Source organism: Bacillus sp. AF62 (assembly GCF_050312695.1).
Classification (GTDB): domain Bacteria; phylum Bacillota; class Bacilli; order Bacillales; family Bacillaceae_G; genus Bacillus_A; species Bacillus_A cereus.
Genome location: NZ_JBNPJZ010000088.1, coordinates 1 through 57,671, shown reverse-complemented (window position 1 = coordinate 57,671; position 57,671 = coordinate 1). Strand labels below are relative to the sequence as shown.

The following is a 57,671-nucleotide window of genomic DNA, read 5'->3' as shown; positions in this document are numbered from 1 at the left end:
TTACTTAGGGGTACCAGTAATTCTAGGTGGTAACGGAATTGAAAAAATTATTGAATTAGAACTTCTTGCAGATGAAAAAGAAGCGTTAGATCGCTCTGTAGAATCTGTACGTAACGTAATGAAAGTTCTTGTTTAATAATTGAATAGTAGTGAAAAAGATTCGGGATTCCGAATCTTTTTCTACTATTTACCGAATTGTTTTTTTGAAATAATATGAAAACGCTATCATTTGTAGTATCCTATAATGAAACTATAGATTTATACTATACATTGCCCTCATCATAGTAAATTTCGGATAAGGTATCGCTTTTAGTAGGATAATAAGGTGAAAAAATCGGAGGGGGTTGTAACATGTTAAAGAAAAAAGTTCAAATTGGTCGTAAAATGGATGAAATTACAGTAGGAGAGAAATTATCTATCACTGAAAAAATTGAGGATAAAGATTTGTTATTGTACTTAGGGTTAACGAATGATGCCAATCCATTATATATTCAGCATGATTACGCATCCCAAACTCCGTATGAAAAGCCGATTGTACCAAGCATTATGCTAACGGGAATGATTACAACGGCAGTTACGAAATATTTACCGGGTCCAGGAAGTCATATTACTAGAAAGGACCTTACGTTCGTGAAGCATGTTCACCATTATGAAACGTTACAAATCCACTTTGAAGTTGTGGCTGTTTCTGAGGAGGAACATACAATTGATATGCTTGTATCTGCTCATGATGAAAAAGGAGAAACTGTTGTAAAAGGTTCATTAACAGTCACGCCGCCTTTTAAATCTGTTTCCATTATGGAAAAAGCATTAGATAATTTTTAAAAGATGAAAATATGAATAGCGCTAGCATACCTTGAATAAGGATGCTAGCGCTATTTTTAGTTGAAAAATCCTTCTTTGAACCCTTCAGCAAATTCTGAGCACCCCGTTTTAATCGTATCCCAGCTCGGTACGTTAAAAGTAAGGAAACATGTTACTACTAAAGTTAAAATAGGTAGTAATAGTCGCATAATAGACCCCTTTTTATATTCGGATTATTGGATTAACAATATTTACTATATTATAATTTGATAATTTAAGTCAATGGAAGGAGTGATTCTTTAAGATGAGGTGGAAAGGAGAAGCCGTTATCTTTGAAACGGTAAGAGAAGCTGAAGTGTGGGCAGACGGGGTTGCGAATGAAATGCACGGGAGAGTATTTGATGGATATGAAACACCGGATTATAAAATTGCGTATGCTCTTTCGTTTTTCCTAGCACAAAATCAAGATTTTATAGTTCATACGGAAGTGAGCTTTAAAGAAGAGAGAGTAATCTATAAAGTTTGGCAAAATCCTGTGTAGTTGCAGGTGAATCGTAATTACTTCTATTTTCTCAATTCTACACAAACGATCTCCATGAATAGACAATTATATTGAGAGGGACCTTGTTTTCTAGTATGATGAGAATAACGGGGAAAATACTAGTATGAAGAAGGTTTCAAGTCTATAACTTGGAGGAAAAGAATGAACAATCGTATTTTAGTAGTTGATGATGAGGAATTTATCTTAACTTTAATCGAATTTAATTTACAACAAGCTGGGTTTGAAGTTATAACAGCGATGGATGGAGAAATGGCGCTTCAAAAAGCGACAACAGAACGCCCAGATTTAATTATATTAGATTTAATGCTTCCGAAAATGGATGGTATGGAAGTGTGTAAAGAATTACGATTGCAGCGCGTTATGACGCCGATTTTAATGTTAACGGCAAAAGATGATGAGTTTGATAAGGTGCTAGGCCTTGAACTTGGGGCAGATGATTATATGACGAAGCCATTTAGTCCAAGGGAAGTTGTTGCTCGTGTGAAGGCGATTTTGCGCCGCACGAAATTACAACAAGAAGAACAAGTTGCAGAAGCGCCAGATGAAGATAGCATCACAATTGCAGAACTTAAAATTTTACCGGAGTTTTATGAGGCTTATTTCCAAGGAAGAAAGCTTGAATTAACACCAAAAGAATTTGAACTACTTGTGTATCTTGCGAAAAATAAAAGTCGCGTGTTGACTCGTGATCAATTATTAAGTGCTGTATGGAATTATGATTTTGCTGGTGATACGCGAATTGTTGATGTTCATATTAGCCATTTGCGCGATAAAATTGAACAAAATACGAAAAAACCGACGTACATTAAAACGATACGTGGTTTAGGATATAAATTAGAGGAGCCAAAAGGGAATGAATAAATTTCGTTCCAGGCTTCTTTTTACATTTGTTTCTCTTATTGTATTTATTTTAGTTGGACTAGGTTTATTGCTAGAAACTGTGTTTGAAAACTACTATATAGATCATGCTAAAGAGAGAATGGTAAAAGAGACAGAGTATGTTGCGGCGTTAGCAGAAGAGCAAGGTTTTGATAATGTCTTAAAAAATCCATACGTATTTGAAAAGTTAGAAGAAAAAATACCAGCTTCTATCGTATTTGTGGATGAAAAAAAGAAAGTTCAATATAGAAAAGGACAAGAATTGGCATTTAGTCCAGAAACGATTAAAGAACTTTCTTCGGAAGTGGCAAAACAACGAAGTAAAGTGATTACGAAAGAGACAGATCGAAAGAATGAATTTTATCATGCGGTGTTCGTTCAAGATGTAGAAGGAAAACAAGGATACGTTTTGGTGAAAAGTACAATCGATCCTTTAAGAGACGTACATCAAAAAACGTGGGGATTATTAATTATCGGATTTGTTATTGCTTGTCTCGTAGTTGTATTTTTAGGTATGAAAATTACAGGGCAATATATTAGGCCGATTGAATCGGTTACAAAAGTTGCAATTGAATTGGCAAAGGGTAATTATAAAGCACGTGCATACGAAAGTCATTCGGATGAAACAGGAATGCTGAGTAAAGCGATTAATATTTTAGCTCGTAACTTACAAGAGATGACACTTGAACAAGAAATGCAGCAAGATCGTCTGCATACGTTAATTGAAAATATGGGAAGCGGAATGATTTTAATTGATAGCCGCGGGTATATAAACCTTGTAAACCGCTCTTATAAGGAAACTTTCCACGTAACAGATGAAGAATATTTAGATCGCTTATATTATGAATCGTTTCATCATACAGAAATTATTGAGCTTGTAGAAGAAATCTTTATGACAGAAGTGAAAGTGCGTAAACAAATGTTATTGCCACTTGGAATTGAGCGGAAGCATTTCGAAGTATATGGAGCGCCGATTATCGGGACAAACCATGAATGGAAAGGGATTGTTCTCGTATTCCATGACATAACAGAGTTAAAGAAATTAGAACAAATGAGAAAAGACTTTTTAGCGAATGTTTCTCATGAATTAAAGACACCGATTACTTCTATTAAAGGTTTTTCAGAAACACTCTTAGACGGAGCGATGGATAATAAAAAATTCTGCGAACATTTCTTGCACATTATTTTAAAAGAAAGTGAGCGCATGCAAGGATTAATTGAAGATTTATTAGATTTGTCAAAGATCGAACAACAAGGATTTAAATTAAATATGGGAACCGTTGACATGAAGGGGCTGCTTGAAGATATTCATATGGTGCTTGATAATAAAGCAGGAGAAAAAGAAATCTCTTTACAAGTGAATGTATTAAAACGTGCTTCTGTTATTGGAGATCCAAGTCGTTTGAAACAAATCTTTATTAATTTAATAAATAACGCGATCGTATATACACCGGCTGGAGGCGTTGTTTCAGTAGAGTTAGCGGAAGATAAGTATAATGCTTATATAAAAGTATCGGATACTGGAATTGGTATTAGTAAAGAGGAAATTCCGCGTATTTTTGAACGCTTTTACCGAGTGGATAAAGCGAGAAGTAGAAATACTGGTGGTACAGGCCTCGGATTATCAATTGTAAAGCATTTAGTAGAGGCGCATCACGGTACAATTACAGTGGATAGTGAAGTTGGGGAAGGGACAACATTTACAGTTGTTTTACCAAAATCAGCAACTGAAAAATAGGATGAAGGATGTTTACAATATATTAACAATGGCTTAATTAAATATTAATAAAGCTCTGTTAATATAATACATGAAAACCCCTTCATCCAAGGAGTAATTTTGGACGAGAATAGTTAAGCTGTTCTCGTCACTTCCCTTTATGCCAATATAAGTCTGTTTTATATATGAAAGAAAATAACCGTTATTTTTCTTCTCTCTATTAGTCATGTTAATATAGAGAGAGGAAAGGAACGGTTTTTTTCTGGGAAAAAAATCATTTCAAATTTGTATGGGGAGGTTTCAATTTTGGAAAAAAAGGTCGTATTAGTAGATGGTAATAATATCGCGTATCGTGCTTTCTTTGCACTACCGCTTTTAAATAACGACAAAGGTATACATACGAACGCAATTTACGGTTTTACAATGATGTTAATGAGAATATTAGAGGAAGAAAAGCCAACTCATATGTTAGTGGCGTTTGATGCAGGCAAAACAACCTTCCGTCATAAAACGTATAGTGAGTATAAAGGAGGACGTCAAAAGACTCCACCTGAATTATCAGAGCAGTTCCCGTTTATTCGTGAGATGCTGGATGCATTCAACGTACCGCGTTATGAATTAGAAAATTATGAAGCGGATGATATTATGGGAACGCTAGCAAAAGAAGCGAGTGAACAAGGAGCAAGTGTAAAAGTTATTTCAGGAGATAAAGATTTACTTCAACTTGTTTCTGATAACACGCTTGTATGTATTCCGCGAAAAGGGATTACGGAAGTAGATGAATATACGAAAGAAGCTTTATTTGAAAAATATAGCTTATCACCAAAGCAAATTATCGATATGAAAGGTTTAATGGGAGACCAATCAGATAATATTCCGGGTGTACCAGGAGTTGGTGAAAAAACGGCGATTAAATTGTTAACACAGTTTGGAACGGTTGAAGAAGTGTATGAAAATCTAGATCAAGTAAGCGGGAAGAAATTAAAAGAAAAACTAGAAGAAAATAAAGAACAAGCTCTTATGAGTAAAGATCTTGCGACTATTATTACAGATGCACCGATTACAGTTCATGTGGATGATATGGCGTATAAAGGATATGAAGCAAGTGATGTGATTCCAATGTTCGAGAGTTTAGGATTTACATCTCTTTTAAATAAATTAGGTGTTACGCCAGAAGAAACAGCTCCAGCTGAATTAGATGATATTACATTTGATATTGTGGAAGAAGTTACAGAAGAAATGCTTCAGCAAGATAGTGCGCTTATCGTAGAAGTGCAAGAAGATAATTATCATAAGGCGGACATTCAAGGCTTTGGTATTCAAAATGAAAATGGTTGCTACTTTATTCAGAAGGATATTGCTCTTGCATCGGATGCATTTAAAGCATGGCTTGCAAATGGAGAAATGAGAAAGCATACATTTGATGCGAAGCGAGCAATCGTTGCACTGAAATGGAATGGGATAGATATGCAAGGGATTGACTTTGATCTATTAATCGCTGCTTATTTACTTGACCCGGCTGATACAGATAAAGATTTCCGTACTGTAGCGAAAATGAAAGAAACGCATGCTGTGAAATCAGATGAAGAAGTTTACGGAAAAGGTGCGAAGCGTGCTGTTCCAGAGTTAGAAGTAGTAGCGGAGCATGTGGCTCGTAAAGTGCATGTATTATATGATGTAAAGCAAACATTCGTTGAAGAGTTAAAGAAGAATGAGCAATATGAACTGTTTACAGAGTTAGAATTGCCACTTGCGCGTGTATTAGCTGATATGGAAGTAAAAGGTGTAAAAGTTGATACGGAGCGTCTTCGTAATATGGGAGAAGAACTCGCAGGTAGATTAAAGGAAATGGAACAGGAAATTTATAAGCTTGCGGGAACAGAATTTAATATTAATTCACCGAAGCAGCTTGGTGTAATTCTGTTTGAGAACTTAAACTTACCGGTTATTAAAAAGACGAAAACAGGTTATTCTACGTCAGCTGATGTATTAGACAAGCTTATGGATCGCCATGAAATTATTCCAAACATTTTACATTATCGTCAATTAGGGAAGCTAAATTCAACTTATATTGAAGGTTTACTGAAAGTTGTACATGAAGATTCATCTAAAATTCATACTCGCTTTAATCAAGTGTTAACGCAAACAGGTCGATTAAGTTCAACGGATCCGAACTTGCAAAATATCCCGATTCGATTAGAAGAAGGAAGAAAGATTCGTCAGGCATTTGTTCCATCAGAAGAAGGTTGGATTATGTATGCGGCTGATTATTCACAAATCGAACTTCGTGTATTAGCTCATATTGCAAATGATAAAGGGCTAGTTGAAGCATTCCAGCATGACATGGATATTCATACGAAAACAGCTATGGATGTATTTGGCGTTGAAAAAGATGAAGTAACTTCAAATATGAGACGGCAAGCGAAAGCTGTTAACTTCGGAATTGTGTATGGTATTAGTGATTATGGTCTTTCACAAAACTTAGGAATTACAAGAAAAGCAGCAGCGGAATTTATTGAAAAGTATTTAGAAAGTTTCCCTGGTGTACAAGAATACATGGAGGACATCGTAAAAGATGCGAAACAAAAAGGATATGTGGCTACATTATTAAATCGTCGTCGTTATATTCCAGAAATTACGAGTCGTAATTTCAATTTACGTAGCTTTGCTGAGCGTACAGCGATGAATACACCAATTCAAGGTACTGCAGCAGATATTATTAAAAAAGCGATGATTATTATGGCAGATCGTTTAGAAGAAGAAGGATTACAAGCGCGTCTTCTTCTGCAAGTACACGATGAATTAATATTTGAAGCACCAAAAGAAGAAATTGAAAAATTAGAGCAGCTTGTACCTGAAGTAATGGAGCATGCGATTGAACTCGCAGTTCCGCTGAAAGTTGATTATTCTTACGGTCCAACTTGGTACGACGCAAAATAAGGAAGTGATGAAATGCCTGAATTACCAGAGGTTGAAAACGTCAGACGGACACTTGAAAATCTTATAACAGGAAAAACGATTGAAGATGTTATTGTTACTTATCCAAAAATAGTGAAACGACCGGATGATGCGGAAATCTTTAAAGAAATGCTAAAAGGCGAGAAGATTGAAAATATAAAGCGAAGAGGAAAGTTTTTGCTTCTATATGTAACAAATTATGTTATTGTTTCACATTTGCGTATGGAAGGTAAGTTTTTACTACATCAAGAGGATGAGCCGATTGATAAACATACGCACGTCCGTTTCTTATTTACAGATGGAACTGAATTACATTATAAAGATGTGAGAAAGTTTGGTACGATGCATCTCTTTAAGAAAGGTGAAGAGATGAACCAAATGCCTCTTGCTGACTTAGGTCCGGAGCCGTTTGATGCTGAATTGACACCACAGTATTTACAAGAAAGATTGCAAAAGACAAATCGTAAAATAAAAGTTGTGCTATTGGACCAGCGTCTTTTAGTAGGGCTTGGAAATATATATGTAGATGAAGTTTTATTCCGTTCTCAAATTCATCCGGAACGAGAAGCTTCGTCTTTGACAATAGAAGAAATTGAGCGAATTTATGAGGCTACCGTTACAACGCTAGGCGAAGCAGTGAAGCGTGGTGGAAGTACAATTCGAACGTATATCAACTCACAAGGGCAAATTGGTTCGTTCCAAGAACTCCTAAATGTATACGGAAAAAAAGGAGAACCGTGTGTAACTTGCGGTACGATATTAGAAAAAACAGTTGTTGGCGGGCGAGGAACGCATTACTGCCCAATTTGTCAGCCAAGAATATAGAAAAGAGATAACATCGGATAGGCATTTGTCATATACATACAGCAGAGCTATGTATAAGGGAGGAGCTTACCGATGTACCTTTATTTATCTCTTATTTTATTAGCTTTTACATTAAGCTTAGATAGCTGTAGTGTAGGGCTAACATATGGTTTAAGAAGCGTAAGAATTCCACTAAGATCAATTATAATTATCGGAATGTGTTCAGCGGCTGTTATGCTTGTTTCAATGGGAATTGGACATATGATCGCGAAAGTATTTTCACCTGTTATCGCAACGCGTATCGGTGGGCTTGTTCTTATTGGAATAGGGATTTGGGTATTGTATCAATTTTTTCGAAGTGAGAAAAAAGAAGAACCAAAGCAAGAGGAGAAGGTCTGGAAATTAGAGATTGCCTCGCTAGGGCTAGTGATTCAAATTTTACGGAAACCGACTGTAGCAGATTTTGATAAATCAGGCACCATTTCTGCAGGAGAGGCATTGCTTCTTGGTATCGCTCTTTCTGTAGACTCATTTGGTGCCGGAATTGGTGCATCTTTATTAGGGTATGCACCCGCTATGATGGCGATATTAGTTGCAATTATGAGTTCTTTGTTTTTATTTATTGGAATGAAACTTGGAACGGTTTTATCGAATATGAAGTGGTTACAAAAATTTACATTCCTGCCTGGGGTATTACTCATTATAATTGGAATTTGGAAAATGTAAGTATGGGCGTGGAACATTGGTTTCGCGCCTTTTATTATGAGGAGGATTATTATGACAGTAGTAATTGGATTAACGGGAGGCATTGCAAGCGGAAAAAGTACGGTATCTCAAATGTTTCGTGAACTGAGCATACCAGTTATTGATGCAGATGTTATTGCAAGAGAAGTTGTAGAACAAGGAAAACCAGCATATAACAAAATAGTAGAAGTATTTGGAACGGAAGTGTTACAAGAAGATGGAGAACTAGATCGTCCAAAACTGGGAAGTGTCGTTTTCTATAATGAAGAAAAACGATTGCAGTTAAATAAAATTGTTCATCCTGCAGTGCGTGAGGAAATGAATAGGCAAAAGGAAATGTACATAAAAGAAGATATGCAAGCGGTTGTGTTAGATATTCCTCTCTTATTTGAAAGCAAATTAACAAGTCTCGTTGACCGCGTTTTAGTTGTAGCAGTTAAGCCGCATACGCAATTAGAGCGTTTAATGAAACGAAATAACTTTTCAGAAGAAGAAGCAACAGCTCGTATTCAATCTCAAATGCCGTTAGAAGAAAAAGTGAAAAATGCAGATGAAGTGATAAATAATGATGGCACAATTATGGGAACGAAAACACAATTGCAGGTAATTTTAAAGAAGTGGAACATTATTGACTAAAAAATTGTGAAATTAATGAAAATGCTTAGTGACATATCTCCTTTTTGTGTTATACTATTATTGGGATTGGAGATAAATAGTATAACGCATTCAAGGGGGATAACATATTATGACTCGTGTGGCAATTAATGGATTTGGACGTATTGGGAGAATGGTATTTCGTCAAGCAATAAAAGAAAGCGCATTCGAAATTGTAGCAATCAATGCAAGCTATCCATCTGAAACGTTAGCACACTTAATTAAATATGATACAGTTCATGGCAAGTTTGACGGAACAGTAGAAGCATTTGAAGATCACTTATTAGTTGATGGAAAAATGATTCGCCTTTTAAACAACCGCGATCCAAAGGAATTGCCTTGGACAGATTTAGGTGTTGAAGTTGTAATTGAAGCAACTGGTAAATTTAATTCAAAAGAAAAAGCAATTCTTCACGTTGAAGCTGGAGCGAAAAAAGTTATTTTAACAGCGCCTGGTAAAAATGAAGATGTAACAATTGTAGTTGGTGTGAACGAAGACCAATTAGATATTACAAAACATACTGTTATTTCAAATGCATCTTGTACAACAAACTGTTTAGCGCCTGTTGTGAAGGTGTTAGATGAGCAGTTTGGAATTGAAAACGGTTTAATGACGACAGTTCACGCTTATACAAATGACCAAAAAAATATTGATAACCCACATAAAGATTTAAGAAGAGCACGTGCTTGCGGACAATCAATCATTCCGACAACGACAGGTGCTGCGAAAGCGCTAGCAAAAGTTCTTCCGCACTTAAACGGAAAACTTCATGGTATGGCACTTCGTGTACCAACACCAAACGTGTCTCTTGTTGACTTAGTAGTAGATGTAAAACGCGATGTGACAGTTGAAGCTATTAATGATGCATTCAAAACTGTTGCAAACGGTGCGTTAAAAGGTATTGTAGAATTCAGCGAAGAGCCTTTAGTATCTATCGACTTTAATACAAATACACATTCAGCTATTATCGATGGTTTATCTACAATGGTAATGGGTGATCGTAAAGTGAAAGTACTTGCTTGGTATGATAACGAGTGGGGCTACTCTCGTCGTGTTGTAGATCTTGTAACGTTAGTTGTTGAAGAGTTAGCGAAACAAGAAAATGTGCAACACATTTAAGTGAATAAGGGAGGAGAGGGCAAGGCAATATTTGCCCTCTTTTTTTATTTTTTTCTGAAAAGGAAAAAAATTATATAAGTATATTTTAAAAAGTGGACATACCACGAAACGTTGTGATTACTGCATTTGTGAATCGTTTATTTTTTTTAGGGAAAAGTAAAGAGGAAAATATGACAGAAAATCGAAAAAACTGTTGTTGCAAAATGAAAATAAACAAAGTATACTAACACTCGTAAACTTAAGAGCTGAGGTACGTAGTCACTACTTAAAGGGTTAGGACCTCTCTGGACTAACTTTCCCCCGTGGTAGTGGAGCAAGCCAAATTGCAAATTAGTTTTCAATTCGAACAGTTAGAATAAATTTACAAGGGGGAACTGTAGAATGGATACTATGGATACGATGGGTCGTCACGTGATCGCTGAACTTTGGGATTGCGATTTCGACAAGCTTAATGACATGCCGTATATTGAACAATTATTTGTGGATGCAGCACTAAGAGCTGGTGCTGAAGTGCGTGAGGTTGCTTTCCATAAATTTGCACCACAAGGTGTAAGTGGAGTAGTAATTATCTCAGAATCACATTTAACAATTCATAGCTTTCCGGAGCACGGTTACGCAAGTATTGATGTTTATACTTGTGGGGATCGTATTGATCCAAATGTTGCTGCAGAATATATTGCAGAAGGTTTAAACGCGAAAACGCGTGAGAGCATCGAGCTTCCTCGAGGCACTGGTAGCTTCGAAATTAAGCAGAGAGAAACAAAAGCTCTTTAAAAAAGAACATAATTGATTTAAAATGTAAAGAGGTGTATAATGCACCTCTTTTTTAGTTTATAAAAAAGGAAAAATATAACGTACTCGTTAGTTGAATACATTGGACTCTTGCAAATGAGGTAGTGCCCTATATACCATCTTATTTTTAAGTATGAGATGATAAAGTGATGCGCTGAAACTTAAAGTGGTAAGAGAGTTAGAATGAGTTATATAATATCGTATATATATTTTAGGTGAATTGAGTAGAGAAAAATAAAGAGTATAGTGTAAAGGAGTGAATGAATTGCGTTGTCCATCCTGTTCTCATAATGGTACAAGAGTGTTAGATTCGCGTCCGGTAGACGAGGGGCGCTCTATTCGAAGAAGAAGAGAGTGTGAAAGTTGTTTAAGTCGCTTTACGACCTTTGAAAGGGTAGAAGAGTCACCTCTTATCGTTGTTAAAAAAGAAGGCACACGAGAAGAGTTTAATAAAGAAAAGATTTTACGCGGTTTAATTAAAGCGTGTGAAAAAAGACCAGTATCTTTAAGACAATTAGAAGAAGTAACACAAAGCGTGGAACGTGAACTGCGTAATTTAGGTATATCAGAAGTGAAAAGTGATATGATTGGTGAAATTGTTATGGAAGAACTTCGCGATATTGATGATGTTGCTTACGTACGTTTTGCTTCTGTATATCGTCAATTTAAAGATTTAAATGTATTTATTGAAGAATTAAAAGATATACTGCAAAAAGAAAGAGAGTAGAAGTTGTATTTTATTCTCTTTACATACCGTAAGTAATAGGATAAGAGAGCTAGAAGCGCAAGCTAATAGCTCTTTTTCACTAAGAATTTATATAATGAAGATAGAACGAATGAAGTAGAGGATAGATTGGATGAGAGAAAGGAAAAGCAAGAATGGAAAAACAGTCATGGATGGAGCTATTGCCGATTGATCGTTATAAAGTAAGTGCGAAAGGGCTACTGCATAATTACGACCGAAAAGTATTAACGATGTTGTATCAGCCGTTAATAGGTAGTAGAGCTTTTAGCTTATACATGACACTATGGGGGGAGCTAGAGCAAGATCGTGTATTTGGAAAAGAGAATACACATCATTCCCTTATGGTGACTATGCAAATGCAACTTCCTGAAATATATGAGGAACGAGTAAAGTTAGAGGCAATTGGGCTTTTGAAGGTATATATTAAGAAAGAAAAAGATATTCGAATGTTCATATATGAGTTGCAACCACCTTTATCTCCGAAGCAGTTTTTTGATGATATTGTTTTAAGTATCTTTTTATACAATCGATTGAGTCGGACAAAATATAATCAAGTAAAGCAATATTTCTTAGAAGAAGAATTTGATTTTGCTTCTTATGAAAATGTTACGCGCTCTTTCAATGATGTGTTTGGTTCGTTTAATCCAGGACAGCTTGAGCATGCGCAAGAAGACCTTCGTATTCCAAAAACGACAACTATGCCAAGTAACGAGAAGGGAGACGCTCCGAAAGTTTGGAATGATTTCTTTGATTTCTCTTTATTTGTAGATGGATTGTCCGCTCTTGTTCCTAAAAAGGCGATTACAGATCAAGTAAGAGACTGCGTTATAACACTTGCTTATGTGTATGGTGTAGATGTGTTATCGATGCAAAATATCGTTCTTGGTGCGGTGACGGAGATGCAAACAATTGATATGGAAAGGCTTAGAAAAGGAGCGCGCGATTGGTATCAATTTGAAAATGGTCAAGCATTACCGGTACTAAGTGAAAGAGTACAGCCTCATGCTGCACGTACGATGAAAGAGAAAGAGCCTTCATCACAAGAGGAGATGTTAATAAAGCAGCTAGAGGAAATCTCGCCAAAACAACTATTGAAAGAGATTTCTGGTGGTGCAGAGGCAACGAAAGCGGACTTGCAAATCGTTGAAGATGTCATGATTAATCAAAAATTGACACCAGGAGTTGTGAATGTACTTATTTATTACGTTATGCTACGCTCAGATATGAAACTTGCGAAAACGTATGTCGAGAAGATTGCTGGGCATTGGGCACGTAAAAAGGTCGGTACAGTAGCGGACGCGATGGCGTTAGCGAAAGAAGAGAACCGTCAATATCAAGAGTGGGCTGAGACGAAGAAAAAAGGCCGTACGGCGAAGAAGACGGTACGAAAAGAAATGGTGCCAGATTGGCTTAAGGAAGAAGAGCCGAAAGAACAAGAGAAAGAAACGGCGAAGAAAGATGTAAGTGTAGAAAAAGATGCAAGTACGCTAGAAGATGAACGAAAACGATTAGAAGAAGTGCTAAAAAAATATAAGCGTGATTAATAGAAGAGAATGAACGCTCTTTGAGGTGAGAAAATGGAGCATATTCAAAATTCATTTACAAAATTAATGGAAAATGAAAACTTTAAAAATAGATATGAAGTATTAAAGGCAGAAGTAATGGCGCATCCGCGTGTGAAAGAATTTATAGACGAACATAAAGGTGAAGTAACGACTTCTATGATTGAGCGCAGTCTTGTGAAGTTATATGAATATATTGGACAAAGTGTAGGTTGCGTAGATTGCCCGGATTTAGGTGCATGTAAAAATATGCTGCAAGGGTATGAGCCAAAGCTTGTTATTCAAGGGAAAATGATTGATATTCAATACGATCGCTGCGTTAGAAAAGTAGCATATGACGAGAGAAAGAAATATGAAAAACTCGTTCAAAGTGTATATATGCCAACGGATATTTTACAGGCAACTATGGAAAACTTAGACCCTTCTGATTTAAATGCACGTATCGATGCAATTGGCGCAGCGAATGAATTTTTAAGTACATATGAACCAGGTAAAAAAGCACAAGGTTTATATTTGTACGGTAAATTTGGTGTAGGAAAAACGTACCTTTTAGGAGCAATTGCGAACGAGCTTGCTCGAAAGAAAATAAGTTCGATGCTCGTATACTTCCCGGAATTTTTACGTGAAATTAAAAGTTCGATTCAAGATAATTCGATTGGCGAAAAGATTGATGCTGTTAAACGCGTACAAGTTTTAATGTTAGATGATATCGGGGCAGAAGCGATGTCGAGCTTTGTGCGTGACGATGTGCTTGGTGCAATCTTGCAATTCCGTATGCTAGAAAACTTACCGACGTTCTTTACGTCTAATTTTGATTTTAAACAATTGGAACATCATTTAACGTATACACAACGTGGTGAGGCTGAAGAAATGAAGGCAGCACGTATTATGGAACGAATTAAATATTTAGCGAAACCAATTCCAATTGGTGGGAAAAACCGTCGTCATAAGTAAAAGAGCAAGCTGAGAAGCTTGCTCTTTTGTATTATAGTGATATTTTCTTTTCAAATATGAGATCGAAATATTCAGGTTGTCCAGAACTGCCAATCGTAGGGGCAACAATCTGTACGAACCTCCAGTCATCTCTAGCATGTTCTTGAATAATTTCTTGGTAGTCTTCAGCTAGTTTTGAGCGAGTGAGCCCCCAATGAAATTCGACTTTTACGAATTTATATTCAAACATTCAGATACCTCCCTTTAGTAATAAGTAAAGTATACAATAAAAAAATTCATAGTAGCTTGTATCATTTTTTTCTCCCTCCCTTAATATATATATAAAATTAGCAAGCCATATTGAGTGGATTTTCTAACGATAGGAAATGTAATTCTACTAAGAGTGAACTTCCACGGGACGGACTCTTATAGGATTTGTAACGTATAGATACAGTCCTTTAGAGCAGGGATAAAAGGGGGGACAAAAGTGATTGAAATTTGCTTCGAAGAAAAAAATGATGCTATGCACGTATATAGACAATTGCTGAAAAGAGCGGAAGTATTATATAAGGAAACGAGTGTGTATTTACAGGAACAAAAAGTGGTGATTCACATACCAGTACGTGAATCAAATTATATTGAAAAGATCTTATTGCCGGTAATGGTGTATTTTATTGTGAATGTGAAACAAAATGAGTGGATTTATACGATCTTAAAAGAAAAGTTTTTTTATGAAGAACAAGAAGAGTGTCATCAAATATTGCACATGGCACATGAGATTTTAAAGGGAAGAAGAAAAGGGGGAGCTCAGGATTTAACGCGTAACGCATTTGAGTCATATATTAAGTCTTCTTTAAATAATTGGCTTTGTGATCCGCTCTCATTCTCGTTTTCATCATATATCCGTTTTCGTCTTCGTACATATAGGGAAATGGTGGCTAAAATTGCGGAAGTGGCAATTGATGAATATAAGATGGAGCAAGAATACCAAATGTTCATTGAGACGCTTCGGCAACAAGTAAGTAGCCGTAAATCACGCTTGTCCTGTGTGCATCTTATTTTTGATGAAAGCTTTATCTTTTATGATGAAAAAGGTAGACGTTTAAAACAGGAGAAGTTGGTCCAATATATAGATGAAGAATTATTAAAGCAAAATGATGTATATATTGATACGAAAGTAATTGCGCCGCTTCTTTCTATTTCGCCCAAAAAGATTTATTTATATACGAAAGAACAAGACCATAATATGATTATTACTTTGCGAAATGTGTTTCAAGAACGGGTCCAATTACATGGATTACATGATTTTGAGCGCAATGTGAAAAATTTTAAAAATAAAGGTAACGCCCTTGATTTTCTAAGTTTTTGAGCATATAATTACCTACATAAATGAAATATATCGAAATGTCATGATGAGGACATGAGTAGTTTTCTACGATTTTCAGAGAGGGAAGCCTTAGGGTGTGAGCTTCCTAGTACGGGATTATTACTTACCACCTCTAAACTTTAGCAGTGAACGGTTTTTCTAGTAATTGCTAACGGACAACACCGTTATGTTGAACTTGAGCAATTAACAATTATGTTAATTGGAACAAGGGTGGAACCACGAATTCAACACTCGTCCCTTTTTACGGGATGAGTGTTTTTTATTTTGAGAAAAAGAGGAGTGACCAGTGATGGCAGATGTAGTTAAAATTACTTTCCCTGATGGAGCTGTGAAGGAGTTTCCAAAAGGCGTAACAACTGAAGAAATCGCAGCTTCTATTAGCCCAGGCTTAAAGAAAAAAGCTGTAGCTGGAAAATTAAACGATGAGATGATCGATCTTGTTACACCAATCGAAGAAGATGGTGCAGTTTCTATTATTACATTAGATTCTGAAGATGGCTTATATATTTTACGCCATTCAACAGCCCACCTTTTAGCACAAGCGTTAAAACGTTTATATAAAGATGTTAAGCTTGAGCTTGGCATTGGTCCAGTAATTGAAAATGGCTTCTATTACGATATCGATATGGAAGAAGCAATTACAGTTGAAGACTTCAAGAAAATCGAAAAAGAAATGCAAAAAATCGTGAACGAAAACTTAGAAATCGTTCGTCATGAAGTACCACGTGCAGAAGCACTTCGTCGCTTTGAAGAAATTGGTGATGAGTTAAAATTAGATTTAATTAACGATCTTCCAGAGGATGCAGTTATTTCAATCTATGAGCAAGGCGAATTCTTCGACCTTTGCCGTGGTGTTCACCTTCCATCTACAGGGAAAATTAAAGTGTTTAAATTATTAAGCGTTGCAGGTGCTTACTGGCGCGGCGATAGCAATAATAAAATGTTACAACGTATTTACGGTACTGCATTCGTTAAGAAAGCAGAATTAGATGAGCACTTACGTATGCTTGAAGAAGCGAAAGAGCGCGATCACCGTAAATTAGGTAAAGAATTAAAACTATTTACTAATAGCCAAAAAGTAGGACAAGGTTTACCACTTTGGTTACCAAAGGGTGCAACAATTCGTCGTATTATCGAGCGTTACATCGTTGATAAAGAAGCAAGCTTAGGCTATGATCACGTATACACTCCAGTATTAGGAAGTAGAGAGTTATATGAAACTTCTGGTCACTGGAATCACTACCGTGATGGCATGTTCCCATCAATGGAAATGGATAATGAAGAATTAGTTCTTCGTCCAATGAACTGTCCTCACCATATGATGGTTTATAAAAATGATATTCACAGCTACCGTGAATTACCAATCCGTATTGCGGAACTTGGAACAATGCACCGTTATGAAATGTCAGGTGCGTTATCTGGGTTACAACGTGTACGCGGAATGACTTTAAACGATGCGCACATTTTCGTTCGTCCAGATCAAATTAAAGAAGAGTTAAAACGTGTTGTAAACTTAACTCTAGAAGTGTACAAAGATTTCGGTTTAGAGAACTACTCATTCCGTCTATCTTATCGTGATCCAGCAGATACTAAAAAGTATTATGCGGATGATGAGATGTGGGAAAAAGCACAAGGTATGTTAAAAGAAGCTATGGATGAAATGGGTCTTGATTACTATGAAGCTGAAGGTGAAGCAGCATTCTACGGTCCAAAACTTGATGTTCAAGTTCGTACTGCTCTTGGAAAAGACGAAACACTTTCAACTGTACAATTAGACTTCTTACTTCCAGAACGCTTTGAATTAACTTATGTTGGCGAAGACGGTAAGCAACATCGTCCAGTTGTAATTCACCGTGGTGTTGTATCAACTATGGAACGCTTCGTAGCCTTCTTAATTGAAGAATACAAAGGTGCATTCCCAACTTGGTTAGCTCCAGTTCAAGTACAAGTAATTCCAGTTTCTCCGCAAGTACATTTAGACTATGCGAAGAAAGTACAAGACGAATTGCGTCGTGCTGGTATCCGTGTTGAATTAGACACTCGTGAAGAGAAGATCGGTTACAAAATCCGTGAAGCACAAATGCAAAAAATTCCGTACATGCTTGTAGTAGGTGATAATGAAGTAACTGAAAACGGCGTAAACGTACGTAAATATGGTGAACAAAAATCAGAAACAATCGCATTAGATGCTTTTGTTGATATGATTAAAGTAGAAGGAAAACGATAAGAAAAAGCCGCGGTATACCGCGGCTTTTCTTTGTAATATAAAAGAGAAAAACTAGAAAAAATAACCATGTAACACTTATCATAAAAAAGTATTGCAAGTATGTTAGTTGTTTGTTACAATATTTCTTGTTGTTAGTAAAACACATCGCGTCTTCTTGACAGACGTCATGTCCTATGATAAACTCATCAAGGATAATAGAATATTGTTTTGTGGAACAAGTAGAAGCACCCGCTTCTCACCTGATGGACGCATTCGCAGTTAGCAGGTAAATGTATTTCTTACTTAAGATTTTACAAGTGTGGGTGTCGTATGCCCGCACTTTTTTTGTCGGGTTCTATGACTACAAAATATGTTCTGAGAAAACCTTGGAGGTGGCTTACTATTAGCAAGGATATGATGATTAACGAGCAAATTCGTGCACGTGAAGTACGTTTAGTTGGCGCAAATGGCGATCAACTTGGAATCAAGTCTCGTAATGACGCTTTAGACTTAGCTGCAAATCTTAATCTTGATTTAGTATTAGTTGCTCCAAATGCGAAACCGCCAGTATGCCGCATTATGGACTACGGTAAATTCCGCTTTGAGCAACAGAAGAAAGAAAAAGAGCAGCGCAAAAATCAAAAAGTAATTAGCATGAAAGAAGTTCGTTTAAGTCCAACAATTGATGAACACGACTTTAACACAAAACTTCGTAATGCTATCAAGTTTTTAGAGAAAGGCGACAAGGTTAAAGCGTCAATTCGCTTTAAAGGACGTGCCATTACTCATAAAGAAATCGGTCAACGTGTTTTAGATCGCTTCTCAGAAGCTTGTGCTGAAGTTAGTACAGTTGAATCTAAGCCTAAAATGGAAGGACGCAGTATGTTCTTAGTTTTAGCACCGAAAAACGATAAGTAATAGATAGAGGAGGAAATACCTATGCCTAAACAAAAAACTCATCGCGGCGCTGCAAAGCGTTTCAAAAAGACTGGATCAGGTAAACTGAAACGTTCTCACGCTTACACAAGCCATTTATTCGCTAACAAATCTACAAAAGCTAAACGTAAACTACGTAAAGCTGGTGTAGTAAGCGCTGGTGACTTCAAACGCATTCGTCAAATGCTTGACAACTTAAAATAAGTTCGGCTGATATATAGAACAATTAGGAGGTAATATTATGCCAAGAGTAAAAGGTGGTACAGTTACTCGTCAACGTCGTAAAAAAGTAATTAAATTAGCAAAAGGTTACTACGGTTCAAAAAATACATTATTCAAGGTTGCTAACCAACAGGTTATGAAATCTCTAATGTATGCATTCCGTGACCGCCGTCAAAAGAAACGTGACTTCCGTAAATTATGGATTACACGTATCAACGCAGCAGCTCGTATGAATGGTCTTTCTTACAGCCGCTTAATGCACGGTCTTAAAAATGCTGGCATCGAAGTTAACCGCAAGATGCTTGCTGACTTAGCTGTTCATGACGAAAAAGCTTTCGCTGAATTAGCAACAGTTGCAAAAAACAACATTAACTAATTAATTAGTTGAAACCTTAGAAGAATTTTCTTCTAAGGTTTTTTTGTTTGTGTTCAGAGAGAAGTTTGAAGTTCTAAAGATTAACGGATGTGTTGTTATCGATATGACAAAATCAACATAAAAACTATAGTGATATAGAAGAATATACATATGAAGTCAGGAGAATCCTCCTGGCTTTTTTTAATTATGCACGTTTGGAAAGAAGAGTATCTTTCCTAGCCGAAACGACACTGCTATAATGGAAAGATGATATGGAACTTTCATCAGATGAACAATTTAAGAGTGATGACTGAAACGTATTTGCAAATTAAGGACAAGCTATTTTATAAAGAGGTAGATAGCTGACTTATTCATAAGAACTGAAACATAATAATGAACTTTGAGATGAAACAACATTGTTGCGTAAAATGCGATGTTGGAGGAGGACAATAGAATGGACTTACTACAACTATTTAAATTACAAAAAGAATTAGATGACCGTATTGCAAAAGAACATGACTTACAACCGAAAAAATTGTTAAAAGAAAAAATGTTAGCTCTTCTTGTAGAAATTGGTGAACTTGCAAATGAAACACGTTGTTTTAAATATTGGAGCAACAAACCAGCTTCGGAACGTGAAGTAATATTAGAAGAATACGTAGATGGTTTGCATTTTATTTTATCAATCGGAATTGATTTAGGTATTGATAAAAACTTCTTATTCTATAAATGTGCACAAACGAATAAAACACAAGTGGAAATTTTCTTAGACACATATGCGAAAGTAATTCGTTTTACAGATCAACCATCTATTACAAACTATATTGAATTATTTACGAGCTATCTTCGACTTGGACAAGCACTTGAATTTGAGCAAGAAGAGATTGAAAAAGCATATTTAGATAAAAATGAGGTAAATCATCAGCGTCAAACACAAGGATACTAATTTAATTTTTGAATATTTCAATTTAATTATTGTATAATGAATTGACTGAAGAAAAAGGAGGGTGTTGGCAATGACAAAATTAGACGCGACATTGACAATGCTAAAAGAATTAACGGATGCACGTGGTATTGCTGGTAACGAACGTGAACCACGTGAAGTAATGAAGAAATATATCGAGCCGTTTGCGGACGAACTTTCTACTGATAATTTAGGGAGTTTAGTTGCGAAAAAAGTAGGGGAAGAAAACGGTCCGAAAATTATGGTTGCAGGTCATTTAGATGAAGTTGGATTTATGATTACACAAATCGATGACAAAGGTTTCCTTCGCTTCCAAACGGTTGGTGGCTGGTGGTCACAAGTTATGCTTGCACAGCGCGTGACGATTGTAACGCGTAAAGGAGATGTAACAGGTGTAATTGGTTCAAAACCACCGCACATTTTACCTCCAGAAGCTCGTAAAAAGCCAGTTGAAATTAAAGACATGTTCATCGATATCGGTGCTTCTAGCCAAGAAGAAGCGATGGAGTGGGGCGTACGACCAGGAGATCAAGTTGTACCGTACTTTGAATTCCAAGTGACGAAGAATGAAAAAATGTTACTTGCAAAAGCGTGGGATAACCGAATCGGTTGTGCAATTGCAATTGACGTATTAAAACAACTAAAAGATGAAAAGCATCCAAACGTTGTATACGGCGTTGGAACTGTACAAGAAGAAGTTGGTCTTCGTGGTGCAAAAACATCTGCGAATTATATTAAACCAGATATCGCGTTCGCAGTAGATGTTGGTATCGCTGGAGATACACCGGGTGTAACGTCAAAAGAAGCACAAAGTAAAATGGGCGATGGACCACAAATCATTTTATATGATGCTTCTGTTATTGGACATACAGGTTTACGTGATTTCGTAGTTGATGTTGCTGATGAATTACAAATCCCTTATCAATATGATTCAGTAGCGGGCGGAGGAACGGATGCGGGTGCGATTCACATTGCTGTAAATGGTATTCCTTCTATGGCAATTACAATTGCAACGCGCTATATCCATTCTCATGCGGCAATGTTACATCGTGATGATTATGAAAATGCAGTGAAGTTAATTGTAGAAGTTATTAAACGTCTTGATAAAGAGGCTGTACATAACATTACATTTAATTAATAGAAAAAGCGAAGGAGATTCTCCTTCGCTTTTTTATGTTTTAAAAAGGCCGTTCTAATCCCGCTGCAGTATGAGCGCCTAAAATAATTAAACGAGTTAATTGCATCGCCATAAAATGCGGGGTATATATCATTCCTCTTTTAAGCCATGACATAATCATCCCTAGATGGGCACCAGTAACATAACTAATGAGAATATCGCGTGGAACCATTAGTTTTTCATCGTTAGGTTGTGAAATAGAGAGGCTTAATGTTAAATGCGTTTGAATTGCTTTCATCATCTTATACGTATAGTTTCCGGCAGCTTTATCACCAAGCATGACGTTATAGAAGTTAGTGTTTTCTGCAATATGTTCGAACAAGGCCAAAAAACTTGGATGTGGCGAATCAAATGTTAGTTGGAAATCTTCTTTATTTCTATTTCTCGGTTTAATTACTTCAGTTAGCTTTTCTAACATTTCTTCAATGCTTTTGTCTAGTAAGTCATATTTATCGTGGTAATGGCTATAAAATGTAGCGCGGTTTACAGGAGCGCGTTCTGCAATATGTTGAACAGTAACATTTTCAAAACCTTTTTCGCCTACTAAAGCGACAAAAGCATCCTGTATGAGTTGTCTCGTCCGTTTTACACGTGGATCATTTGTATTTTTAATAGACATTTTTATTTCCCCTCGTTTAATTTTCTGTACTTAAACAACATATTGGTATTATATTGTTGTTTAAACGACATTTCATACGTAAATTGTCGGTTGTAGATTCAAAATAATTATTTATAATTATAAACGATAGTCCTTCAGAAATCAGCACCGCTCGCAGGTAGATAAATTTCGATTTACGCTGCAGATGGTGTGATTTTTTTGTTAAAAGGTTAATATAATTAACAATTAAACAATCTAAACAATAAGGGCATAAATAGTTTAGAAAAAAATTATATGCGATATAAGGAGAGGAATGCAATGAATCAGTTTCGAAGAATGGTAATTATCAACATTATCACATTAATTGTACTAGTTGGCGGCGGTATTGGCGGTTATTACTATTACAATCAAACGGAAAATTACTTAAAAACAGACAATGCAAAGATTGATGGAAAGGTAATTCCGGTTGCTTCACCAGTAGCAGGTAAACTAACTGACTGGAAAGCTGAAGTAGGAAAAAATTATAATGAGAACGATAAATTAGGTACTGTTACTGTAGCGGCAGCTAATGGAGAACAAACAGTAGATGTAACAATTCCACAAAATGCAACAGTTGTACAATCAAACGCAACAACAAATGCTTTCGTTGGAGCAGGTAGCCCGATTGCTTATGCATTTGATATGAACAATTTATGGGTAACAGCAAACATTGAAGAAACAGATGTTGATGATGTTCAAAAAGGTCAAGATGTAGATGTGTATGTAGATGCATACCCAGATACAACGTTAACAGGAAAAGTAGAACAAGTTGGCTTAACAACAGCTAATACATTCTCTATGTTGCCATCAAGCAACGCAACAGCGAACTATACGAAAGTAACACAAGTAGTACCAGTTAAAATTTCTTTAGATCATAGCAAATCAGTAAATATTGTTCCTGGCATGAATGTGACAGTTCGTATTCATAAGTAAGGGGGAGATGAGATGTCCTCAATTGTAATTGCAGGATATGCACTATTTTGTATAATCGTCTTCTTCCTTGTAAATCGTCTTTTACGAAAGAAAAAAACGAAAATGGGAGAAGAACAAGTCCCAGCCGTAAGTAAAATAGAAGTAAGTAAAGTTGAAACAGAAGAGAAAGAAATTGAACGAAAGCAAGAATTGGAAATTTCTAATGTAGTTGAGTTAGAAACAGGAAAGCAAGAAGAAGTAAAACAAGAAAAAGAAGTGCCGAAAAAACAAATGTCTATGCCTGTAGAGAATGTGAACGTAAAAGCAGTTGTAGCTGTATTAATTCTCGGCATGTTCGTTTCTATTTTAAACCAAACAATCATTAACGTTGCATTACCTCCGTTAATGAATGAATTTAATGTATCAACTTCAACAGCACAATGGTTAATTACAGGCTTCATGCTTGTAAATGGTATTTTAGTACCGATTAGTGCCTTTTTAGTTTCACGATTTACGTATCGTAAATTATTCGTAGCAGCAATGTTATTCTTCACGGTAGGATCTATCATTTGTGCTACTTCAGGAAACTTTACAATGATGATGACAGGTCGCGTAATTCAAGCAGTTGGTGCAGGTATTTTAATGCCGGTTGGTATGAATATCTTTATGACGTTATTCCCGCCTCATAAACGCGGAGCGGCGATGGGATTACTAGGTGTAGCGATGATTTTAGCGCCAGCTATCGGACCAACTGTAACAGGTTGGGTGATTGAAAACTATAGCTGGAACTTAATGTTCTATGCGATGTTTATTATTGGTTTAATTATTACGTTTCTATCTTTAAAATTCTTTACACTAGCTCAGCCAGTGTCTAAAACGAAATTAGATATATTCGGTGTGGTTAGTTCAAGTATTGGACTAGGAAGCTTATTGTACGGATTTAGTGAAGCTGGAAATAATAGTTGGACTAGTGCAGAAGTCATTATTTCACTTGTTATCGGTGTAATTGGTTTAGCGTTATTTATTTGGAGAGAGTTAACAACGGACAATAAAATGCTTGATTTACAAGTATTTAAATATCCAGTATTTACTTTTACTTTAGTAATTAACGCAATCGTTACGATGGCATTATTCGGAGGTATGTTATTGCTTCCAGTATATCTGCAAAACATTCGTGGCTTTACGCCAATTGAATCTGGTTTACTACTTCTTCCAGGATCATTAATTATGGGGATCATGGGACCAGTGGCGGGTAAATTATTCGATAAATATGGCATTCGTCCATTAGCGATAATTGGATTGGCAATTACGACGTATGCGACATATGAATTTACAAAATTATCGATGGATACACCGTATAGCGTTATTATGACGGATTATATTATACGTTCAATTGGTATGTCATTCATTATGATGCCAATTATGACAGCTGGTATGAACGCGCTGCCGATGAAATTAATTTCTCACGGTACAGCAACGCAAAATACGTCAAGACAAGTAGCGGGTTCAATCGGAACAGCGATTTTAATTACACTTATGACGCAACAAACGACTGCTCACGTAGCAGATTACGGCAACATGTTAACAACATCAAACCCAATTTTAGTTGATAAAGTACACGGCATGGGTCAAAGCTTAGCGGCCTTAGCTGGATCAGCTCAAGCAGGAGACGCGATGAGCACACAACTATTATATGGACAAATTTCAAAGCTATCTGCAATTAACGGTATTAACGATGCCTTCTTAATTGCAACGATACTTGCAGGGATTGCTTGGGTGTTATCGTTCTTCTTACCATCAGGCAATAAACAAAATAGAAAAGCAGGGAATTAATTTCCCTGCTTTTTTATGCAGTTACATATAAAAGATGATAACCAGTTACGGAGCACAGCCCTGTTATAAACAAAATTGTCCCCATAGAACAAATACTCGATATTTGCCTGCCGCTTATAATAGCTAATAGTCCAGCTAAAGAGAAGAAGCACCAATATAAAGTTCCCGAAATTGGAACCATCCCCTCTAAATCTATTCCAGAACCTATACAAACGATAGGAACAACGATAAGTAATATGCTAATTAAACCAGCTATAATAGTAAGTAATTTACGATGCTTCATGCCAGCAATAATTAAAAAAAAGCCGACGATGAATTCGCATAATAACAAAATAGGGGCTAAGATAAGCCAAATAAATAAACCGGTAGATTCCATATGTAATAACTCCTTAACGAATAAAAGTTGAATCAGGCATGGACATGAGTTGATAGCAAATAGCTGCAAACAGTCCTATTGAGAAAATAATGAATCCCATGTTGCGTATACTCTTAATTTTTGAACGTGCCCCATTCAATCCTGCTAATAAACCAGCTAGAGAGAAAAGCATCCAATATAGGACAGGTGGAATATGGAGAACGGTTTCTCCATTGATACCTGTGTTCAAAAAAATAAAAGGCATTATAACGAATGAAAAGCAAATAATCCCCATTAAGATAACAAGTAATTTCCGATGTTTAATTCCTGTTGCAATTAAAAAAATACCACTAGCAATTCCGCATAGTAAGAGAAGTGGCATAATAACCATCCAAATAATACTGAACATATGTAAACTCCTTTATAATAGTCAAGTTATATTTTACTACATAAGGTTTATTTTAGATATTATTAATGAGTATATATAAATTGAAGGAAATGGGTAATAAGGATACGGATTATCAAAAACGCTAACCGCAGAAGAGTTTGAAGTTATGATAAAAGAGTAAAGAGAGGTATCGCGATGATACCTCTTTTTAACTCAAGAATGCCAACATGTTATTCATAATATGAAATAACATAGCTGGAATAATGGACTTTGTTTTTTTACATAAAATGGCCATTAATAATCCCATAAAGAAAGTAATTACCATTACCCCAAGTGAGTATGTATGAGCGATACCGAAGAAGAAACTTGTTACGATGGCTGCAATCCAAAATGGAAAGCGTTCTAAGAAGAAGCGAAGTATAAAACCACGGAAAATAAGTTCTTCAAAAATGGGTGTGAGTATTGCAAAGCTGAGAAGTAATAATATTTGATATTGCTTAAAGACGTCTAAGCTTAGTGCGGAAGATTGCTGCTTTGTTGCGTCTTGGAACACATAATTTAACAAGATGTAATTGAGTATGATGTTGATAACGAAGAAAAGAAGTAAGTATACGTATGTGCGCCATTCTTTCAGTGTTTTAAAGTTAAAAGATTTTAGTAGTAATTTTTTTGCGGGTTCGAATTTAAAAATGAAGAATAACAATACAGCTAGTTGTAATACGGTACTTGCAGTATTTGCAATAGATTCATACAGGGCAACTTGTTTTTTATCTGTAAGACCTGCTGTATAAATTGTTAATGGCATTGCGAGGAACACAGTAATAAGTCCAGTTCCAAAAAAGGCGAATAAAACAGAGCTAATAAATTGTCCCCATGACATCGAGTGTTTTTGTTCATTAGAAAGCTGTGTAGCGGGTTGCATTTGTAAAATCACCTCTTTTATATTTGTATATTTAATTATAAAGTAAAATGTTTTTGAATGTAACATTTAAATATTACATATAAAGTGAAACTTTAATCATTGGGGAGGTTCATCCCCCACTGATTATCAGCCCTCACCAATCGGGCTTTTACGGGCAGTTGATTCTCCACCTAACTTCCTCGTCTTTGCTGAATTTCGAGGTGGGGGTCTTACTGCCCGTTAATGCGGGATAAAGGTTTATTTTCCATAAAATAATAAAAGAGGTATCACCCTGTAGTGATGCCTCTTTCTCATTGATAACTATGTTCTGCCTTGTTATTCAATTTTGCTTGCTCTATTTGCAATTCACGCTCTACCAATCGATCTAATTGCTGAATAGCTTTAAGTGCTTTTTCATAAGAAATAGTTCTATAATGATGAGCTCCGCCTGGTTCTTCATCTGCTTCGTCTGCCCATTTAATAATGTTTTGAAGAGATGTTCTTTCAATTTCTTGTTCTACTAAGAAAGAATCTGTATGAAGAAGAATTGCGATAGAAATTTCTTTTGCTAGTTTTGGATGTTCTCCTAATCTAATAAGCAATTTATGTGCTCTTTCAGCACCTTTAATTGCATGGATATCATTCTTTTTATATAAGTCATAGTCCCATTCGCCGCCTGTGTACCACGTATGATGTCCGATATCATGAAGGAAACCGGCTTTTGTCGCAGCATCGACTGAGGCGTGATGCTTTTTGGCTAGGTGAAACGCATGGTAAGCGACAGCGATCGCGTGGACCATTCCAGAACGGTTTACGTATTTTTGTGTAATGTGATGTTTAAAAACTTGTTCAAGCGTAATACGGTGCATAAAACATTCACTCCTTTTATCTAATGATGTATACGAAGAAAAATCGATCGGTTTAAATGTATTTTGAACATTGTACTCCATCATAGTTCGTTAGTAAAGTAGAAATGTTTAGGAGAAGAAAAATTTTTTTCGTAAAAAAATCACCTTAGCTTATGCGAAGGTGATTTTCAAATTGCTTATTTTTTTAATCCTTGCTCTAGTGTTTCTAACATTTCGTGCTTTTCATTTTCATCAGCGTTTTTCCAAATGACTTCAAATAAAACGCCAAGACCTGGAAGCATTTTTTCTTCACCGCTTTGAATTGCATCGACAATTGTTTCTTGTAATTGATCTTGTGAATTACCAGATACATTCGCTAATACGGCACCGCGTAAATTAAAACTCATTGCTTTCACCTCTTCTTCAGAATTGAAACTGACGTTAGTTTTTGTTCTTTTTTATGTAAATATGTATGAAAAATAGGCTATAATGATAAGACAAGAAGAGAGGGAAATACATATTATGAAAAACATTGATTCAGTACAAAATCCGCGTGTAAAGCAGTGGAAAAAGCTGCAAACGAAAAAAGAACGCGATAAAAAAGGTTTATTTTTTGTAGAAGGATTTCACTTAGTCGAGGAAGCTCTGAAGGCAGGAATTGTAACAGAACTTATCGTTTCAGATCAGACAGACCTTCCGAAAGATTGGACAGTTAATGATGTGGAAATGTATATCGTGCCTGAGGCGATTGTAAAAATACTTCGTGAAACAGAAACGACGCAAGGTGTATTTGCTGTTTGTGAGAAGCATGAGAAAGAAGTAGCTCTTACTGATGGGAAATTCCTTTTATTAGATGGCCTGCAAGACCCAGGTAATTTAGGAACAATTATTCGTACAGCTGATGCAGCTGGTATTCACGCCGTTGTGCTTGGAGAAGGTTGTGTTGATGTTTACAATAGTAAAGTACTCCGCTCTACACAAGGCTCTATTTTCCACTTACCAATTGTAAAAGGGAACTTAGAAGAATGGGTAGACAAGTTAAAAGAAAATAACGTTCCTGTATATGGAACAGCTCTTGAAAATGGAGTTCCGTATGGTGAAGTAACTCCGGCCGGAAGTTTTGCATTAATTGTTGGAAATGAAGGAAATGGCGTACGTCAAGAAATTCTTGCAAAAACGGATCAAAACTTGTATATTCCGATTTACGGCGGGGCAGAATCATTAAATGTTGCGGTTGCAGCAGGGATTTTAACGTATTATTTGCAAAGCCCGGTTGCGAACAAATAAAAAACTTCTTATAATAAGTTGAAGTACATTATATTAAAAGTTAAATAACGAAAAACGTTGATAGAGAAGAGTAGCTTACAAAATCGCCATATAGGGAGAGAATGCCGTAGACTGAAAGCATTCTTATGGTAGACGGAAGTGAATTCACCTCTGGAGTTGACGCCAGGACCATATATATGTAAAGGCGTTCCGGTCAGAATTGATCGTTATAACTAATGAGTGGGCAGACTTGTTCTGTCAATTTAGGGTGGTACCGCGAATTTACCTCGTCCCTTTTTGGGAGCGAGGTTTTTTTATTTTTAAAATTAGGAGGGTTCCAAAATGGAAGCACGTTTAAAAGAGCTAAAGCAAAAAGCGTTAGAGCTTATTGAAGAAGCGAAAGAGCTAAAGGGCTTAAACGACGTACGCGTAGCGTATTTAGGAAAAAAAGGTCCAATTACAGAAGTATTACGCGGCATGGGAAAATTATCAGCAGAAGAGCGTCCACGTATGGGAGCATTAGTAAATGAAGTACGTGAAGCGATCCAAACGCGTCTAGAAGACAAAATTGGTAACTTAGAAAAAGCAGTAATTGAAGCGAAATTAGCTACGGAAACAATTGATGTTACATTACCAGGTCGTCCTGTTGAAACAGGTTGTCACCATCCGTTAACAGCTGTTGTTGAACAAATTGAAGATGTATTCATCGGTATGGGTTATGAAGTAGCTGAAGGAACAGAAGTAGAAAAAGACTACTACAACTTCGAAGCACTAAACTTACCGAAAGATCACCCAGCACGTGACATGCAAGATACATTCTACATTACAGAAGAAACGTTACTACGTACACATACATCTTCTGTGCAAGCACGTACGATGGAAAATAATAAAGAAAAAGGCCCAATCAAAATTATCTGTCCTGGTAAAGTATATCGCCGCGATGATGATGATGCGACGCATTCACATCAGTTCATGCAAATTGAAGGTCTTGTAATTGATAAAAACATTCGTATGAGTGACTTAAAAGGTACACTGCAAGTATTCGTGAAAAAGATGTTCGGTGAAGATCGTGAAATCCGTCTTCGTCCAAGTTTCTTCCCATTCACAGAGCCATCTGTAGAGATGGATATTTCTTGTATGATGTGTCATGGCAAAGGTTGCGGCACTTGTAAAGGAACTGGCTGGATTGAAATTTTAGGCGCAGGTATGGTTCACCCGAACGTACTTGAAATGGCTGGTTATGATTCAAAAGAATATCAAGGTTTCGCATTCGGTATGGGCGCAGAGCGTATCGCAATGTTGAAATACGGCGTAGATGACATTCGTCATTTCTATACAAATGATGTACGTTTCTTACAACAATTCAAACGAGCGTAAGGGAAGGAGAGGATAAATATGTTCGTATCATATCGTTGGTTACAAGAGTATGTAGATATTAAAGATGTAACAGCACAAGAACTAGCAGACAAAATCACGAAAAGTGGTATTGAAGTAGAAGGTGTTGAAGTATTAAATAAAGGTGTAAAAGGTGTTGTAGTTGGTCACGTATTAGAATGTGAAAAACACCCAGAAGCTGATAAATTAAGCAAATGCTTAATCGATATCGGTGAAGAAGAGCCAGTTCAAATTATTTGTGGAGCTGCTAACATTGCAAAAGGTTTAAAAGTACCAGTTGCAAAAGTTGGTGCTGTACTTCCTGGTAACTTCAAAATTAAAAAAGCAAAACTACGTGGTGAAGCTTCTCACGGTATGGTTTGTGCTCTTCAAGAGCTTGGCATTGATGGAAAGTTAGTTTCAAAAGAATATGCAGATGGTATCTTCATCTTCCCAAGTGACGCTGAAGTTGGTGCAGATGCACTTGAAATTTTAAACTTACACGATGAAGTACTTGAGCTTGGCTTAACACCAAACCGTGCAGATTGCTTAAACATGTTAGGTGTTGCATATGAAGTGGCTGCTATTTACGGCCGCGAAGTAAAACTTCCAGCTATCGAATTACAAGAAACAGCAGAAAAAACTTCTGATTATATTTCTGTAAGTGTAGAAGCGAAAGAAGAAAACCCATTATACATTGCAAAAATGGTTAAAAACGTAAAGATTGGTCCATCACCAATGTGGATGCAAACTCGCCTTATGGCAGCTGGTATTCGTCCAATTAGCAACGTAGTTGATATTACAAACTACATTTTAATGGAATACGGTCAACCGTTACATGCATTCGATTACGATAAATTAGGTTCAAAAGAAATCGTTGTTCGTCTTGCAAAAGAAGGCGAAAAAATTGAAACGTTAGATGATCAAGAGCGTACATTACAAAGCCACCACCTTGTAATTACAAACGGTACAAAAGCTTTAGCTGTTGCTGGTGTGATGGGCGGAGCGGATTCTGAAGTTACAAATGAGACAGTAAACGTTCTAATTGAGTCTGCATACTTTGCAGGTCAAACAGTGCGTCGTACATCAAAAGACTTAGGTCTTCGTAGTGAATCAAGTGCACGTTTCGAAAAAGGAATCGACCCAACACGTACATTTGAAGCAATTCAACACGCAGCTGCTTTAATGGCGAAATATGCTGGCGGTGAAGCACTTGAAGGTGTAGTAGAAGCTGACAACTTACAAGTACAAGAGCGTACAGTATCTGTTACTGCTGAAAAAGTAAACCGTGTATTAGGTACAAATATTTCTGCGAGTGAAATGGGTACAATGTTCACAAACTTGAAATTCCCATTCACAGAAGTAGAAGGAACATTCCATGTAAATGTACCAGCACGTCGTCCTGATATTACAATTTCAGAAGACTTAGTAGAAGAAGTGGGCCGTCTATACGGTTATGACCACATTCCAGTTACATTACCTTCTGGAACAATGACTCGTGGTAAATTAACATCAGCACAAACGAAACGTCGTAAAGTACGCCGCTTCTTAGAGGGTGCTGGTTTATATGAAGCAATCACGTATTCATTAACAAGCGCTGACAAAGCGAAACAATACATGGTTGAGCCAAACGAAAAAGCACCTGTAAACCTTGCGCTTCCAATGAGCGAAGAGCGCAGCCAACTTCGTTTAAGCTTAGTGCCACAATTGCTAGAAGCAGTTTCATACAATGTTGCTCGTAAAAACGACAGCGTTGCTTTGTACGAAGTAGGTTCTATCTTCTTACCAACAGAAGCAGGAGAACTTCCGAAAGAAGAACAACACCTTGCAGGTGTTATGACAGGTCTTGCTCTTCACCATGCATGGCAAGGTGAGAAGAAAGTAGTAGACTTCTTCGTTATGAAAGGTGTACTAGAAGGACTATTCGACGTACTTGGCGTTTCAAACCAAATCACATATGCACCAGCAAAACGTGAAGGTATGCATCCAGGCCGTACAGCTGATATCGTATTAGATGGCGAAGTAATTGGTTTCATCGGTCAATTGCACCCAGAAGCAGAAAAACAATTAGATGTGAAAAATACATTCGTATTCGAACTATCTCTTGTAAAAGTATTCGGTGCAGACGCAGAAGAAACTTACTACTCAGCAATTCCACGTTTCCCATCTATGACACGTGACATGGCTGTTGTAGTAACAAAAGAAACAAAAGCTGGTGAAATGAAGCAAGTCATTGCTAAAGCTGGCGGAGAACTTCTGAAAGACGTAACACTATTCGACTTATACGAAGGTGAAAAAATGGAAGAAGGCAAGAAATCACTTGCATTCTCTATGACTTACTTCGATGCAGAACGTACGTTAACAGATGAAGAAGTAACAGAAGCGCATAACCGTGTATTAACAACGGTAGAAGAGAAATTTGGTGCGGAGTTACGTAAGTAATTAGAAAATTGCCGGATTCATTCCGGCAATTTTTTTATTGCACAATCGTCGACAGATGTCGGTAAGTCGATATATTACAAAAATCGCTTATATATTTTCTGGCATCTTGCATCTTTCTCTCGAATGTAGTACATTAATTTTAGTTTAACAAAATGAAAGACGATGATAAGGAAAAGTAGTATATACTATAATCCAAAGCGAGTCAGGGGCGGTGAGAGCCTGATGAGGCGGTATATGTGAAGAACACCTTGGAGTTGCTAACCGAAATTGAATCTTGTATTCAAGAGTAGACTTAGACGGGAATCCGGCCTGTTACAAACCGGGAAGTATGTATTACATACGAGTTAAAGTTGGTCTTTATGACAAATTGGGTGGTACCGCGAAGTTTAACCTTTCGTCCCTTTATGGATGAAAGGTTTTTTTGTATTTAAATATATCAGCAAAGGAGAATTTCACTATGGAAAACACATTAGTAAAAAGTTTGTATAGAGATACAGAAAAGTATGCAGGTCAAACAGTACAAGTATCAGGGTGGATTCGTAACTTACGTGATTCAAAAGCATTTGGTTTCATCGAATTAAACGACGGTAGCTTCTTCAAAAGCGTTCAAATCGTTTTCGATACAGAATTAGAGAACTTTAAAGAAATTGCAAAGCTTCCACTTAGCTCTTCGGTGAAAGTAGAAGGTAAAGTAATTGCAACGCCTGGAGCGAAGCAACCATTTGAAATTAAAGCAGAAAAAATTGATATCGAGGGCTTATCAGATTCTGATTACCCACTTCAAAAGAAGCGTCATACGTTTGAATACTTACGTACAATCGCTCACTTACGTCCAAGAACAAATGCATTCTCTGCAACGTTCCGCGTACGTTCTATCGCAGCATTTGCGATTCACCAGTTCTTCCAAGAGCGTGGATTTGTACATGTCCACACACCAATCATCACTGGTAGTGATACAGAAGGTGCTGGCGAAATGTTCCGCGTAACAACGCAAGATTTAAATAACGTACCAAAAGGTGAAGACGGAAAAGTTGATGAATCAAAAGACTTCTTCGGTAAAGAAACAAACTTAACAGTAAGTGGACAGCTGAACGCTGAAGCGTATGCATTAGCATTCCGTGATGTATATACATTCGGACCTACATTCCGTGCGGAAAACTCAAACACAACTCGCCACGCTGCTGAGTTCTGGATGGTTGAGCCTGAGATTGCATTCGCTGAGTTAGGCGATGTAATGGATCTTACAGAAGATATGCTGAAATATGCAATGAAATATGTATTAGAGCATGCACCAGAAGAAATGGACTTCTTCAACAGCTTCGTTGATAAAACAGTTCTAGAGCGTATGAACAACGTGATTAACTCTGACTTCGGTCGCATCACATATACAGAAGCAATTAAAGTACTTCAAGAATCAGGTGCTGACTTCAAATACCCAGTAGAATGGGGTATTGACTTACAAACAGAGCATGAAAGATACTTATCAGAAGAGATCTTCAAACGCCCTGTATTCGTAACTGACTACCCGAAAGACATTAAAGCGTTCTACATGCGTATGAATGAAGATGGAAAAACAGTAGCTGCTACTGACCTTCTAGTTCCTGGCATCGGCGAATTAATCGGCGGAAGTCAACGTGAAGAAAGAATGGACGTTTTAGTAGACAGAATTAAAGAATTAGGTATGAACGAAGAGGACTACTGGTGGTACTTAGAACTTAGAAAATACGGCGGTACAAAACACGCTGGATTCGGTCTAGGTTTCGAGCGCTTCCTAATGTACATCACTGGTATGGCTAACATCCGTGACGTAATTCCATTCCCAAGAACTCCAGGTTCTTCTGAGTTCTAAAATGTGAAAAAAGCGAGAGGATTTCCTCTCGCTTTTTATTTTGCATAGTTTATTACCCTGTAGCAAAAAGTAACGCGAAGGGGTGAATATAAATGAGTAAAAAAGTGAAAAAAGATCATTCAAGATCGGGCCTAGGTTCTCCAGAAGTAGAAGGACAAGGAACGACGACACATGAAACAGGTTCTCATAAAGTACCTTCATCTAATAAGAAGCAGAAACGAAGCTAACATAACAAAGGAGAGTCTTAAGGGCTCTCCTTTGTTATGTGTTACATCATATTATCGTTAATTTCTTTTGTAATCTTATTTATGTCTTTGTCTAATCGATCGAAATAGAAAAACCACAGTAAACTTATGAACACGTAATAGATGGCCATAACGCTAAGGCTATCAGATATGTTTTCGAATGTGGATTTAGTAGTGAAGAAAGTGCCCCAAACAGTAGAAATAATGAAGTAAGAAAGTGGACCTACGAGGTGTATGAAAACATATAATAATTTTTTAACTTTCACAGCGTCCATATGAATTCCCTCCTTATGTAAACAATCCTTTTCTTCTAATCATGAATTCAAATTCCTCACAGAAATGTTGTAGCTTGTTGTGCATCGTGTTTCACGATAAATTTTCGAATCCGAAAATTTAATAGGAATGATCTACCATATCTTTCGATTAAATTTTGGAACTCCTGTTGCTCACTTAATAGTTGGATATTCTCCCTAATTTTGAATTGTCTTTCATGGGATTACCTAGTAAGATGTTTAGAATCATTTATAGAAATAGTAATAGGAATTATCTTCTTTAATTTTAATAATATGTATATTTATGTTGTGACATAATTACAAGGACAATAGTAGGGTGAAACAAAAAACAGGAGTTTGTAGGCTCCTGTTTTTGTCGATACTATTTTAATAAGCGAAACGCCTTCTCTGTATTAGCGAAATGCAGTTTCACAAACTCAGGTAATCGTTCTTTACCAAGCTTTTGAATTAATTTAGCAGCGGCGATATCAACTTGTTTACCAGCACCTTTTGGAAGTGGCATACCAGCTTTTTTACTTAGTTCGTCAAACTGTTTTACGAATGAGTAGCGAGCTAAAATAGAAGCAGCGGCTACTGCTAAATGGACGCTTTCACCTTTCGTAGCGAAATAAACATTTTCACGCTGTACCTGTTTTTGTTTTGCTAAATATTTATAGTATGTATCAGGTTGTGTGAATTGATCGATTAAGACGCCTTCAGGTTTTGTAGGTGCCATTTTAGCTAATAAGTTTGTAATAGCTTTATTGTGTAGTAAAGCTTTTAACTTACCTTGGTTGTTTCCTTTATCAAATAGCTCGTTATATTTTTCATTATGAAGGACAAGGGAGCTGTAAGGAACAACGTGTAGAAGTTGTTTCGCAATGGCAGTAATTTGATCGTCATTTAAGTTTTTAGAGTCTTTTACACCAAGTTCTTTTAGTAGTGGAATTTGCTTTGCATCCACATATACAGCAACGACTGTCATCGGTCCAAAGAAATCTCCCGTACCAACTTCATCAGACCCTACAATAGACATTGTACTGATGGAAGCAGGCGGAGCATAACGATGGGAATCAACAGATTTTGTCACAGCTGTTTTCGGTGTTTGAGAGACAGTTTGCCAACGAGAAGCTTCTGCTTCAGCGCGGCCTCCTTGGAACATTACTTTTCCAGATTTATACGCTGTAATCGTGCAAGATGGTACCTTTGCCATGAAGATCCCGCCTTGCGGAGTTTTCGGGCTAAGCGAATGTTTATATTGTTGTTTCATGTCTTCAATTACTGTAGAATTTGTTAGAATTACGATAGAATTTGACATAATGGTCACCCCTTTTTTTATATTGTTATTTTTATCATATCGGATTGTTCTTTCTGTTTCCATATTATGAAGGTTCATGGTATGATAAACTTTAGGATTCTGTACGTGATTGGAGGCCGGTGAGTTGTCACAACAAAAGGGAAAGAAAAGTCGAATTAATGTAGAAATCTATGGTCAACAATATTCAGTTGTTGGCGATGAAAGTACAAGTCATATCCGCATGGTAGCAGCGATTGTGGATGATAAAATGCGCGAACTCAATGCCAAGAATCCTTCGCTTGACACGAGTAGACTAGCGGTATTGACGGCGGTAAACGTCATACACGATTACATAAAATTAAAAGAAGAACATGAGAAATTGAAAGAAAGTATGACAAAAAAAGGAATGGAATAACATGATTGATATTATTATCATTTTACTGCTTGTTATGGGATTTTTCCTCGGCTTACGCAGAGGGTTTATTCTGCAACTTGTAAAGTTAACAAGCTTTATTATCGCATACCTTGTTGCATACTGGTACTGTAAAGATTTAGCGCCAGCACTTGCGAAATTTATTCCGTATCCATTTGATAAAAACGTATCTGTTCCAGAATGGATTGATGCAAATAATATTGAGACAGTATTTTATCAAGCGCTTGCGTTTATCATATTGTTTATTATCACTAAAATTGCACTTTCATTACTTGGTAATTTGTTAAATATGTTTGCAGAAATACCGGTTTTAAAGCAAGTAAATGCGTTTGCGGGGGCAATCCTCGGATTTTTAGAAGTATATATTATTTTGTTTGTCTTAATTATCATTGGAAATATTCTTCCGATTGAACAAGTACAAACACCATTACAAAAATCATCAATTAGCAAAATAATTGTAGACGATACACCGATTCTATCTGAAAAGGTGAAGGAACTATGGCAGACAGGTAGCAGAGTATAACTTCTCTTTTTTCGGAAAGAGAAGTTTTTTTCTATGAAAGAAAGGCGGGGCAATGATGAAAGTAAATAAAAAACAAGTTATCAAATTATTAGAGACAATCGGGCTTTTTATGGAACTAAAGGGTGCGAATCCATTTAAAATATCTGCATTTCGTAAAGCGGCAGCAGCATTAGAAAGTGACGATCGTAGTCTTTCTGAAATTGAAGATTTCACAAAGATTCCAGGAATCGGAAAAGGAACAGCAGCCGTTATTCAAGAATATATAGAATCGGGAACATCTGAAGTATTGCAAGAACTTGAGAAAGAAGTACCAAGTAGCTTATTGCCGTTATTAAAACTACCAGGACTTGGTGGTAAAAAGGTGGCTAAGTTATATAAAGAACTTGGTGTTGTTGATATGGAATCGCTAAAAGCTGTTTGTGAGGAAAATAAAGTACAGGCTTTAGCAGGTTTCGGTAAGAAGACAGAAGAGAAAATATTAGAAGCAATCGATCAAGTAGGCTCTCGTCCAGAGCGTTTACCAATTGCGATGGTATTGCCTATTGCCGGGGAAATAGAGGAGAAATTGTCGAATATTGCTGAAGTAATTCGTTTCTCTCGCGCTGGTAGCTTACGCCGTGTTCGTGAGACAGTGAAAGATTTAGATTTTATCATTGCAACGACAGAACCAGCAGCGGTACGTGAGCATTTACTACAATTCGATAATATGATTGAAGTAATCGCAAGTGGAGATACAAAAGTTTCTGTCCGCCTTCAATATGAATATGATATTTCAATCGATTTTCGTTTAGTAAAACCAGAAGAGTTTATTACAACTCTTCACCATTTCACAGGATCAAAGGACCATAACGTAAAAATGCGTCAAATCGCAAAAGATAAAGGCGAGAAAATTAGTGAATACGGTGTAGAGAACTTGGAAACAGGTGAAGTGAAAACATTTGAGACTGAAGAAGACTTCTTCGCTCATTTCGGTCTGCCATTTATTCCGCCAGAAGTGCGTGAAGATGGAAAAGAAATTGAATTAATTAAAGAGTATCCGAACTTAATTCAGTTTTCCGATATACAAGGTGATTTACATATGCATACAACTTGGAGTGACGGTGCTTTTTCTATTGAAGAAATGGTACAAGCGTGCCGTGCTCGTGGATACAAGTTTATGGCGATTACTGATCACTCGCAATATTTGAAAGTAGCGAATGGTTTAACGAAAGAGCGTCTTCGTGAGCAAGCGAAAGAAATTGAACGTATGAATGAAAAGTATCCAGACATTACAATTTTACGCGGAATTGAAATGGACATTTTACCAGATGCCTCTCTTGATTTTGATGATGAAGTATTAGAAGAATTAGACTATGTCATTGGAGCGATTCACTCTAGCTTCTCACAAGACCGTGAAACGATTATGAAGCGTCTGCGTACTGCACTTGAGAATAAACATGTCACAATGATTGCCCATCCGACAGGACGTCTTCTCGGGCGCCGTGAGGGTTATGATGTAGATACAGATTTATTAATTGAACTCGCAAAAGAGACAAATACAGTTTTAGAATTAAATGCGAATCCGAACCGTCTAGATTTAAGCGCGAAATTATTAAAACAAGCACAAGATGCTGGTGTAAAAGTAGCGATTAATACGGATGCTCATACACTTGAAATGTTAGAAGATATGGAAACAGGTGTCGCTGCAGCACGTAAAGGTTGGATTCAAAAAGATAACGTGATTAACACATGGGATATTGAACGTTTATTAGACTATATTAAACGTAATAAGTAACACAAGGGGGACCTGCAACATGTTAGAAAGAACGTTGCGTGTATTAGAATACAATAAAGTAAAAGAACAATTACTTGAACATACAGCCTCTTCACTTGGCCGTGATAAAGTGAAGAATTTAGTGCCGAGCACTGATTTTGAAGAAATTGTAGAAATGCAAGATACAACGGATGAAGCAGCGAAAGTCATTCGTTTAAAAGGTAGTGCACCATTAGGTGGCATTACGGATATTCGCTCGAATGTGAAGCGTGCAAAGATTGGAAGTATGTTAAGCCCGAATGAACTACTTGATATTGCGAATACGATGTATGGTAGTCGTAATATGAAACGTTTCATTGAAGATATGGCTGATAACGGTGTCGAGCTTCCGATTTTAGAAACTCATGTCGCTCAAATTGTATCTTTATATGAGTTAGAAAAGAAAATTACAAATTGCATCGGTGATGGCGGTGAAGTAGTCGATAGTGCGAGTGATAAACTGCGTGGTATTCGTACTCAAATTCGTACTGCGGAAAGCCGTATTCGTGAAAAGTTAGAAAATATGACGCGTTCTTCAAACGCGCAAAAGATGCTGTCTGACTCGATTGTAACAATTCGTAATGAACGTTACGTAATCCCAGTAAAACAAGAATACCGCGGCGTATATGGCGGTATTGTTCACGACCAATCTGCTTCTGGACAAACATTATTTATTGAACCACAAGTAATTGTAGAATTAAATAATGCACTACAAGAAGCACGAGTGAAAGAAAAACAAGAAATTGAACGCATCTTATTAATGTTAACAGAAGAAGTGGCAGTAGAAGCCGATATCGTTTTATCAAACGTAGAAGTAGTTGCAAATCTTGATTTCATCTTTGCGAAAGCTTTTTATGCGAAACGAATTAAAGCAACGAAACCAATTGTAAATAACGAGCGTTATATGGATTTAAGACAAGCTCGTCATCCGCTAATCGATCCAGAAATTATTGTGCCAAATAACATTATGCTAGGTAAAGATTTCACAACAATTGTTATTACAGGACCGAATACAGGTGGTAAAACAGTTACGCTGAAAACAGTTGGTATTTGTGTATTAATGGCGCAATCTGGTCTTCACATTCCAGTAATGGATGAGTCAGAGATTTGTGTATTTAAAAATATCTTTGCTGATATCGGTGATGAGCAGTCGATTGAACAAAGCTTAAGTACGTTCTCCTCACATATGGTGAACATTGTAGATATTTTAGAAAAAGCTGATTTTGAAAGCTTAGTTTTATTTGATGAATTAGGTGCTGGAACAGACCCGCAAGAAGGTGCTGCACTAGCAATTTCGATTTTAGATGAAGTATGTAACCGCGGTGCTCGCGTTGTTGCTACGACGCATTACCCAGAATTAAAAGCATACGGATACAACCGTGAGCAAGTTATTAATGCGAGTGTTGAGTTTGATGTAAATACATTAAGTCCAACTTATAAATTATTAATCGGTGTACCAGGTCGCAGTAACGCCTTTGAAATTTCGAAGCGCCTTGGATTATCTGATCGCGTTATTGACCAAGCACGTAACCATATTAGTACAGATACAAATAAAATTGAAAATATGATTGCGAAGTTAGAAGAAAGCCAGAAAAACGCAGAGCGTGACTGGAACGAAGCAGAGGCACTTCGCAAACAATCTGAGAAACTTCATCGTGAGTTGCAACGTCAAATTATTGAGTTTAACGATGAGCGTGATGAAAAACTATTAAAAGCGCAAAAAGAAGGGGAAGAAAAAGTCGAAGCTGCGAAGAAAGAAGCAGAAGGGATTATTCAAGAACTTCGTCAATTGCGTAAAGCACAGCTTGTAAATGTGAAAGACCATGAGCTTATTGAAGCGAAGAGCCGTCTAGAAGGAACAGCGCCAGAGCTTGTGAAGAAACAAAAAGTAAACGTGAAAAACACTGCGCCGAAACAACAGTTACGCGCAGGTGATGAAGTAAAAGTATTAACGTTCGGTCAAAAGGGTCAATTACTTGAAAAAGTAAGTGATACAGAGTGGAGCGTACAAATCGGTATTCTGAAGATGAAAGTAAAAGAATCTAACATGGAATACATTAACACACCGAAGCAAACAGAGAAAAAAGCAGTCGCAAGTGTGAAGGGTAGAGATTACCACGTTTCATTGGAACTTGATCTTCGCGGTGAACGTTATGAAGATGCAATGATGCGCGTTGAAAAATATTTAGACGATGCCCAGCTTGCAAGTTATCCTCGTGTATCAATCATTCACGGTAAAGGAACAGGAGCGCTTCGCCAAGGTGTACAAGATTACTTGAAGAAGCATCGCGGCGTGAAGAATTACCGTTACGGTGACATGGGCGAGGGAGGCCTAGGCGTAACAGTTGTCGAATTAAAATAGCAAACAACGAAACAAAGGGGAAACCATTATATGTTTATGGACAAACTTGCAAAAGTATTGTTAGCTTGTTGTGGAATATTTTTGGTGATTGGGGTTATTTATTTAGTTGTTTTTGTGAAGTGAAAAAGCGTCAATCGTGGCATAATGATATTGCCATAGATTGACGTTTTTATTATATATGAAAAGGAATAAAACATGAAAATCAACCAATACATAAGCGAAGCAAAATCATGCTCAAGACGTGAAACAGACCGCCTTATTAAAGCTGGACGCGTGGCTATTAATGGCGAAATATGTACGCACGGTGCACTTGTGAGCGATGGTGATGTTGTAACGATTGATGGACAGGTTATTGCGAAAGAAGAGAAAGAAAAGGTGTATATCGCATTCCATAAACCAGTCGGAATTACTTGTACAGCAGCTGATCATATTGAAGATAATATTATTGATTATATCAATTACCCAGAGCGAATCTTTCCAGTTGGGCGATTAGATAAAGCATCAGAAGGACTTATTTTATTAACGAATGATGGCGCGATTGCCAATCAAATTTTACACGGTGATCACGAACACGAGAAAGAATATGTTGTCACAGTCGATAAACCTTTTACGGACTGGTTTATTGATGAGATGTCCAGCGGTGTAAAGATTAAAGATGGTATGACGAAGCCGTGCAAAGTGACGAGAGTCGATCAATCAACATTTCGTATCGTTTTAACGCAAGGAATGAACAGGCAAATTCGTAGAATGAGTCGTGCTTTCGGATTTACTGTAATAAAGCTAAAGCGAGTGCGCATTATGAATATAGAGCTAAATGAGCTTGGAGTAGGAAAATGGCGGAACATTGCAACTGAGGAATTAGAGATATTAAAAGGGCAGTTATAGGGAGGAAAAATTTTCTCCCTATATTTTTTTGTCAGAAAAAATAAAACTATTGATTTTTTAAAAAATAGCCCATATAATAAAAAACAACAAGTTTCGACAAGATATTTTATAAAAGTAATGATGAGGACATGAGTTGTATTTTACGATTCTCAGAGAGGGGAGCCTTAGGCTGTGAGCTTCCTAATACGAAAAGACAAGCTTACCACCTCTAAACTTCAAGAGTGAACTGCATACATGATGCATTGTAATTCTTGACGGATAAAACCGTTATCAATTTACACGAGCTATAAAATGAGCTTATTTTGCTATAAATTCATTTTATTAGAATAAGGGTGGAACCACGATTTCAACACTCGTCCCTTTGTTAGGGACGGGTGTTTTTTGCGTTCTTTTACGGGGAAGTATGCTTGAAAGAGGATATGTGACGGATTTAAAATCAGAATATTTTGTCAATTAATTATTTTAGGAGGTTAGTAGAAATGAAATCATCTTTAAAGTTTTCAGAGATGTTTGCAATAAGTTTAATGTTATTTGCACTGTTTTTTGGTGCAGGCAATATGATTTTTCCACCAGCGTTAGGGCAAGGTGCTGGAACGGACGTATGGATCGCGCTGTTTGGTTTTATCGTAACAGGGGTTGGACTACCTTTATTAGGAGTAATTGTTATAGCTTTAAAGGGAGATATTAATGAGCTAGCAGGACGTGTACATCCTATATTCGCACTTGTTTTTATCACTGCAATTTATTTATGTTTAGGCGTATTTGTAAGTGTGCCGCGTACAGGAACAGTAGCTTATGAGATGAGTGTTGCACCGTTTTTACCAAGTGAGATAGCTGGTCAGTCATATCCACTTGTTATCTTTACACTTATTTTCTTTGCAGTCACTTTCTATTTAGCTTTAAATCCTTCGAAATTAGTGGGGCGTATTGGTAAAGTACTAACTCCAATATTATTAGCAGTTATTGCAATTATCGTAGGTAAAGCACTTATTACACCAATTGGAGAATTTGGTGCACCGACAGAAGCGTATAGTGCTCCTCTCTTCAAAGGATTTATTGATGGATATTTAACTTTAGATGGACTTGCAGCACTTGTTTTCGGAAATGTTGTAATTCATGCGTTAAAAGAAAAAGGCATTACAAATAAAAATAGTATTGCAAAAGTAACAATCTTTGCAGGATTTATTGCAGCACTTGGTTTACTACTTGTATATTTAGCGCTTGCGTATCTTGGAGCTTCTAGTGTATCGCTTGGAATGGGCGCAAACGGAGGAATTATTTTAACAAATGTCGTGAATCATTTATTTGGTAGCTACGGAACTTTATTACTAGGGATCGCAATTACAGCAGCATGTTTAACAACTTCTGTAGGTATTGTTGCAGCTTGTGGTGATTACTTCTCTTCCTTATTACCAAAGCTTTCTTATCAAAAAGTCGTTTTCATTTTCTGTGTATTAGCATTTATGGTAGCAAACCTTGGGTTAACTCAGTTAAATGTATTAGCATTACCAATCTTAATCGCCATTTATCCAATTGGAATCGTACTTATCGTATTATCACTTGTTGAAAACTACGTTCGTCTTCCATTAGCGATGTATGTGGGCGGGATTGTAGGAGCATTTGCAATAAGTTTCTTTGATGGGTTACACAATGCAAACCTTCAAATTGCAGCGCTAGCACCTATTTTAGATAAGATTCCATTATATAGTGTAGGAATTGGTTGGTTAGTTCCAGGCATAATCGGTATAGGATTTGGTTATATAGTTTCTAAGTTTCAAAAGCAGGAAATTGCTGTAGAAAAATAGAGAAAAGAGGCTTTCTATAATAGAAAGTCTCTTTTTTTGTAGAAAAAGCCACATATAGAGAAATTCAGATATTAAAAATTTTATACGTAATATAGTTGACAAAAAATTTATGAGTAGGCTAAGATTGACTTAGTTGTGGAAATATTGGAAGGGAAGTGAGGGAAAAGGGTTTTCTATAACTAAAGTGTTGTTAGGGGGAAGAGGTGAAAGAAGAGGAGAAGAGATAGTTTATTTTTTTTGATTTATATTGAGAATGATAATCAATAAATAAGTTTTGAAATTTTTTCTCAGTTTCTATGCCTTCATATAAGGAATAGGGTGAGATATTATTTTTAACATTAAATGAGAATGATAATCAATAATACTTATATTACATAAAAGAATGCTAATTAAATAATAGGTAGAAGAGATTATTTTTTTCTTATAAATTGAGAATAATTATCATTTTCAAAAAGTGAAGTGAAAGATAACAAAGGAGGAAACAAGAAAAATGAAAAAGGTTTCTGTATTACCCGCTTTTATTATAATGTTCGTATGTATGCTAGCTTTTCTTGTAATGCCATACGGGAATGCTTCAGCAAAACTAGCTGATGGTACTTACGATATTAATTACGTAATTCAAAAAGCGGAAAATGATTCAGCTTCAATGGCAAATGACTATTTTGAAAAGCCAGCAAAATTAATAGTGAAAAACGGTGAGATGAGAGTACAAGTTCCGATGAATCATAGTGCTTGGATTACAGAATTTAAAGCACCAGAGAACGGGAATTTTGTTGATGCGAAAGTTGTTAGTAAAGATGAATCGGCAGATAAAAGAACAGTAGAGTTTAAAGTAGATGATTTATCCAAACCAGCAGCTGTAAAAATCCATGTTGTTGTACCAAATGCAAACTATGACCACCACTACACAATTCGTTTTGCTTTTGATGCAAATGTAAAAGCTGTAGGTGGCGATAACGGTGTAGCTGCTACAACAAAAAATAATGATCAAGCGAAAACAGATACACAAGTAAAAGAAGAGAAAACAAAAGTAGAGAGTAAGGAAACAGCTAAAGAAGCGAACAAAGAAACAAAAAATGAAAATGGAAAAGCTGAAAAAACAGATAACCCAAAAACAGGCGATGAAGCACGTATTGGATTGTTTGCAGCGTTAATTCTTATTTCAGGTGCTTTCTTAATTCGTAAAGTAAAATTGAGTAAATAAATCTTTTGAAGGGTGATGAATATATGTTTAAACAATTTAAAATGATTATTGCCGTATTTGCTGTTTTATTTACATTTATCGCAACAATAGGTTTACAAGATGCAAAGGCTGCTACAAAACTAGCTGATGGAAAATATAATATTGCTTTTACTGTATGGAAAGGCGATAAAGATGAATCGTCTAGAATGAATAGTTATTTTGAAAGCCCAGCAACATTAACAGTTAAAAATGGAAAACAATATGTTTCATTTAAAGTGAAAGATAGTGCTTCTATTAAAAGTTTCCAAGTAGAAAAAGATGGTCAATTTGTAGAAACAACTGTGTTAAGTGAAAACAAAAAAGATAATACTAGAGTTGTAGAATTTGAAGTTGCTGAATTGTCAAAAAAACTAAATGGCAAGGTGAAAATTAATATTCCAATTATTAATTATAATGCTTCGTATGATATTCGCTTTGTATTTGATGGGAACAGTATTAAATAATTTTCAAAAGGGAGAGTCGTTCCATTGAACAGGTATACAAAAATTATTGTTGCTATGTTTTTAATGATATTTACATTCGTATCAACATTACAACCACTTGCAGTTCAAGCAGCTACCAAGTTGGCTGACGGTGAATATTCAATTGGCTTCAAAGTTTTAAAAGATACATCAGATGAAGAATCGATGATGAATCAATATTCAGTAAGCCCGGGAACTTTAAAAGTGAAGGATGGGAAAAAGAAAGTATCCTTTACATTAACGAATAGTTCATGGATTACGAAGTTTGAAACAGAAAAAGCAGGTAAGCTAGTTGCGACAAATGTAATTAGTGAAGATAAAGAAAAAGACACAAGAGTAGTAGAATTTGATGTAGAAGATGTAGAGAAGGTATTAAATGCAAAAGTAAAAGTAGATATTGATTTTTTAAATTATCATCATGAGTACGACGTTCGTATTGCATTTGATCAAAATAGCATTACACCAATTCATGTAGAAAAACCAAATGAAAAAGAGGACCCAGCTAATAAGCCAGATCCAAATGAAACTACCGATCCAGGTCAGAAGCCCGACCAAAAGCCTGACCCAGATCAACAACCAAATTCTAACACAATTACAGATGGTGCGTACAGCATTCCATTTAAAGTATTAAAAGATCAAACAGATGAAGAATCTAAGATGAATACTTACATGCTAAATCCAGGAGTATTAAAAGTAGAAAACGGCAAGAAAAAAGCAATTGTAACACTAAAAAGTAGCTCATTAATTAAAAATTTCCAAACGGAAAAAGATGGCGCATTTGTTGATGCAAAAGTAGTGAGTGAGGATAAGGAAAAAGATACAAGAGTAGTAGAGTTTGAAGTAAACGATTTATCTAAAAAACTAAATACAAAAGTATTTATCGAAATGACATCAAGAAATTATAAGCAAACGCATGATGTACAACTTTTATTTGAACAAGATAAACTTGAACAAATTAAAAATGAAGAGAAACAACCAGAAGTAGAAAAACCGGAAGCAGAAAAACCAGAAGTAGAAAAACCGGAAGTAGAAAAACCAGAAGCAGAAAAACCAGAAGTAGAAAAAACGGAAGTAGAAAAACCAGAAGCAGAAAAACCAGAAGTAGAAAAACCAGATGAAAATAAAAAACCAGATGCTGAAACAATTAAAGATGGTGAATACAGCATCAATTTTAAAGCATTAAAAGATCAAACAGACGAAATTTCAATGATGAACACATATACAAAAAGTCCAGGTGTGCTAAAAGTAAAAGATGGTAAGAAGTATGTATCATTTACGTTAACGAACAGTTCTTGGATTACAAAATTTGAATTTGAGAAAAATGGTTCGTTTGTTGATGCAAAAGTAATAAGTGAAGATAAAAAAGCTGATACACGCGTAGTGGAAGTAGAAGTAAACGATTTGTCTAAAAAATTAAATGCAAAAGTAAAAGTAGATATTGATTCAATGAATTATCACCATTTCTACGATGTTCAATTTGTATTTGATCAAGACAGTATTAAAGCTTTAGGGAACCAAGGAGGAAACGACAACCAAGGAGGAAACGACAACCAAGGAGGGAATGACAACCAAGGTGGGAATGGAAACCAAGGTGGAAATAATAACCCGAAAGTAATAGTTGACCCGAAAAATTTAGTAGATGGCCAATATGATATTACATTTAAAGTATTAAAAGATAAAACAGATGAGATTTCAAAGATGAATGACTATGTTGTAAATCCAGCGAAATTAATCGTAAAAGATGGTAAAAAATACATTGAGATGACGCTGAAAAAAAGTGCGTGGATTACGAAATTCCAAACGGAAAACAAGGAACTATTCGCTGATGCGAAAGTAGTAAGCGAAGATAAAAATGCAAATACGCGAGTAGTACAGTTTGAAGTAGAAGATCTATTTAAAAAATTAAACGCAAAAGTAAAGGTAGACATCGATGAGATGAACTACCATCATTTCTACGATGTACAAATTCAATTTGATACAAATAATATCGGCGCGTTAGGAACTATTAAAGAGGAACCGAAAAATCCAGTGACTACACCGAAAGTAGATAATGTAAAAACAGTAGGTACTCCTGATTTTAACCGAAATGCAGATGGTCAGAAGAAAAAAGAAGATACAAAAAATGATTCGAAAAAAGAGAAAAACTCAAAAACTGCAGATACAGCACAACTTGGTTTATACATGGTGTTACTGCTAGGTTCACTTGCTTTACTAGTTCGTAAATATAGAGCAGGTAGATTGTAATTTTTGGAGTCTTGATGCATGTTCGCGTGCATCAAGACTTGTTTCATATTGTATGGAAGGGAGTGGTGATTGAGAGTGAAGAAAATCGTAAGTGTACTAATGGCTATCATTTTGTTAATGAGTATAGCTGGGTGCTCATCACCAAAAAAAGAAACAGCAAAGCAGGTAAAGAGTGAGAGTAAGGAGCGCGTTGTTGCAACAACAGTGGCTGTTACTGAAATTATGGATGCGTTAGAAGTAGATTTAGTCGGCGTTCCAACAAGTTCTAAAACTTTACCGAAGCGATATAAAGGTTTACCTGAAGTTGGGAATCCAATGAGTCCAGATATGGAAAAGGTAAAGTCATTAAAGCCTTCAGAAGTGTTATCTGTGACAACACTTGAATATGAATTAAAGCCAGTTTTTGATGGTGTGGGTATGAAAGCAAACTTTTTAGATTTAACGAGTTTAAAAAATATGCAAAGTTCTATTAGCGATTTAGGTAAGAAATATGGACGTGAAAAGCAGGCTGAAGCAGTAGTAACTAAGTTAGATAAAAAGGTTGCTAGCATTCAAAAGGAAGTAAAAGGAAAGAAAGAACCGACAGTGCTTATTTTATTAGGTGTGCCAGGCAGTTATTTAGTAGCAACAGAGCATTCTTATATTGGAGATTTAGTGAAACAATTAGGTGGTAAAAACATTGTACAAGGTGAACAAGTAGAGTATTTAGCTTCTAATACAGAGTATTTAAAGAAAGCTGATCCGGATATTATTTTACGAGCAGCTCATGGTATGCCTGATGAAGTTGTGAAAATGTTTGATAAAGAATTTAAAACAAATGATATTTGGAAGCACTTCGCTGCAGTTAAAAATAATCGTGTTTACGATTTAGAAGAGCGTTTATTTGGAACGACAGGTAATTTAGCAGCAATTGAAGCTTTAGATGAATTGAAAAAAATGATGTATCCGTGATGCATTTTAATATAAAGGAAGAGTGGAATGAATAAAAAAACGTGGAATTTCCTCATTGTTACTGCATTGCTCATTGTTATGACATCATTGTCAGCGATGAAAGGGAGTTTAGAAGTAGGTATTGTTGAACTTGTGCAAGGGATATTTACAGGTGGGAATGAAGATGTTGAAGTCATTAAAGATTTACGTTTCCCGCGTATTATTATTGCGCTGTTCACTGGAGCGGCTCTTGCTGTTTCAGGGGTGCTTTTTCAAGCTGTTATGAAGAATCCACTCGCTGATGCTGGGGTAATCGGTATATCTTCAGGAGCTAGTTTTATGACACTCGTTATTATTACATTGTTCCCGCAATTCTTTTTCTGGACACCCGTATTCGCCTTTTTAGGTGGTGCGTTTGCGTGTTATCTCGTTTATTCGTTTTCATGGAAGTCAGGGTTAAGCCCGCTTCGCATTATTTTAATTGGTATTGCCATTAATGCGATGTTTACTGGATTAAATGAATCATTCGTTACGATTTGTGGGTATTTTATTAAGAGTATTAAGCAAACGACGACTTCTAATATAACAATGAAGACGTGGGGCGATGTAGAAATAATGGTGACTTATGGAACGATTGGTCTTATTCTTGCTCTGTTCGTAGGAGCTTGGTGTAACTTATTATCGCTACAAGATAAGACTGCGAAAAACTTAGGCTTGCACGTGACGAGAGTTCGTCTTATTATTTCTGCCATTGCAGTACTCTTAGCGGCAGTATCAACAGCGATTGCAGGTGTTATTGCTTTTGTAGGATTACTAGTTCCGCATATTTCAAGACAATTAGTCGGTTCAGACCATAAAGTATTAATTCCATTTTCTGCTCTTGCAGGCGCGTTATTAATTTTGACGGCGGATACGATTGGAAGGTTAATTGTGCCACCTAACGAAATTCCAGCAGCAACAATTATGGCGGTTATTGGTGGTCCATTCTTAATATTCTTGCTTAGAAAGAGTGATAAAGTTCATGGAAATTAAAAATGTAACCTTTTCATACGATAACATAACAAATCGTTTAAAGTCTGTTAGTAGTGAAATAGAAATTGGGAAAATTACAACAATCATTGGCCCGAATGGATGCGGGAAATCAACATTACTTAGTGTCATGTCTAGAAATCACGTTCCTAGCAGTGGAGAAGTAATACTTGATGGGAAAGCGATTAGTGAATATAAACCGAAAGAGTTTGCTAGAAAGCTAGCAGTTGTCCATCAACAAAATGAGGCTCCAGCAGATATTACAGTGGAAAAGCTAATAAGCTTTGGGCGTATGCCATATAAAAATATTTTCTCTCCGCAAACAGATGAAGATAGAGAAGCGATAGAGCGCGCACTAGTATGTACGAATTTACAAAGTAAGCGTGATAAGCCAATCTATGCTTTATCTGGTGGAGAGAGGCAGCGAGTTTGGATCGCAATGACATTAGCTCAAAATACACCAATGCTTTTCTTAGATGAACCGACAACATATTTAGATATTTACTATCAGCTAGAAATATTAGAGTTAGTGAAAGAGTTAAATGAAGTGTATGGGCTAACGATTGTAATGGTATTACATGATATTAATCAAGCCATTCGTTATAGCGACCATATTATCGTTATGAAAGATGGAGAGATCATTACGAAAGGTAATCCTAATGATGTAATAACAGAAGAAATGGTTAAAGCAATATATGGTGTAGATGTCATTGTAAAGCAGGATGAAGATACAGGATTGTATATGGTCCCAATGGGTATTTAAATATGCGAACAATCCGTTTTGAGGTGATAATTTGAGTAGTAAAAAAGAACGGAAGAAGAATTCTTTTTTTCAACGAATACTTACAGTTGTTTTTTTAGGTACCTTTTTCTATTCAGTATATGAATTAGGTGATATTTTCATGGATTACTATGAAAATCGTAAAGTAATGGCCGAAGCACAAAACATTTATGAAAAAAGTCCGATGGAAGAGCAATCACAAGATGGGGAAGTACGTAAACAGTTCAAGGCTCTGCAGCAAATTAACCAAGAAATAGTTGGATGGGTTACGATGGATGATACACAAATTAATTATCCAATCGTTCAAGCGAAAGACAATGATTACTATTTATTTCGTAATTATAAAGGTGAAGATATGAGAGCAGGAAGCATCTTTATGGACTATCGTAATGATGTGAAATCTCAAAATCGAAATACTATTTTATATGGTCATCGTATGAAAGATGGTTCTATGTTTGGAAGTTTAAAGAAAATGTTAGATGAAGAGTTCTTCATGTCGCATCGTAAATTATATTACGATACATTATTTGAAGGATATGATCTTGAAGTGTTCTCGGTGTATACAACAACAACTGATTTTTATTACATTGAAACGGATTTTAGCAGTGATAAGGAATACACATCATTTTTGGAGAAAATTCAAGAAAAATCGTTGTACAAAACGGATACAAAATTGACAGCAAGTGATCAAATCGTAACACTTTCGACGTGTGACTATGCACTTGATCCAGAAGCAGGAAGGTTAGTCGTGCATGCGAAACTAGTAAAAAGACAGTAAATAAAAAAGTATAGAATATGAGAAGTGGTAACGCTTCTCATATTCTATACTTTAAAAAAGAAATATGTTTACTGTGCTGCAGCCATTGGCATACGTACAACTTCAACATTGTAGTAAGCGATTTTATTATCAAGAATATATTCTGGCATCCCGCCTTGATGTGAGTGAGCATCTTTAAATGCTGAGCTCTTCGTCCAACCTTGGAAATCTTCTTTTGCATTCCAGCGTGTGCTAATTGTTACTTCATCATAATCAACTGTATTTTGCGTTAAAAGAACTTCTAATCCTAAAAAGCCTGGCATTGTTTCGACTTGACCTACTTTATTAAAACGCTCAATTAATTTATGTCCATTTCCCTTTGTAATTTTAGCTGTATTTGTAACAATAATCATGTTTTATTCCTCCTATAAATGTAGCCTTTATTTTCGAGAACTCATATACATTAAATGATAATGAAAATCATTATCATTGTCAATGGTAAATGTAAAATAAATAAGTTTTTTTATTGTTTTGGACAGTAAGATTTCCCTTTCAAAATGTAGTAAATATATGGTGGTTAAGCGAGAGAATGAGCGAGTTGTACTAGCAAAGCAATAATATGGTATAGTGAAACGAGGCTGTTTTTCAGTCTCGTTTTTGAAATGCTTCCTATAGAGAAAGCATGCAAATGGAAAGGAAGTTATTATATGCGATCAGAAGTAACTGTAAAAATAAAACCGAAATTTATAAAAGAAATTAAAAGTGGATATCCGCTTATTTTAAAAGATGCAATTCAAAATTTAAATGATGTTCAGGAAGAAGGAACAATCATTAAAGTGGTAGATGAGAAGAGTCAATTTGTTGGAAAAGGTTATTATGGAAAACAAAATAAAGGATACGGCTGGATTTTAACGAGAAAAGAGAGTGAACAAATTAATCAATCTTTCTTTGAAAGTAAAATAAAATCTGCCTTACATAAACGAAAGCAATTTTACAAATCAAGTGATACGACAGCATTCCGTGTTGTGAACGGTGAAGGTGATGGTCTTGGAGGCTTAATCATCGATTATTATGATGGCTATTACGTAGTAAGTTGGTATAGTGAAGGGATTTATACTTTCAGAGATGAGATTATAGCAGCTCTTCAAAAAGTAGCAAACTTTAAAGGTATTTATGAGAAAAAGCGTTTTGATACGAAAGGGAAATACATTGAAGGTGATGATTTCGTAGCAGGAGAGCGCGGTGAGTTCCCACTTATCGTAAAAGAGAATGGTGTGAACTTCGCTGTTTATTTAAATGACGGAGCGATGGTTGGTGTGTTTTTAGATCAGCGTAGCGTTCGAAAACAAATTCGTGATAAATATGCGAAGGGAAGAACAGTGTTAAATATGTTCTCTTATACAGGTGCTTTCTCTGTATTTGCAGCGCTTGGCGGAGCGAGTAAAACAACGAGTGTGGACTTGGCAAATCGTAGTTTAAGTAAAACGATTGAGCAGTTTAGTGTAAATGAAATAGATTATGAAGCACAAGACATTATTGTAGAAGATGTATTCCTTTACTTTAAATATGCAGCGAAGAAAAATATGAAATTTGATATGGTCGTACTTGACCCTCCAAGCTTTGCGCGCTCAAAAAAATATACGTTTAGTGCAGCAAAAGATTATAAAAATTTATTAAAAGAAACAATTTCTATTACAGAAAATAACGGGATTATTGTTGCTTCTACAAATTGTAGCGCATTCGATATGAAAAAGTTTAAAGGCTTTATCGATACAGCATTTAAAGAAATGAATGGCAAATATAAAATATTAGAAGAACATTCTTTACCAGAAGATTTCCGTACCATTGATCAATTTAAAGAAGGAGACTATTTAAAAGTAGTTTTCATCGAGAAAATTAAAGGTTAATAAAGAAAAAGGAGCTCGAGTTTACTTGAGCTCCTTTTTCTTATTGGACGATATTTTGCACTCTACCGACTTGCCCGTCCTGCAATCGTACTTTAATACCATGCGGATGGGAAGGGGAGTTTGTTAAAATATCTTTTACAATTCCACGTGTTAATTTGCCGGTGCGTTGATCTTGTTTTAATACAATATCAACTTCAAGACCGGGTGCGATATTAGAACGTTTTTGTCCGTTCATTTATACACCTGTACGTCTACGTTGGTTGTTTGTTTTTTTAGTTTGTTGGTTTTGTAATTTTTTCGTTTCTTGGCTTTGATTTGTATTATTTGACCCATTTCCATTTCCTTGCTTTTTCTTTGCAAGTTGTTCGCGCATTAAATCAGCTAAGCTTACTTTTTTGTTTTCTGACATGATAAGTCTCCTTTATATAAAGTTAATTATGAACAATCGTAGTGAATTTTATCATATCATTGTTAGGGGAGGAAGGGAAGTTGGTTTGAAAATTCATATATTTGTTTCAAGTCTGTAGTAGTTACGATACAATTGAATTGTTAACGTTTGTAAAAAGGGGATAGACATATGTCACATCATATTTTATTAGTTGAAGATGATCTCTCAATTCAAGAGATGGTGGAAAAGTATTTAATAAAAGAGGGCTTTCAAGTTACAATCGCATCTGATGGAGAAGAAGGCGTGAACACATATTTAAAAGGTTCATTTGATTTGATTATCCTCGACATTATGATGCCAAAGCTAGATGGCTTAGAGGTTGTGCGTATCATTCGTGAAAAAAGTGCGGTTCCGATATTAATGATGTCAGCAAAAGATACAGATGTTGATAAAGCTGTTGGATTAGGACTTGGAGCAGATGATTACATTTGTAAGCCATTTTCTATGATTGAATTGGCGGCGCGTGTAAAAGCAGGTATTCGAAGATCTACGAAATATTCGGCTACAGAAACAACAGAAAAGATGATTCAAATTGGTGATTTAACAATCGATCCAATTAATTTTACTGTGGAAAAAAATAGGAAGCCTCTCAAGCTTACTTTAAAAGAATTTGAGATTCTAAAACTGTTCGTAAAGAATCAAAATCGTGTATTTACAAAAGCACAAATATATACGCTAGTTTGGAACGAAGAGTATTATGGTGACGATAACGTTATTAATGTTCATATGAGAAGATTGCGTGAGAAAATCGAAAGTGATCCATCTAATCCAGAATATATCAAAACGTTATGGGGCATCGGCTATAAGTTGGAAGTGATGTAATATGGTCAATTTGTTAATAGGTATTATTTTCATATTGTTATGTGTCATTTACATACAATATAAAATGAGAAAAAATAGTAGTAAAAATTTGCGATACACATATGAAAAGTTAGAAAGTATTGTAAATGTACAAACAGGCGAGAAGTTACTCGTTATGACAGATGATCGAGAATTGCAAAAATTATTAGTGGCAATTAATCAATTATTAGATGCAAAACAGAAAACAAATGCAGATCATGCGAAAGTAGAAATTTCGATGAGAAAAATGCTTTCAAATATTTCACATGATTTAAAGACGCCACTAACAGTTATTCTTGGATATACAGAAATGTTAAATAAGGATAAAACAATGAATAAAGAAGAACAACAAATATTACTTGAAAAGGTGCATGTGAAAACACTAGAAGTAATGGAACTAATTCATAAGTTTTTTGATTTAGCAAAATTGGAATCTGGTGACAAGGCAATCGAGATGACAAAAGTAAATATGAATGAGGTTTGTCGTGAGAAGATTTTATCTTTTTATGATTTAGTGACGACGAAAGGGTTTCAAGTTCATATTGATATACCAGAAAAAAATATATATGCACTTGGAAATGTAGAAGTATTAGGTAGAGTATTGAATAATTTAATATCAAATGCAATTACATATGGAGACGATGGAAAGATACTGGGTATGACGTTAAGAGATGATGAAACGAATGTGTATATAGACGTATGGGATAAAGGAAAAGGGATTGATGAATCTCATATTGATAAAGTGTTTGAGCGTATGTACACACTTGAAGATTCAAGAAATAGATTGTACCAAGGAAGCGGTTTAGGGTTAACGATTACGAAAAGACTGGTTGAAGCGATGGATGGAAAAATTCATCTTTCTAGTAAGCCGTATGAAAAAACAATTTTTACAGTTGCATTAAAAAAGATGCAGTTTTAGCTTGTAGAGAAGTAGATTCTACAAGCTTTTTTTTCAGCGTAAGGAATTTGTAAGAAACGGGTAAGAAAAAAGAGATTTCCGTTGTCTATTATAAAAATATAAAGTAGTGCGAAAGGGGAAAGTGACATGACCTATATATTAAAAACGAATCAGTTAACGAAAGTGTTTAAAGGGAAAGAAGTTATTTCTAGCGTTAACATGCATGTGAAAAAAGGAGAGATATACGGTTTCTTAGGACCGAATGGTGCTGGTAAAACAACGATTATGAAAATGATTACAAATTTAATAAAACCGACGAGCGGTGAGATTGAAATTTTAGGTGAGAAGTTAACAGACACATCTTATGAAGTATTAAAAAGAATGGGGACAATTATTGAATACCCAATCTTTTATGATAAATTAACGGCGAAAGAAAATTTAGAATTACATTGTGAATATATGGGCTATTACGATAAAAACGCAATTGACCATGCATTACATTTAGTGAAACTGCAAGGGATAGATAATAAAAAAGTAAAAGATTTTTCATTAGGAATGAAACAACGACTTGGTATTGCAAGGGCAATCGTGACAAAGCCAGAATTGCTCATTTTAGACGAACCCATAAACGGTTTAGATCCAATTGGTATTAAAGAGTTACGAGACTTATTTAAAATGCTCTGCAAAGAATATGGCATTACATTATTAGTTTCTAGTCATATTTTAGGTGAGATGGAATTAATGGCGGATACAATTGGTGTAATTCAAAATGGAAAACTAATAAAAGAAGTTTCAATGAAGAGTATTAACGGAAAACAAACAGAGTACATTGAAATTACTGTTCCTGATGTGAAGCGTGCAGCTTACATTTTAGAAGATAAACTTGGCATAAAAAATTATAAAATAATGAGCGGAAATATGATTCGTGTGTATGATACGGCAGTGTCTCAGCAAGCCATTTCAAAAGCACTTATTATGAATGATGTGGAAATTGAAAGTATTAATAAGAAACATAGTTCCTTAGAGGAATATTTCTTAAATGTAATGGATGGAGAGGGCATTCATGCTTAATGGATTGTTAGTGAATCTAGTAAGTGGATTGATCGTAATGTTCATAAGTGGGATTTCATATTATAGGAAACCAGAGCGAAAATGGTTGTTAATTCTACTAGTGATAGGAATGTTAAGCGTAATTACTGCTGGAATTAGAATGTTAACAGCGTAGAGAGAGTTATATAAAGAATGGAGGCGTGGTTTATATGTTTAAATTAATGAAACTCGAATGGAAAAAACATAAATTATCTAGTTATTTTAAAGGAGTAGCGATTTGTATTATAGCAATTTTTACTGCGGTAAGTCTTATGGCATGGGCATCTAAAGTAGAGGATGAGTTGATGTTCTCTAGCTATATGGAATACATGTCTTTAGCAAATATTTTTATTAGAATTACATTTATTATTTTTGCATCGGTTATTTTATCACGTTTAGTGATTGATGAATACAAGAACAAAACAATACAGCTACTATTTATGTACCCACTGCAAAGGAAAATGCTAATGAGAGCGAAATTAGCAATTGTTTTTAGTTTTTGCTTTGTGAGCACGATAATCGCAACATTTATTATTAGTTTGCTCATATTCTGTATGAATCCAATAATAGGAATACTTGAAACGCCTGTTACGATGGGGGAAATAATAGCTACCGTTCCAACTACTATTATAAGTGCATTTATGATATCTGGTATAAGTTTAATTCCTTTATTTTTTGGAATGAGAAAGAAATCGACACCGACAACGATTACTTCAGCAGTAATAATTGGTATGCTGATTAATGGTAACGTTGGTCCTGGAAATGGTCAAGTAAGTATGTTTGATTTTATAGCTATCCCAATCGTGCTCTGTTTATTAGGAATTTTCATTAGTTATCTATCGTATCGAAAAATCGACAAGATTGATGTGGCGTGAAGCAAGCTTAAAACAAAAACGAACTGGGGTATGACTGGTGAAAAAAATAATAGTAATTGCAATATTAGTCATTACAATTGCTAGTGCGGTTTTGGGTTTTAAGGTATTTCAGGTGAAAGATTTTAAGCAAGAAAGGTCTTTTGAAATCAATAATGAGGGTGTTGCAAAACTAAAATAAATATGCAATGTTATGAATCAGAAAAACTAGCTGAACATGCAATAGATAGCG

Annotated in this window: 61 protein-coding genes, 1 pseudogene and 5 other annotated features (1 of these 67 running past the window's edge); of the genes and pseudogenes, 48 read left to right on the top strand and 14 right to left on the bottom strand. The window is 35.9% G+C overall.

The annotated features are described in order from the left end of the window. Positions 1 to 136 carry the final stretch of a malate dehydrogenase gene (mdh, locus tag ACQRBL_RS22985; RefSeq protein ID WP_000153232.1) on the top strand. It extends 803 nt beyond the left edge of the window, so only the last 136 of its 939 coding nucleotides appear in the window; its start codon lies beyond the left edge, outside the window; the stop codon is at positions 134 to 136. Positions 137 to 351: 215 nt separating this feature from the next. Then, positions 352 to 825, top strand: a complete 474-nt coding sequence (locus tag ACQRBL_RS22980; protein WP_000914180.1) for a MaoC family dehydratase — start codon at positions 352 to 354, stop codon at positions 823 to 825. A gap of 56 nt (positions 826 to 881) precedes the next feature. Here the strand turns inward: ACQRBL_RS22980 and ACQRBL_RS22975 are convergent, their stop codons facing one another. Then, positions 882 to 1,013, bottom strand: a complete 132-nt coding sequence (locus ACQRBL_RS22975) for a hypothetical protein (protein WP_001238014.1) — start codon at positions 1,011 to 1,013, stop codon at positions 882 to 884. 95 nt (positions 1,014 to 1,108) lie between these two features. Here ACQRBL_RS22975 and ACQRBL_RS22970 point away from each other — a divergent pair, with 95 nt between their 5' ends. From ACQRBL_RS22970 to dnaI, 12 genes are all read left to right on the top strand, one after another. Continuing rightward, complete coding sequence (locus ACQRBL_RS22970) at positions 1,109 to 1,345, top strand: hypothetical protein (protein ID WP_001267348.1); 237 nt, start codon at positions 1,109 to 1,111, stop codon at positions 1,343 to 1,345. Positions 1,346 to 1,507: 162 nt separating this feature from the next. Continuing rightward, positions 1,508 to 2,227 (top strand): two-component system response regulator PhoP, encoded by a 720-nt coding sequence (gene phoP / locus ACQRBL_RS22965; RefSeq protein WP_001065220.1) that lies wholly within the window; start codon positions 1,508 to 1,510, stop codon positions 2,225 to 2,227. Continuing rightward, a complete protein-coding gene (gene phoR / locus ACQRBL_RS22960) occupies positions 2,220 to 3,983 on the top strand; it encodes a sensory box histidine kinase PhoR (RefSeq protein WP_088021596.1) in 1,764 nt (587 codons plus the stop codon). Before phoP ends, phoR begins: the two co-directional genes overlap by 8 nt. Before the next feature lie 285 nt (positions 3,984 to 4,268). Next, positions 4,269 to 6,902, top strand: a complete 2,634-nt coding sequence (gene polA / locus ACQRBL_RS22955) for a DNA polymerase I (RefSeq protein WP_053563570.1) — start codon at positions 4,269 to 4,271, stop codon at positions 6,900 to 6,902. A gap of 12 nt (positions 6,903 to 6,914) precedes the next feature. Next, a complete protein-coding gene (mutM, locus tag ACQRBL_RS22950; RefSeq protein ID WP_277508091.1) occupies positions 6,915 to 7,745 on the top strand; it encodes a DNA-formamidopyrimidine glycosylase in 831 nt (276 codons plus the stop codon). A 72-nt stretch (positions 7,746 to 7,817) separates the two neighbouring features. After that, positions 7,818 to 8,450, top strand: a complete 633-nt coding sequence (ytaF, locus tag ACQRBL_RS22945) for a sporulation membrane protein YtaF (protein WP_000281743.1) — start codon at positions 7,818 to 7,820, stop codon at positions 8,448 to 8,450. A gap of 51 nt (positions 8,451 to 8,501) precedes the next feature. Further along, positions 8,502 to 9,104 carry a dephospho-CoA kinase gene (gene coaE / locus ACQRBL_RS22940; RefSeq protein WP_000219328.1) on the top strand — a complete coding sequence of 201 codons (603 nt, stop codon included), beginning with the start codon at positions 8,502 to 8,504 and terminating at the stop codon, positions 9,102 to 9,104. Positions 9,105 to 9,213: 109 nt separating this feature from the next. Next, entirely contained in the window at positions 9,214 to 10,242 is a 1,029-nt protein-coding gene (locus ACQRBL_RS22935; protein ID WP_000198974.1) for a glyceraldehyde-3-phosphate dehydrogenase, read from the top strand. A gap of 390 nt (positions 10,243 to 10,632) precedes the next feature. Then, positions 10,633 to 11,016: an adenosylmethionine decarboxylase gene (gene speD, locus ACQRBL_RS22930; protein WP_002003660.1), complete on the top strand. Its 384-nt coding sequence runs from the start codon at positions 10,633 to 10,635 to the stop codon at positions 11,014 to 11,016. Positions 11,017 to 11,299: 283 nt separating this feature from the next. Beyond that, a complete protein-coding gene (nrdR, locus tag ACQRBL_RS22925; protein ID WP_001203687.1) occupies positions 11,300 to 11,761 on the top strand; it encodes a transcriptional regulator NrdR in 462 nt (153 codons plus the stop codon). A gap of 152 nt (positions 11,762 to 11,913) precedes the next feature. Further along, a complete protein-coding gene (locus ACQRBL_RS22920; RefSeq protein WP_000415025.1) occupies positions 11,914 to 13,323 on the top strand; it encodes a replication initiation and membrane attachment family protein in 1,410 nt (469 codons plus the stop codon). Positions 13,324 to 13,356: 33 nt separating this feature from the next. Further along, a complete protein-coding gene (dnaI, locus tag ACQRBL_RS22915) occupies positions 13,357 to 14,295 on the top strand; it encodes a primosomal protein DnaI (protein ID WP_000400120.1) in 939 nt (312 codons plus the stop codon). Between the two features lie 31 nt (positions 14,296 to 14,326). Here the strand turns inward: dnaI and ACQRBL_RS22910 are convergent, their stop codons facing one another. Beyond that, entirely contained in the window at positions 14,327 to 14,524 is a 198-nt protein-coding gene (locus tag ACQRBL_RS22910; protein WP_000464454.1) for a DUF4177 domain-containing protein, read from the bottom strand. 237 nt (positions 14,525 to 14,761) lie between these two features. Here ACQRBL_RS22910 and ytxC point away from each other — a divergent pair, with 237 nt between their 5' ends. The 7 genes from ytxC to ACQRBL_RS22875 all read left to right on the top strand — a co-directional run bounded on the left by ytxC (position 14,762) and on the right by ACQRBL_RS22875 (position 21,482). Beyond that, entirely contained in the window at positions 14,762 to 15,643 is an 882-nt protein-coding gene (gene ytxC, locus ACQRBL_RS22905; RefSeq protein WP_411995771.1) for a putative sporulation protein YtxC, read from the top strand. A 31-nt stretch (positions 15,644 to 15,674) separates the two neighbouring features. After that, positions 15,675 to 15,903 (top strand) — a binding site (T-box leader). 47 nt (positions 15,904 to 15,950) lie between these two features. Beyond that, entirely contained in the window at positions 15,951 to 17,888 is a 1,938-nt protein-coding gene (gene thrS, locus ACQRBL_RS22900; protein WP_000786077.1) for a threonine--tRNA ligase, read from the top strand. Between the two features lie 210 nt (positions 17,889 to 18,098). Further along, positions 18,099 to 18,219, top strand: a sequence feature (ribosomal protein L20 leader region). Positions 18,220 to 18,281: 62 nt separating this feature from the next. Then, positions 18,282 to 18,785 (top strand): translation initiation factor IF-3, encoded by a 504-nt coding sequence (infC, locus tag ACQRBL_RS22895; protein WP_000973215.1) that lies wholly within the window; start codon positions 18,282 to 18,284, stop codon positions 18,783 to 18,785. 21 nt (positions 18,786 to 18,806) lie between these two features. Beyond that, the gene (rpmI, locus tag ACQRBL_RS22890; RefSeq protein WP_001125945.1) at positions 18,807 to 19,007 is read left to right on the top strand and encodes a 50S ribosomal protein L35; all 201 of its coding nucleotides are present in this window, start codon (positions 18,807 to 18,809) and stop codon (positions 19,005 to 19,007) included. A 37-nt stretch (positions 19,008 to 19,044) separates the two neighbouring features. Next, positions 19,045 to 19,401: a 50S ribosomal protein L20 gene (gene rplT, locus ACQRBL_RS22885; protein ID WP_001138362.1), complete on the top strand. Its 357-nt coding sequence runs from the start codon at positions 19,045 to 19,047 to the stop codon at positions 19,399 to 19,401. A gap of 433 nt (positions 19,402 to 19,834) precedes the next feature. Continuing rightward, on the top strand, positions 19,835 to 20,326 hold the full coding sequence (locus ACQRBL_RS22880; RefSeq protein WP_000365050.1) for a dUTP diphosphatase: 492 nt from the start codon (positions 19,835 to 19,837) through the stop codon (positions 20,324 to 20,326). A gap of 70 nt (positions 20,327 to 20,396) precedes the next feature. After that, positions 20,397 to 21,482, top strand: coding sequence for a M42 family metallopeptidase (locus ACQRBL_RS22875; protein WP_411995772.1), 1,086 nt, complete (start codon positions 20,397 to 20,399; stop codon positions 21,480 to 21,482). A gap of 40 nt (positions 21,483 to 21,522) precedes the next feature. On the opposite strand, the gene ACQRBL_RS22870 is transcribed toward ACQRBL_RS22875, so the two are convergent. Further along, a complete protein-coding gene (locus ACQRBL_RS22870; RefSeq protein WP_000023672.1) occupies positions 21,523 to 22,140 on the bottom strand; it encodes a TetR/AcrR family transcriptional regulator in 618 nt (205 codons plus the stop codon). 297 nt (positions 22,141 to 22,437) lie between these two features. Between ACQRBL_RS22870 and ACQRBL_RS22865 the strand changes: the two genes are divergently transcribed. Continuing rightward, positions 22,438 to 23,091: an HlyD family secretion protein gene (locus ACQRBL_RS22865; RefSeq protein ID WP_001071419.1), complete on the top strand. Its 654-nt coding sequence runs from the start codon at positions 22,438 to 22,440 to the stop codon at positions 23,089 to 23,091. Positions 23,092 to 23,103: 12 nt separating this feature from the next. Further along, entirely contained in the window at positions 23,104 to 24,903 is a 1,800-nt protein-coding gene (locus tag ACQRBL_RS22860) for a DHA2 family efflux MFS transporter permease subunit (RefSeq protein WP_097961124.1), read from the top strand. A gap of 13 nt (positions 24,904 to 24,916) precedes the next feature. On the opposite strand, the gene ACQRBL_RS22855 is transcribed toward ACQRBL_RS22860, so the two are convergent. From ACQRBL_RS22855 to sspI, 5 genes are all read right to left on the bottom strand, one after another. Then, on the bottom strand, positions 24,917 to 25,279 hold the full coding sequence (locus ACQRBL_RS22855) for a hypothetical protein (protein ID WP_023523150.1): 363 nt from the start codon (positions 25,277 to 25,279) through the stop codon (positions 24,917 to 24,919). A gap of 13 nt (positions 25,280 to 25,292) precedes the next feature. Further along, entirely contained in the window at positions 25,293 to 25,667 is a 375-nt protein-coding gene (locus tag ACQRBL_RS22850) for an ammonia permease (RefSeq protein WP_411995773.1), read from the bottom strand. 187 nt (positions 25,668 to 25,854) lie between these two features. Further along, a complete protein-coding gene (locus tag ACQRBL_RS22845; RefSeq protein WP_411995774.1) occupies positions 25,855 to 26,568 on the bottom strand; it encodes a CPBP family intramembrane glutamic endopeptidase in 714 nt (237 codons plus the stop codon). Positions 26,569 to 26,858: 290 nt separating this feature from the next. Continuing rightward, positions 26,859 to 27,416, bottom strand: a complete 558-nt coding sequence (locus ACQRBL_RS22840) for an HD domain-containing protein (protein ID WP_000554803.1) — start codon at positions 27,414 to 27,416, stop codon at positions 26,859 to 26,861. A gap of 176 nt (positions 27,417 to 27,592) precedes the next feature. Continuing rightward, positions 27,593 to 27,802 carry a small acid-soluble spore protein SspI gene (gene sspI / locus ACQRBL_RS22835; RefSeq protein ID WP_000009509.1) on the bottom strand — a complete coding sequence of 70 codons (210 nt, stop codon included), beginning with the start codon at positions 27,800 to 27,802 and terminating at the stop codon, positions 27,593 to 27,595. Positions 27,803 to 27,884: 82 nt separating this feature from the next. Between sspI and ACQRBL_RS22830 the strand changes: the two genes are divergently transcribed. The 5 genes from ACQRBL_RS22830 to ACQRBL_RS22810 all read left to right on the top strand — a co-directional run bounded on the left by ACQRBL_RS22830 (position 27,885) and on the right by ACQRBL_RS22810 (position 34,553). Beyond that, positions 27,885 to 28,682, top strand: coding sequence for a TrmH family RNA methyltransferase (locus tag ACQRBL_RS22830; RefSeq protein WP_001986644.1), 798 nt, complete (start codon positions 27,885 to 27,887; stop codon positions 28,680 to 28,682). Between the two features lie 48 nt (positions 28,683 to 28,730). Then, positions 28,731 to 28,959 (top strand) — a binding site (T-box leader). Positions 28,960 to 29,003: 44 nt separating this feature from the next. Beyond that, entirely contained in the window at positions 29,004 to 30,038 is a 1,035-nt protein-coding gene (pheS, locus tag ACQRBL_RS22825; protein WP_000388220.1) for a phenylalanine--tRNA ligase subunit alpha, read from the top strand. Positions 30,039 to 30,056: 18 nt separating this feature from the next. Then, a complete protein-coding gene (pheT, locus tag ACQRBL_RS22820) occupies positions 30,057 to 32,477 on the top strand; it encodes a phenylalanine--tRNA ligase subunit beta (RefSeq protein ID WP_065485377.1) in 2,421 nt (806 codons plus the stop codon). 153 nt (positions 32,478 to 32,630) lie between these two features. Further along, positions 32,631 to 32,882 (top strand) — a binding site (T-box leader). 52 nt (positions 32,883 to 32,934) lie between these two features. Further along, positions 32,935 to 34,326 (top strand): asparagine--tRNA ligase, encoded by a 1,392-nt coding sequence (gene asnS, locus ACQRBL_RS22815; protein WP_000432188.1) that lies wholly within the window; start codon positions 32,935 to 32,937, stop codon positions 34,324 to 34,326. A 92-nt stretch (positions 34,327 to 34,418) separates the two neighbouring features. Continuing rightward, positions 34,419 to 34,553 carry a YuzL family protein gene (locus tag ACQRBL_RS22810; protein WP_000039588.1) on the top strand — a complete coding sequence of 45 codons (135 nt, stop codon included), beginning with the start codon at positions 34,419 to 34,421 and terminating at the stop codon, positions 34,551 to 34,553. Positions 34,554 to 34,594: 41 nt separating this feature from the next. Here the strand turns inward: ACQRBL_RS22810 and ACQRBL_RS22805 are convergent, their stop codons facing one another. The 3 genes and pseudogenes from ACQRBL_RS22805 to rnhC all read right to left on the bottom strand — a co-directional run bounded on the left by ACQRBL_RS22805 (position 34,595) and on the right by rnhC (position 36,161). Further along, positions 34,595 to 34,846, bottom strand: coding sequence for a hypothetical protein (locus tag ACQRBL_RS22805; protein WP_000340262.1), 252 nt, complete (start codon positions 34,844 to 34,846; stop codon positions 34,595 to 34,597). Positions 34,847 to 34,859: 13 nt separating this feature from the next. Continuing rightward, positions 34,860 to 35,093, bottom strand: a pseudogene (locus ACQRBL_RS22800) (hypothetical protein). A gap of 132 nt (positions 35,094 to 35,225) precedes the next feature. After that, on the bottom strand, positions 35,226 to 36,161 hold the full coding sequence (gene rnhC, locus ACQRBL_RS22795; protein WP_411995775.1) for a ribonuclease HIII: 936 nt from the start codon (positions 36,159 to 36,161) through the stop codon (positions 35,226 to 35,228). A 124-nt stretch (positions 36,162 to 36,285) separates the two neighbouring features. Between rnhC and zapA the strand changes: the two genes are divergently transcribed. The 13 genes from zapA (at position 36,286) to srtB (ending at position 51,406) form a co-directional block, all read left to right on the top strand. After that, positions 36,286 to 36,555 (top strand): cell division protein ZapA, encoded by a 270-nt coding sequence (zapA, locus tag ACQRBL_RS22790; protein ID WP_000082701.1) that lies wholly within the window; start codon positions 36,286 to 36,288, stop codon positions 36,553 to 36,555. A 1-nt stretch (position 36,556) separates the two neighbouring features. Next, entirely contained in the window at positions 36,557 to 37,096 is a 540-nt protein-coding gene (locus ACQRBL_RS22785; RefSeq protein WP_000565409.1) for a CvpA family protein, read from the top strand. A gap of 55 nt (positions 37,097 to 37,151) precedes the next feature. Further along, positions 37,152 to 38,870, top strand: coding sequence for a DNA polymerase/3'-5' exonuclease PolX (gene polX / locus ACQRBL_RS22780; RefSeq protein WP_000867533.1), 1,719 nt, complete (start codon positions 37,152 to 37,154; stop codon positions 38,868 to 38,870). A 19-nt stretch (positions 38,871 to 38,889) separates the two neighbouring features. Continuing rightward, complete coding sequence (locus ACQRBL_RS22775) at positions 38,890 to 41,250, top strand: endonuclease MutS2 (RefSeq protein ID WP_000893743.1); 2,361 nt, start codon at positions 38,890 to 38,892, stop codon at positions 41,248 to 41,250. A 195-nt stretch (positions 41,251 to 41,445) separates the two neighbouring features. Continuing rightward, complete coding sequence (locus ACQRBL_RS22770) at positions 41,446 to 42,135, top strand: 23S rRNA pseudouridine(2604) synthase RluF (protein WP_000700737.1); 690 nt, start codon at positions 41,446 to 41,448, stop codon at positions 42,133 to 42,135. Between the two features lie 108 nt (positions 42,136 to 42,243). Beyond that, positions 42,244 to 42,499, top strand: a binding site (T-box leader). A gap of 115 nt (positions 42,500 to 42,614) precedes the next feature. Next, on the top strand, positions 42,615 to 43,940 hold the full coding sequence (brnQ6, locus tag ACQRBL_RS22765; RefSeq protein ID WP_098329349.1) for a branched-chain amino acid transport system II carrier protein BrnQ6: 1,326 nt from the start codon (positions 42,615 to 42,617) through the stop codon (positions 43,938 to 43,940). A 490-nt stretch (positions 43,941 to 44,430) separates the two neighbouring features. Further along, a complete protein-coding gene (gene isdC, locus ACQRBL_RS22760) occupies positions 44,431 to 45,144 on the top strand; it encodes a heme uptake protein IsdC (RefSeq protein ID WP_000757939.1) in 714 nt (237 codons plus the stop codon). 23 nt (positions 45,145 to 45,167) lie between these two features. Continuing rightward, entirely contained in the window at positions 45,168 to 45,626 is a 459-nt protein-coding gene (locus tag ACQRBL_RS22755) for an NEAT domain-containing protein (protein WP_411995776.1), read from the top strand. Positions 45,627 to 45,650: 24 nt separating this feature from the next. Continuing rightward, positions 45,651 to 47,888, top strand: a complete 2,238-nt coding sequence (locus ACQRBL_RS22750; protein ID WP_411995777.1) for an NEAT domain-containing protein — start codon at positions 45,651 to 45,653, stop codon at positions 47,886 to 47,888. 69 nt (positions 47,889 to 47,957) lie between these two features. Then, on the top strand, positions 47,958 to 48,839 hold the full coding sequence (gene isdE / locus ACQRBL_RS22745; protein ID WP_001264109.1) for a heme ABC transporter substrate-binding protein IsdE: 882 nt from the start codon (positions 47,958 to 47,960) through the stop codon (positions 48,837 to 48,839). 27 nt (positions 48,840 to 48,866) lie between these two features. Beyond that, positions 48,867 to 49,850 (top strand): FecCD family ABC transporter permease, encoded by a 984-nt coding sequence (locus ACQRBL_RS22740; protein ID WP_411995778.1) that lies wholly within the window; start codon positions 48,867 to 48,869, stop codon positions 49,848 to 49,850. Then, positions 49,840 to 50,610 (top strand): ABC transporter ATP-binding protein, encoded by a 771-nt coding sequence (locus ACQRBL_RS22735; RefSeq protein ID WP_097920310.1) that lies wholly within the window; start codon positions 49,840 to 49,842, stop codon positions 50,608 to 50,610. Before ACQRBL_RS22740 ends, ACQRBL_RS22735 begins: the two co-directional genes overlap by 11 nt. A 31-nt stretch (positions 50,611 to 50,641) precedes the next feature. Then, positions 50,642 to 51,406: a class B sortase gene (gene srtB, locus ACQRBL_RS22730; protein WP_000095598.1), complete on the top strand. Its 765-nt coding sequence runs from the start codon at positions 50,642 to 50,644 to the stop codon at positions 51,404 to 51,406. Between the two features lie 68 nt (positions 51,407 to 51,474). Here srtB and isdG read toward each other — a convergent pair whose 3' ends face one another. After that, the gene (isdG, locus tag ACQRBL_RS22725) at positions 51,475 to 51,798 is read right to left on the bottom strand and encodes a heme oxygenase (protein WP_000587824.1); all 324 of its coding nucleotides are present in this window, start codon (positions 51,796 to 51,798) and stop codon (positions 51,475 to 51,477) included. A gap of 294 nt (positions 51,799 to 52,092) precedes the next feature. Here isdG and ACQRBL_RS22720 point away from each other — a divergent pair, with 294 nt between their 5' ends. Then, entirely contained in the window at positions 52,093 to 53,292 is a 1,200-nt protein-coding gene (locus ACQRBL_RS22720) for a class I SAM-dependent rRNA methyltransferase (protein ID WP_097920308.1), read from the top strand. Between the two features lie 40 nt (positions 53,293 to 53,332). On the opposite strand, the gene ACQRBL_RS22715 is transcribed toward ACQRBL_RS22720, so the two are convergent. Both ACQRBL_RS22715 and ACQRBL_RS22710 read right to left on the bottom strand, forming a co-directional pair. After that, entirely contained in the window at positions 53,333 to 53,527 is a 195-nt protein-coding gene (locus ACQRBL_RS22715) for a YwbE family protein (protein WP_001014310.1), read from the bottom strand. Further along, positions 53,528 to 53,701, bottom strand: coding sequence for a hypothetical protein (locus ACQRBL_RS22710; protein ID WP_001293585.1), 174 nt, complete (start codon positions 53,699 to 53,701; stop codon positions 53,528 to 53,530). Between the two features lie 168 nt (positions 53,702 to 53,869). Between ACQRBL_RS22710 and ACQRBL_RS22705 the strand changes: the two genes are divergently transcribed. The 6 genes from ACQRBL_RS22705 to ACQRBL_RS22680 all read left to right on the top strand — a co-directional run bounded on the left by ACQRBL_RS22705 (position 53,870) and on the right by ACQRBL_RS22680 (position 57,620). Beyond that, complete coding sequence (locus ACQRBL_RS22705) at positions 53,870 to 54,562, top strand: response regulator transcription factor (protein WP_000018060.1); 693 nt, start codon at positions 53,870 to 53,872, stop codon at positions 54,560 to 54,562. Position 54,563: 1 nt separating this feature from the next. Next, positions 54,564 to 55,499, top strand: a complete 936-nt coding sequence (locus ACQRBL_RS22700; protein WP_000247669.1) for a HAMP domain-containing histidine kinase — start codon at positions 54,564 to 54,566, stop codon at positions 55,497 to 55,499. 126 nt (positions 55,500 to 55,625) lie between these two features. Further along, a complete protein-coding gene (locus ACQRBL_RS22695) occupies positions 55,626 to 56,549 on the top strand; it encodes an ABC transporter ATP-binding protein (RefSeq protein ID WP_000221100.1) in 924 nt (307 codons plus the stop codon). Further along, complete coding sequence (locus ACQRBL_RS22690; protein ID WP_000931770.1) at positions 56,542 to 56,703, top strand: hypothetical protein; 162 nt, start codon at positions 56,542 to 56,544, stop codon at positions 56,701 to 56,703. Before ACQRBL_RS22695 ends, ACQRBL_RS22690 begins: the two co-directional genes overlap by 8 nt. A 34-nt stretch (positions 56,704 to 56,737) precedes the next feature. Continuing rightward, a complete protein-coding gene (locus ACQRBL_RS22685; protein ID WP_411995779.1) occupies positions 56,738 to 57,442 on the top strand; it encodes an ABC transporter permease in 705 nt (234 codons plus the stop codon). A gap of 37 nt (positions 57,443 to 57,479) precedes the next feature. Beyond that, positions 57,480 to 57,620 carry a hypothetical protein gene (locus ACQRBL_RS22680; RefSeq protein WP_411995781.1) on the top strand — a complete coding sequence of 47 codons (141 nt, stop codon included), beginning with the start codon at positions 57,480 to 57,482 and terminating at the stop codon, positions 57,618 to 57,620. The last annotated feature ends 51 nt before the right edge of the window (positions 57,621 to 57,671 follow it).

Bases quoted from the DNA above. Each gene is read 5' to 3' on its own strand.
- ACQRBL_RS22810 (WP_000039588.1), top strand. From the start codon at position 34,419: ATGAGTAAAAAAGTGAAAAAAGATCATTCAAGATCGGGCCTAGGTTCT.
- isdC (WP_000757939.1), top strand. From the start codon at position 44,431: ATGAAAAAGGTTTCTGTATTACCCGCTTTTATTATAATGTTCGTATGT.
- thrS (WP_000786077.1), top strand. From the start codon at position 15,951: ATGGCAGATGTAGTTAAAATTACTTTCCCTGATGGAGCTGTGAAGGAG.
- phoR (WP_088021596.1), top strand. From the start codon at position 2,220: ATGAATAAATTTCGTTCCAGGCTTCTTTTTACATTTGTTTCTCTTATT.
- ACQRBL_RS22770 (WP_000700737.1), top strand. From the start codon at position 41,446: ATGAAAATCAACCAATACATAAGCGAAGCAAAATCATGCTCAAGACGT.
- ACQRBL_RS22830 (WP_001986644.1), top strand. From the start codon at position 27,885: ATGATAAGACAAGAAGAGAGGGAAATACATATTATGAAAAACATTGAT.
- ACQRBL_RS22715 (WP_001014310.1), bottom strand. From the start codon at position 53,527: ATGAACGGACAAAAACGTTCTAATATCGCACCCGGTCTTGAAGTTGAT.
- ACQRBL_RS22845 (WP_411995774.1), bottom strand. From the start codon at position 26,568: ATGCAACCCGCTACACAGCTTTCTAATGAACAAAAACACTCGATGTCA.
- sspI (WP_000009509.1), bottom strand. From the start codon at position 27,802: ATGAGTTTTAATTTACGCGGTGCCGTATTAGCGAATGTATCTGGTAAT.
- ACQRBL_RS22970 (WP_001267348.1), top strand. From the start codon at position 1,109: ATGAGGTGGAAAGGAGAAGCCGTTATCTTTGAAACGGTAAGAGAAGCT.
- ACQRBL_RS22690 (WP_000931770.1), top strand. From the start codon at position 56,542: ATGCTTAATGGATTGTTAGTGAATCTAGTAAGTGGATTGATCGTAATG.
- rplT (WP_001138362.1), top strand. From the start codon at position 19,045: ATGCCAAGAGTAAAAGGTGGTACAGTTACTCGTCAACGTCGTAAAAAA.
- infC (WP_000973215.1), top strand. From the start codon at position 18,282: ATGATGATTAACGAGCAAATTCGTGCACGTGAAGTACGTTTAGTTGGC.
- ACQRBL_RS22755 (WP_411995776.1), top strand. From the start codon at position 45,168: ATGTTTAAACAATTTAAAATGATTATTGCCGTATTTGCTGTTTTATTT.
- ACQRBL_RS22740 (WP_411995778.1), top strand. From the start codon at position 48,867: ATGAATAAAAAAACGTGGAATTTCCTCATTGTTACTGCATTGCTCATT.
- ACQRBL_RS22840 (WP_000554803.1), bottom strand. From the start codon at position 27,416: ATGCACCGTATTACGCTTGAACAAGTTTTTAAACATCACATTACACAA.
- ACQRBL_RS22720 (WP_097920308.1), top strand. From the start codon at position 52,093: ATGCGATCAGAAGTAACTGTAAAAATAAAACCGAAATTTATAAAAGAA.
- ACQRBL_RS22860 (WP_097961124.1), top strand. From the start codon at position 23,104: ATGTCCTCAATTGTAATTGCAGGATATGCACTATTTTGTATAATCGTC.
- ACQRBL_RS22975 (WP_001238014.1), bottom strand. From the start codon at position 1,013: ATGCGACTATTACTACCTATTTTAACTTTAGTAGTAACATGTTTCCTT.
- pheT (WP_065485377.1), top strand. From the start codon at position 30,057: ATGTTCGTATCATATCGTTGGTTACAAGAGTATGTAGATATTAAAGAT.
- mutM (WP_277508091.1), top strand. From the start codon at position 6,915: ATGCCTGAATTACCAGAGGTTGAAAACGTCAGACGGACACTTGAAAAT.
- ACQRBL_RS22705 (WP_000018060.1), top strand. From the start codon at position 53,870: ATGTCACATCATATTTTATTAGTTGAAGATGATCTCTCAATTCAAGAG.
- brnQ6 (WP_098329349.1), top strand. From the start codon at position 42,615: ATGAAATCATCTTTAAAGTTTTCAGAGATGTTTGCAATAAGTTTAATG.
- rnhC (WP_411995775.1), bottom strand. From the start codon at position 36,161: ATGTCAAATTCTATCGTAATTCTAACAAATTCTACAGTAATTGAAGAC.
- phoP (WP_001065220.1), top strand. From the start codon at position 1,508: ATGAACAATCGTATTTTAGTAGTTGATGATGAGGAATTTATCTTAACT.
- ACQRBL_RS22855 (WP_023523150.1), bottom strand. From the start codon at position 25,279: ATGGAATCTACCGGTTTATTTATTTGGCTTATCTTAGCCCCTATTTTG.
- ACQRBL_RS22695 (WP_000221100.1), top strand. From the start codon at position 55,626: ATGACCTATATATTAAAAACGAATCAGTTAACGAAAGTGTTTAAAGGG.
- ACQRBL_RS22685 (WP_411995779.1), top strand. From the start codon at position 56,738: ATGTTTAAATTAATGAAACTCGAATGGAAAAAACATAAATTATCTAGT.
- ACQRBL_RS22710 (WP_001293585.1), bottom strand. From the start codon at position 53,701: ATGTCAGAAAACAAAAAAGTAAGCTTAGCTGATTTAATGCGCGAACAA.
- ACQRBL_RS22865 (WP_001071419.1), top strand. From the start codon at position 22,438: ATGAATCAGTTTCGAAGAATGGTAATTATCAACATTATCACATTAATT.
- ACQRBL_RS22920 (WP_000415025.1), top strand. From the start codon at position 11,914: ATGGAAAAACAGTCATGGATGGAGCTATTGCCGATTGATCGTTATAAA.
- ACQRBL_RS22700 (WP_000247669.1), top strand. From the start codon at position 54,564: ATGGTCAATTTGTTAATAGGTATTATTTTCATATTGTTATGTGTCATT.
- ACQRBL_RS22775 (WP_000893743.1), top strand. From the start codon at position 38,890: ATGTTAGAAAGAACGTTGCGTGTATTAGAATACAATAAAGTAAAAGAA.
- ytaF (WP_000281743.1), top strand. From the start codon at position 7,818: ATGTACCTTTATTTATCTCTTATTTTATTAGCTTTTACATTAAGCTTA.
- speD (WP_002003660.1), top strand. From the start codon at position 10,633: ATGGATACGATGGGTCGTCACGTGATCGCTGAACTTTGGGATTGCGAT.
- pheS (WP_000388220.1), top strand. From the start codon at position 29,004: ATGGAAGCACGTTTAAAAGAGCTAAAGCAAAAAGCGTTAGAGCTTATT.
- coaE (WP_000219328.1), top strand. From the start codon at position 8,502: ATGACAGTAGTAATTGGATTAACGGGAGGCATTGCAAGCGGAAAAAGT.
- ACQRBL_RS22910 (WP_000464454.1), bottom strand. From the start codon at position 14,524: ATGTTTGAATATAAATTCGTAAAAGTCGAATTTCATTGGGGGCTCACT.
- ACQRBL_RS22870 (WP_000023672.1), bottom strand. From the start codon at position 22,140: ATGTCTATTAAAAATACAAATGATCCACGTGTAAAACGGACGAGACAA.
- isdG (WP_000587824.1), bottom strand. From the start codon at position 51,798: ATGATTATTGTTACAAATACAGCTAAAATTACAAAGGGAAATGGACAT.
- polX (WP_000867533.1), top strand. From the start codon at position 37,152: ATGAAAGTAAATAAAAAACAAGTTATCAAATTATTAGAGACAATCGGG.
- ACQRBL_RS22880 (WP_000365050.1), top strand. From the start codon at position 19,835: ATGGACTTACTACAACTATTTAAATTACAAAAAGAATTAGATGACCGT.
- asnS (WP_000432188.1), top strand. From the start codon at position 32,935: ATGGAAAACACATTAGTAAAAAGTTTGTATAGAGATACAGAAAAGTAT.
- ACQRBL_RS22785 (WP_000565409.1), top strand. From the start codon at position 36,557: ATGATTGATATTATTATCATTTTACTGCTTGTTATGGGATTTTTCCTC.
- rpmI (WP_001125945.1), top strand. From the start codon at position 18,807: ATGCCTAAACAAAAAACTCATCGCGGCGCTGCAAAGCGTTTCAAAAAG.
- dnaI (WP_000400120.1), top strand. From the start codon at position 13,357: ATGGAGCATATTCAAAATTCATTTACAAAATTAATGGAAAATGAAAAC.
- ACQRBL_RS22875 (WP_411995772.1), top strand. From the start codon at position 20,397: ATGACAAAATTAGACGCGACATTGACAATGCTAAAAGAATTAACGGAT.
- ACQRBL_RS22850 (WP_411995773.1), bottom strand. From the start codon at position 25,667: ATGTTCAGTATTATTTGGATGGTTATTATGCCACTTCTCTTACTATGC.
- ACQRBL_RS22735 (WP_097920310.1), top strand. From the start codon at position 49,840: ATGGAAATTAAAAATGTAACCTTTTCATACGATAACATAACAAATCGT.
- ACQRBL_RS22805 (WP_000340262.1), bottom strand. From the start codon at position 34,846: ATGGACGCTGTGAAAGTTAAAAAATTATTATATGTTTTCATACACCTC.
- ACQRBL_RS22980 (WP_000914180.1), top strand. From the start codon at position 352: ATGTTAAAGAAAAAAGTTCAAATTGGTCGTAAAATGGATGAAATTACA.
- ACQRBL_RS22935 (WP_000198974.1), top strand. From the start codon at position 9,214: ATGACTCGTGTGGCAATTAATGGATTTGGACGTATTGGGAGAATGGTA.